The sequence below is a fragment of the Streptomyces sp. NPDC058008 genome, assembly GCF_042886395.1.
Lineage (GTDB): Bacteria > Actinomycetota > Actinomycetes > Streptomycetales > Streptomycetaceae > Streptomyces.
This window is the reverse complement of the sequence record NZ_JBHVQX010000012.1, coordinates 57672-113622: the sequence shown is the minus strand read 5'-3', so window position 1 is coordinate 113622 and position 55951 is coordinate 57672. Positions and strand designations below refer to the sequence as shown.

Genomic DNA, 55951 nt, shown 5'->3' with positions numbered 1-55951 from the left:
CGCTTCCCGCCCGCCCCCCGGCCCCCCCCCCCCCCCCGCCCCCGGCCCCCCCGGCCCCCCCCGGGGGGGGCCGCCGGGCCGGCCTGCTGCCGACTGTCCGGGCCTCGCCGGGCGGACGGGGGCGCGTAACCGGCGCACGGGGGCTCGATGGGATCTTCGTATGTAAGGGAAGTACGCGGGCGCACTCCCGTGGTTATCTGAAAATGCGCGGGTCATATCAATGCCTACCGGACTATAGGGACATCTGCGTGGCCGGAAATTTCCGTACGCCGTCCGCTGGCATATTCGCCGGACCGGCGTGCTTTCCGGTGGCACCTTCGGTGTGTGTAAGTAATCGGCCGAATACGCGCCGTTCGCGGCCCCGGGTCCTCTAATGTGATCGGCGTGAACGGGTGACAACGCGTCCACCGTGGTTCGGTCATCGGTTTGTCGGCGGCATGCGGGATACGCGTACGTATCTCCGTTCCGCGCCGGCGGAGATCGCGCCACGGGGATGTCGGGGGCTCGATGGCGTGTCGCGGAAAACGACCTACGCGACAGGCCGGGGGATCACTGATGAACATGTCGTGGAAAGTGTGAGAACAGGTGGGGGGACGGCCGTGACCAATCCTTTCGATGACGAGTCGGGACGGTTCGTGGCGCTGGTGAACGACGAGGGCCAGTACTCGCTGTGGCCCGCGCATATCGAGATTCCGGGCGGCTGGCGCTCCGCGGGTCCGGAAGGGTCGCGTCAGGAATGTCTCGACGTGATCGAGAACGCCTGGACCGATATGCGGCCCGCCGGCCTGGTGCGGGCGACGGAGGCCGACGCGGGCTAGGCCGGCGTCCGGACCGGAGGCACATCCCCAGGTCGAGCCCTGTGCGGGCTCTCCGGCCTGATCGAATCTGTTCTTGTTCGAGCGAAAGCGATCGGACATGAACGGGTAATCGTCAAGCCTTGCTCACAGGTGCTCATTTTGTCGTCATGGGGTGTTCATAAACCATCCGTGGGCTGCCGTGCGGCCACGCATGGATAGGCCATGACGGCGAGGGAAACGCGCTCTCCTGCCGGACGTTCAGGTCCGGCGGGAGATCCCCTTCCGCTCCTGACGCCTCAGGCGCGGTGACCCCTCTCTCCGCCAACGCCGGTACCGGCGTCGATGACCGGTGCCCCGGCGCGGTCGGTTTCACCCGGCCCCTCTTCACCGTCCCCGAAATCTCTCCCCAAAGGTGTGGACCGGCATGCAGGAAAACCGCTCTCTCCCCACTCCTCCGACCGACGCGCACCCCGACGAGTTCTTCGAACTGACAACGGCCCAGCAAGGTGTCTGGTACGGACAACTCGTCGATCCCGACAGCCCCCGATACAACATCGGGGAATGCTTCGAGATCGACGGTGACCTCGACGAGGAATTGTTCGCCGCCGCGTTCGGCCGGGCCGTCGCCCTCTGCGACAGCCTCAACCTCGAGTTCGCCGTCCAGGGGGAGAGCGTGCGCCAGCGCGTGGTCCCCAGGGACGCCTCCGGCACCGACCGGCTCCACCGTGTCGATCTGTCCGGCGAGGACGATCCCGCCGCCGCGGCCGAGCGCTACATGGCCGAGGACATGTCCTCCGTCGACCGGCTCGACGCCCCGCGCCACCACTTCGCGCTGCTGCGCCTCGGTGCGCGGCTGCACCACTGGTACGTCCGCTTCCACCACATCGCCGTCGACGGTCTCGGCGGCGCCGTCTTCGGCCGGACCGTGGCCGAGCTCTACGGGCGCGCCGTACGCGGTGAGGACCTCACCACCGTCGTGCCGCCCGCCGCGGCGCCCCTGCGTGACCTCGTGGCCGACGAGGCGGCCTACCTGGGTTCGGAGCGCCACGAGGCCGACCGCGCCTACTGGACGGCCAGGTTCGCCGGCCGGGCGGGCCGTGACGCGCCGGACGGGGCCGGGGACCTCGCGCGAGGGAACGGCACGGCGCTCGTCCGTCGGCGCACCGACACCCCGGACCCGGCGGCGCGCGCCGGAGCGGACGTCCGGATGCACACGGGCGAGACCCTGCCCGTCACGGTCTTCGACGACCTGCGCGCGCTCGCCGCCGGCCACCGCACCAGCTGGACCGCCGCCCTCGTGGGAGCGGTCGCCGCGTACGCCGGGCGCGTCGGCGGCGCGCGCGACGTCACCGTGGGCCTCGCCTCCAACGGCCGTCACGGCGGGCTGCGGCACGTCATCGGCATGACCGCCAACATCCTGCCGCTGCGTCTGACCGTCACCGAGGACATGACCGTCGGCGCCCTCGTGCGCGCCGCGGCCGACGAGATGCGCGGCGCGCTGCGGCACCGCCGCTTCTCCCGCGAACAGCTCGCCCGTGAGATGAACATGACCGACGGTGCGGGGCACCTGCCCGATGTCGTCGTCAACATCCTGGGCTACGACTACGACCTCGACTTCGACGGCAGCCCCGCGCCCTCCCGCGTGCTGTCCATCGGCCCGGTCGGCGACGTCTCCCTCTTCGTGTCCGAACGGGCCGCCGGGAAGGGCCCGTTGATCGGCTTCGACGCCAACCCGGAGCTGTACCACCCCGAGGACGTACGGCTGCTCCAGCAGGCCGTCGTCCCGTTCGTCGCCGCGCTCGCGGGGGCGGACGCCGGCACCCTCCTGCGTGAACTGCCCCTGCTCGACGACGCGGCCACCGGGGCGCTGCTCGCCCAGGGGCGGGGCGCCGCCCTCCCGGCCGGGAGGACGGCGGTGAGCCTGCCGGAGGCGTTCGGCACGCAGGCACGGCTGACACCCGACGCACCGGCCGTGGTGGACGGCGCCGTCACCCGGTCGTACCGGGAACTGGCCCGGACGGCGGACCGCCTCTCGGGCGCCCTGCTCCACTCGGGCATCGGCGGCGAGGACGGCGTCGGCGTCCTCATGGCCCGTTCGGCGGCGACCGTGTCCACCACGCTCGGCATCGTGGGCGCGGGCGCCGCGTACGTGCCGATGGACGCGGCCTGGCCCGCCGAACGGCTCGACCGCGTGGCGGGGACCGCCCGGGTGCGGGCGCTGGTGGTGGACGAGGAGACGGCCGGGCACCCCTGGGTCGCGAACGCGGCCGCCGGCCTGACGGTGATCGTCGTGGACGGTCTCGGCGACGTCCTACGCGGCGCCCCGCCGTCGCGGGGGCCGCTGCCGGGAGTCACCCACGGCGACCGCCTCGCCTACGTGATGTTCACCTCCGGCTCCACCGGCCTGCCCAAGGGGGTCGGCGTCACCCACGCCGACGTCCTCGCGCTCGCCGCCGACACCACCTGGTCGGACGGCGCGTGCGACGCGGTGCTCCTGCACTCCGCCTACGTCTTCGACGCCTCGACCTTCGAGATCTGGGTGCCGCTCCTGAACGGCGGCCGTGTGGTCGTCGCCCCCGGAGGTGTCCTGGACGCCCCGGCCCTGGAGGACGTCGTACGACGGCACGGGGTGACCGCGCTGTTCCTGACGACGGCCCTGTTCAACGTGGTGGCCGAGGCCGACCCCGCCGCGTTCGCGGGACTGCGCCTCGTCGCCGCCGGCGGCGAGGCCGCCACCCCGGGGCTGATGCAGCAGGTGGCCGGGGCCTCGCCCGCCACCCGTGTCCTGCACGTGTACGGGCCCACGGAGACCACCACCTTCGCCACCCGCCACCCGGTCACGCCGGACACACCCGGAACGCCTCCCATCGGCCGGGCCCTCGACGGCATGCGCCTGCACGTGCTCGACGGCGCCCTCGGGCTGGTACCGCCCGGCGTGGTGGGGGAGTTGTACCTGAGCGGACGGGGCGTCGCCCGCGGCTACCTGGGCCGTGCCGCGCTGACCGCCACCCGGTTCGTCGCCGACCCCCACGACGCGGACGGCGCCCGCATGTACCGCACCGGCGACCTGGTGCGCTGGACCGCGCGCGGCGACATCGAGTACGTCGGACGCGTGGACGGGCAGGTCAAGCTCCGCGGCTTCCGCATCGAGCCCGCCGAGATCGAGAACGCCCTGCTCGCCGCTCCGGACGTGCGCGCCGCCTGCGTCCTGGTCCGCGAGGACATACCCGGTGACCGGCGCCTCGTCGCCTATGTGACGGGGGCACCCGGCACCCGGCCGGAGACCGCCGCCCTCGCCCGACTGACCGGGCGCACCCTGCCCGCGTACATGGTGCCGTCCGCGTTCGTCGTCCTCGACGCGCTGCCCCTGAACGCCAACGGCAAGGTGGACCGCCGCGCACTGCCCGCCCCCCGCGTCCTCACCACCGACCGCGCCCCGCGCACCGCCTACGAGGAGGTGCTGGCAGGCCTGTTCGCCGATGTCCTGGGCGTGCCGGCCGTCGGCACCGACGACAACTTCTTCTCCCTCGGCGGCCACTCCCTGCTCGCGACCCGCCTCGCCGGCCGGGTGCGGACCGCCCTGGGGGCCGAAGTCGGCATGCGTACCCTCTTCGACCACCCCACGGTCGCCTCCCTCGCCGCCGCCCTCGACACCACCGGGACGGCCCGTCCGGCCCTCACCCCGCAGCGGCGGCCCGACGCGGTGCCGCTGTCCCCCGCGCAGCAGCGCCTCTGGTTCCTCAACCGTGCCGAAGGGCCCAGCGACACCTACACCGTCCCGCTGGTGCTCGGCCTCGACGGCCCCCTGGACACCGACGCCCTGCGTGGCGCCCTGACCGACGTGGTCGTCCGGCACGAGAGCCTGCGCACCGTCTTCGCCGAACACGACGGTGTGGCACGCCAGCGGGTCCTCGGCCCGGAAGCCGCCGCCGCGCTCGTCCCGCTCGTCGTCGAGGCGGCCCCCGCCGGGACCGACCCGGACGCCTGGGCCGAAGAAACGGTGCGCCACCTGACGGCCGTGCCCTTCGACCTCTCCGGGAACGCCGGTCTACGCGCCCATCTGCTCCGGCTGGCCCCCGCCCGCCACGTCCTCGCCCTCGTCCTGCACCACGTCGTCGCCGACGGCTGGTCCCTGGCACCGCTGAGCCGCGACCTGGGCGCCGCCTACCGCGCCAGGAGCGCGGGTACGGGCACGCCCGACTGGCCCGCGCTACGCGTCCAGTACGCCGACTACACGCTCTGGCAGCAACGTCTCCTGGGCGCCGACGGCGACCCGGACAGTCTCGCCGCACGCCAGCTCGCCTTCTGGCGGCGGGCGTTGAACGGCGCCCCCGACCTGCTCGGCCTGCCCCTCGACCGGCCCCGCCCCCCGGTGGCCGGGCACCGGGGCGACGCCGTCCCCTTCGAGCTGCCCGCCGCCGCGCACGCCGCGCTCACCCGGCTCGCCCGCACCACCGGCTGCACCCCCTTCATGCTGCTCCAGGCGGCCCTCGCCGTGACGCTGCACGCCCACGGCGCCGGTGACGACATCACCCTGGGCACCGCGGTGGCCGGGCGCACCGACGAGGCGCTCGACGATCTGGTGGGGTTCTTCGTCAACACCGTCGTCCTGCGCACGGACCTCTCGGGTGACCCCTCCTTCCGTGAACTGCTGCGACGGGTGCGGGAGTTCGACATCGCGGCCTTCAGCCACGGCGACATCCCCTTCGAGCGGGTCGTGGAGGCGCTGAACCCCGAACGCTCCGGTGACCACCACCCGCTCTTCCAGACCATGCTGGTGCTCCAGACCCAGGAGCGAGCGGAACTCGGCCTCCCCGGCGTCACCGTCCACGACCGGTCCCGGCACACCGGGGTCAGCAAGTTCGACCTGACGTTCTCGCTCACGGAACGCACCGGACCCGCCGAACGCACCGGACCCGCCGACCCCACCCACCCGGCGGACGCGACCGCCGAGACCGCCGCGACCGCCCAGGCTGCCGGTACGGGCACCGCGGGCGGCATCGGGGGCTACCTGGAGTACGCCACCGACCTCTTCGACGACGCCACCGCCCGCGCCCTGTGCGCCCGCTTCGCCCGCGTCCTCACCCTGGCCGTGACCGACCCCGACCGGGCCGTCGGCGACCTCGACCCCCTCGCACCGGGCGAGCGGGCCCTCGTCCTCGGCCGGGGGCGGGGCGCGGAGCTCGCGTCGCCCGCCGCCAACGCCCCCGAGGCCGTACGGCAGTGGGCCGTGCGCACCCCCGACGCCGTCGCCGTGCGCGACGAGCACCGGAGCCTCACCTACGCCGAACTCGACGCCCGTGCCGACGCCGTCGCCCACGTCCTGCGCGCACGGGGCGCAGGCCGGGAGGAGCGGGTGGCGCTCGCCGTGCCGCCGTCCGTGGACACCGCCGTCGCCATGCTGGCCGTCCTGCGCTCCGGCGCCGCCTACCTGCCCGTCGACCCCCAGTACCCGCCCGCCCGCATCCGGCACATGATCGACGACGCCCGCCCCGTCCTGCTGCTCACCACCACCGAGGTCCACGCCTCCCTGCCGCCCTGCGGCGTACCGTGGCTCGCCCTCGACGACCCGGCGGCCGTTCCCGCGGGCCCCGTCGGGCCGCTCCCGCACACGCCGCACCCGGCGGACCCCGCCTACGTCATCCACACCTCGGGTTCCACCGGCCGTCCCAAGGGCGTGGTCGTCCCGCACGCCGCGCTGGCCTCCCACATGGCCTGGATGGCGCGGCACCTGGCCGTGACACCCCGGGACCGGGTGCTCGCCCGTACCTCCACCAGCTTCGACGCCTCCGTGTGGGAGCTCTGGCTCCCCCTGATGAACGGCGCCGAGGTCTGCGTGCTGCCGCAGGACGCCAACCGGGAACCCCGCGCCCTCGTCTCCTGGATGCACCGCTCCGGCGTCACCGTCGCGCAGTTCGTGCCCTCGCACCTGGCCCTCGTCCTCGCCGAGGCCGCCCGCACCGCGCCGCTCCCCGCGCTGCGCGCCGTCCTGTGCGGCGGCGAACCGCTGCCGCGCGCCCTCGCCGACGACGTCGCCGGCCTCTGGGGTGCCGAGGTGCACAACCTCTACGGGCCGACCGAGGCGACCATCGACGCGACCGCGCACCGCGCCGGAGGACCGGACGCCCGCACACCGTCCGAGACCGTGCCGATCGGCCTCCCCGTCGACACCATGAGCACCTACGTGCTCGACGCCCGGCTGCGGCCCGTACCGCCCGGTGTCACGGGTGAGCTGTACCTGTCGGGCCCCAACCTCGCACGGGGCTACCTGGACCGCCCGGCCCTGACCGCCGCCCGGTTCGTGGCCGACCCGTTCGCCGCCCCCGGGACCCGCATGTACCGGACGGGCGACCTCGTCCGGTGGAACCGGCAGGGTCTGCTCGACTACGTCGCCCGCACCGACGACCAGGTCAAACTCCGTGGATTCCGCATCGAGTTGGGGGAGGTCGAGGCCGCGCTCCTGGCACGGCCCGGCGTCACCGCGGCGTGCGCGGTGATCCGTGAGGACACGCCCGGCCGGCGCCGGCTCGTCGCCTACGCCGTCACCGGGGACCCCGCCCCGCGCCCCGCCGAGCTGCGCGACGCCCTCGCGGAGACCCTTCCGCACTACATGGTGCCCGGCGCCGTCGTCCTCCTGGACGAGCTCCCCCTGCTGCCCAGCGGCAAGGCGGACCGGCGCGCCCTGCCCGAGCCCGGGTCCGGCGCGGAGGCTCCCGCCGGAGCGGGCCGGCGCACCCTCCAGGAGGACCTGCTCGCCGGGATCTTCGCCGACGTGCTGCGCACACCCCGGGTGGGCCCGCACGACAGCTTCTTCGACCTCGGCGGCCACTCGCTCCTCGCCATGCGCGTCGTCAGCCGTGTCCGTGCCGTCCTGGGCGCCGAGATTGCCGTACGCACCCTCTTCGAGCACCCGACCGTGGCCGGCCTCGCCCGTGTCCTCGACGCGCCGGGACCGGCCCGCCCGCCGGTGGTGCCCGCCGCGCGGCGGCCCGATCCGCTGCCGCTGTCCTTCGCGCAGCAGCGCCTGTGGTTCCTCAACCGGCTCGAAGGACCCGGCTCCGCCTACAACATCCCGCTGGTGCTCGAACTCGACGGGGACCTGGACCCGGACGCCCTGCGGTCCGCCCTCCACGACGTCGTAGGCCGGCACGAGTCGCTGCGCACGCTGTTCCCCGAACAGGACGGCACACCGCACCAGCTGGTCCTTCCCGCGGACGCCGTCGCCCCCGCGCTGCCGGTCGTGGCGACGGCCCCCGGCGACCTGGAGGCGGCCGTCCTGGCCGCCGTGCGCGAGCCGTTCGACGTCCTCGTGGACCCGCCGCTGCGCGCGCTGCTGCTGCGTTCCGCGCCCGGCCACCACGTCCTGGTGCTCGTCCTGCACCACATCGCGGGCGACGGCTGGTCCCTCGCCCCGCTCGCCCGCCACCTCGGCGAGGCCTACCGGGCCCGACTCGCGGGCCGGGCGCCGGAACCGGCGTCCGGCACCCCGCTCCAGTACGCCGACTACACCCTCTGGCAGCACGAGGCCCTGGGCGACGGCGTCGCACCGGGGAGCGTGCTGCGGCAGCAGCTCGACCACTGGCACACCGCCCTGGCCGGTCTGCCCGGGCTGATCGACCTGCCGCTGGACCGGCCGCGCCCGGTCACCGCCGACCCCAGGGGCGCCGTCCACACCTTCGACGTGCCGCCGCCCGTGTACGCCCGGCTCCCGCGCCTGGCACGCGAGTCGGGCAGCAGCCTGTTCATGGTGCTCCAGGCGGCGGTGGCCACCCTCCTGCACCGGCACGGCGCGGGCGACGACATCCCGCTCGGCTCGCCCGTCGCCGGCCGCACGGACGAGGCGCTGGAGGACCTGGTCGGCTTCTTCGTCAACACGCTCGTCCTGCGCACGGACCTGTCCGGCAACCCGACCTTCCGTGAACTCCTCGTACGGGTACGCGAGTTCGACCTGGCCGCCTACGCGCACCAGGACGTGCCCTTCGAGCGTCTCGTCGAGAGCGTCAACCCCGTCCGCGCCCGCGACCACCACCCGCTGTTCCAGACCATGCTGGTCCTCCAGAACCAGGAGACCGTCCGCCCCGACCTGCCGGGCCTGCGCGTCGAGGACCGGCTCGTCCACAACGGCCTGAGCAAGTTCGACCTCACCTTCGCCTTCACCGAGGAGCGGGAGGAGGGCCGCCTCACCGCCGGGATCGAGTACGCCACCGCCCTGTTCGACCGGGCCACCGTCGAAAGCCTCGCCACCCGCCTGGTCCGCCTCCTGGAACAGGTGGCCGACGACCCGGGACTGCCGCTGGCGGGCTACGGCCTGATGACGCCCGACGAGCACGCCCGCGTCACGCACCGGGGCACGGGCCGCGCTCTGCCCGCCGCCCCCCGGGACGCCACCCTGCCCGCCCTCTTCGCGGCCCGGGCGCGCCGCGACCCGCACGCCGTGGCCGTGACCGGCGACGACGCCACCCTCACCTACGCCGAACTCGACGGGATCTCCGACGGCCTCGCCCGCACCCTGGCGGGACTCGGCGTCGGACCCGAGTCCGCGGTGGGCGTCCTGCTCTCCCGGTCGCCGGCCGTGGTGTCGGTGACGCTGGGCACGGTCCGCGCGGCCGGAGCCTACGTCCCGCTGGACGCCCGCTGGCCCGGGGAGCGGCTCGACCAGGTCGCGGCGGTCGCCGCCGTGCGGGCCCTCGTCGTGGACGAGGAGGCCTTCGCCTCCCCCTGGGTGACCACGGCGGCCCGCCGGACACCGGTCGTGGTCGTGGACCGGCTGGGCCGCGTCCTGCGAGGCGCCCCCGGGCGGCCGGGCCGCCCGGCCGACGTGCCGGGTCCCGGCTCGCTCGCGTACGTGATGTTCACCTCGGGTTCGACGGGTCTGCCCAAGGGGGTGGGGGTCACCCATGGCGACGTGGCGGCGCTCGCCGCGGACTCCGCCTGGGAAGGCGGTGCGGCCGACGCGGTCCTGATGCACTCGGCGTACGTCTTCGACGCGTCCACCTTCGAGATCTGGACCCCCCTGCTGAACGGCGGCCGGATCGTCGTGGCACCGCCCGGTGCCCTGGAGGCCGGGGTCCTCGGCGACGCCGTCCATGAGCACGGCGTGTCCGCCGTCTTCCTGACGACCGCCCTGTTCAACGTGATCGCCGAGACCGGGCCGGGCGCCTTCGCGGGCCTCCGGCTGGTCTGCGCCGGCGGGGAACTGGCCTCGCCGGACGCGATGCAGCGGGTCGCCGGCACCACGCCGGGCCTGCGCGTCCTCCATGTGTACGGGCCCACCGAGACCACCACCTTCGCCACCCGCTACGACGTGCCGGCCGGCCTTCCGTCCGGCCCCCCGCCCATCGGCCGCCCCCTCGACGGCATGCGGCTGTACGTCCTCGACGGCTCCCTGGGACCCGTTCCGCCGGGTGTCACGGGCGAGCTGTACCTCGCCGGGCGAGGCGTCGCACGCGGGTACACCGGGCTTCCCGGACTGACCGCCGCACGCTTCGTCGCCGACCCGTTCGACGCGGCGGGCGGCCGCATGTACCGCACCGGCGACCTCGTCCGGTGGACCCGCGACGGACAGATCGCCTACGTCGACCGCGCCGACGGGCAGGTCAAGCTGCGCGGCTACCGCATCGAACTCGGCGAGATCGAGGGCGTGCTGGCCTGCTGCGAGGGCGTGGCAGACTCCTTCGCCGTCGTCCGCGAGGACACCCCGGGCGACCGGCGGCTCGTCGCGTACGTGGTGCCGTCCGGCGGGGCGCGGCCCGATCCGGGCGACCTCGCCCGCGCCGTCGGCCGGTCCCTGCCCGCCTACATGGTGCCCTCGGCGTTCGTCGCGCTCGACGCGCTGCCGCTGACGGTCAACGGCAAGGTGGACCGACGGGCCCTGCCCGCCCCGGAGCACCACGCCCCGGCCCGGGGGCGCGCGGCCCGCACCGTCCGCGAGGAGATCCTGTGCGGGCTCTTCGCCGACGTGCTCGGCCTCGACCGGGCGGGCGCCGACGACAACTTCTTCGCCCTGGGCGGCCACTCGCTGCTCGCCACCCGGCTCGTCGCGCGCATCCGCCCCGTCCTCGGGGTGGAGGTCCAGGTCAAGGCGCTGTTCGAGCACCCCACACCCCAGGCGCTCGCCGCCGCGCTGGACGGCGCCGCGGCGGCCAGGACCCCGCTGGAACGCGCCGCGGGCCGCCCCGATCCGCTGCCGCTGTCCTTCGCGCAGCAGCGCCTGTGGTTCCTCAACCGGTTCGAGGGGCCCAGCGCCACCTACAACGTGCCGCTCGTGCTCCGGCTGAGCGGCCCGCTCGACCCGGAAGCCCTGGAGAGCGCGCTCGCGGACGTCGTCGAACGCCACGAGAGCCTGCGCACCGTCTTCCCCGAGACCGACGGCGTACCGCGCCAGCTCGTCCTCGGCGCGGAGGGCGCCGACCTCGACCTGACGCCCCGCGCCGTGCCGCCCGGCCGTCTCGACGAGATCCTGAGCGCCGAGGTGGCGCACGCCTTCGACGTGAGCACGGACATCCCCGTACGCGCCCGGCTCATGGAGCTCGGTGCCGAGGACCACGTCCTCGTGCTGGTCGTCCACCACATCGCGGGCGACGGCTGGTCCCTCGCCCCGCTCGCCCGCGACCTGGGCACGGCCTACCGGGCACGCGCCGAGGGAGTGGAGCCGCCCTGGGCGGAACTCGGCGTCCAGTACGCCGACTACACCCTGTGGCAGCGCGCGCTCCTCGGCGACGAGAACGACCCGGACGGCCGGGCGGCCCGGCAGCTGGACTTCTGGCGCACCGCCCTGGCGGGCGCCCCCGGCCTGCTCGACCTGCCCCACGACCACCCGCGCCCCGCCGTCGGCGCGCACTCCGGCGACGCGTTCGCCTTCCCCGTGGACGCGGACACCCACCGCGCCCTGGCGGGGCTCGCCCGTGCCCGCGGGTGCAGCCTCTTCATGGTGCTCCAGGCCGGCCTGGCGGTGCTCCTGTCCCGGCACGGCGCCGGTGAGGACATCCCGCTCGGCACCGCCGTCGCCGGACGGACCGACGAGGCGCTCGACGATCTGGTGGGGTTCTTCGTCAACACCCTGGTCCTGCGCACCGATCTGAGCGGGGACCCCACCTTCGCCGAAGTGCTGGACCGGGTGCGGGAGTTCGACCTGGCGGCGTACGCCAACCAGGACCTGCCGTTCGAGCGGCTGGTGGACGCAGTCAGCCCGGTCAGGGCGCAGAACCACCACCCGCTCTTCCAGACCATGCTCGTCCTGCAGAACCACGCCGACGCCGAGATCGACCTGCCCGGGCTCACGGTGACGGAGCAGCCCGTGCACACCGGCATCAGCAAGTTCGACCTGACCTTCACCTTCAGCGAGAAGCGGGACGGCGCGGGACGGCCCGACGGCCTCGACGCGGTGGTGGAGTTCTCCACCGAGCTGTTCGCCCCCGCCACCGCGCACGCCCTGGCCGCCCGGCTCACCCGGCTGCTCGCCTCGCTCGCCGCCGACCCCGACGGGCGCGTCCACGCCGCGGACGTCCTGGACGACGCGGAGCGGCGGAGCGTCGGACGGGCCGCGCACGGACCGGTCCGGCCCGTCGCGGCGCGTACGGCCCCCGACGCGTTCCGCGCCCAGGCGGCACGGACCCCCGCCGCGACGGCCGTGGCCGACGGCGCGCTCTCCCTCACCTTCCGCGAACTCGACTCCCTGTCCGACGACCTGGCGCACCACCTGTGCCACCGCGGCATCGGCCGCGGGGACCTCGTCGCCCTCGCCCTGGAAGGCACCGCCGACCAGGTCGTCGCGATGCTGGCCGTCGTCAAGGCCGGGGCCGCGTACCTGCCGGTCGACCTGGAGTACCCCGAGGCGCGCGTCGGCCACATGCTCGACGACGCCCGCCCGGCACTGCTCCTCACCCACGGCACCGCCCGCGCCGCACGCTACGGCGGCTCCCTGCCCGTCCTCGCGCTCGACGACCGGGCCGCCTGGTCCACGGGACGCGCCGCGCCGCCGGCCGCCGCGCCCGATCCGCGCGACGCGGCGTACGTCATCTACACCTCGGGCTCCACCGGCCGGCCCAAGGGCGTCGTCGTCACCCACGCCTCCCTGACCAACCACATGGCGTGGATGGCGCGCCACCTCGGCCTCACCGGGCAGGACCGGGTCCTGGCCCGCACCTCACCGAGCTTCGACGCCTCGGTGTGGGAGACCTGGCTGCCGCTCCTGCACGGCGGCGCCACCTGCCCCGTGCCGCCCGCCCTCAACCACGACCCGGCGGGGCTGCTGGCCCGGATGCGGGACGCGGGCGCGACACTGGTCCAGTTCGTGCCCTCGCACCTCGCGCTCGTCCTCGCCGAGACCGGACCCGGCGCGGCGCCCGGGACCCTGCGCGCCGTCCTGTGCGGCGGCGAACCCCTGCCCCGGCCCCTGGCCGAGCGCGTCGGACGGTCCTGGCGGGTGGAGGTGCACAACCTCTACGGCCCCACCGAGACGACGATCGACGCTACCGCCCACCACCACCGGGACGCGGACGCGGCCACACCGGGCGAGGGGACCGTGCCGCTCGGACGTCCCGTCGACAACACCCGCGCCCATGTCCTGGACACCGGTCTGCGGCCGGTGCCGCCGGGCGTCACCGGCGAGCTCTACGTCGCCGGCGACGGGCTCGCCCGCGGCTACCTGAAGCGTCCCGGCCTGACGGCGGCGCGGTTCGTCGCCGATCCGTACGGGCCCGCCGGGAGCCGCATGTACCGCACGGGCGACCTCGTCCGCCGGGACGCCGACGGCCTGCTCACCTATGTCTCCCGCGCCGACGACCAGGTCAAGCTGCACGGCTTCCGCATCGAGCTCGGCGAGGTCGAGGCCGCTCTGACCGCGCTCGACGGCGTCGCCGCCGCCTGCGCGGTCGTCCGGGAGGACCGGCCCGGCGAGCGCCGGCTGGTCGCCTACACCGTCGCGGACGGCGCGACCGCCCCGGGCGGGAGCGAGCTGCGCGCCGGGCTGACGCCGGTGCTGCCGCCGTACATGGTGCCCGCCGTCCTCGTCCCGCTCGGGGCGCTGCCGCTGCTGCCCAACGGCAAGACCGACCGGCGGGCCCTGCCCGCCCCGGAGCGGCCCGCCCCGCACACCCGGCCGGGCGGACAGCCGCGCACCGCACGGGAACGCGTCCTGTGCGACGTGTTCGCCTCCGTCCTGGGCGCGCCCGCCGTACGCACCGACGACGACTTCTTCGCGCTCGGCGGCGACAGCATCCTCTCCATCCAGCTCGTCAGCCGGGTCAGGGAGGCCGGCCTCGCCGTCACCCCGCGCGACGTGTTCGTCCACCGCACCCCCGAGGCCGTCGCGGCCGCCGCCACCGAGCTCGGCCGGGACACCGCCGCACCGGACGGCCAGGGGACCGGTGCGATGCCGCTCACCCCGATCGCCGCCTGGTTCCTGGAACGGCCCGGGGCCACGGACGGATACAACCAGTCCGGGGTGCTCCGCACGCCCGCCGGGGCCGACGCGGACTCCCTCACCGCCACCCTCCAACTCCTCATCGACCAGCACGACATGCTGCGCATGAGGACCGTCAGGCCGGACACCGGCACGCCTGTCCTCGAAGCCCTTCCGGCCGGCTCCGTACGGGCCCGGCGCCGCTTCACCCGCGTCGACGTCGAGGGGCTGGACGCGGACGCCGCACGCGCGGCGCTCACCGAGGCGGGCGAAGCGGCCCGCAGGCGGCTGCGGCCCGCGCACGGGGAGGTGATCGAGGCCGTCTGGTGCGACGCCGGGCCCCGTACGCGGGGGCGGCTCCTCCTGGTCGTGCACCACCTGGCCGTCGACGCCGTCTCCTGGCGCATCCTCACCGCGGACCTCGCCACGGCCTGGCGGACCGTCACCCGGGCCCCGGAAGCGCCCGGCCTGCCCGCTCCCACGCCCACCACCTCCTACCGGCACTGGGCGCGGCTCCTCGCCGCCCAGGCGCTGGAGCCCGCACGCGAGGCGGAACTGGCCCTGTGGCAGTCCGTGCTGGAGACCCCCGACCCGCAACTGGGGTACCGGCCGCTGGACCCCGACCGGGACACCGCCGACCGCACCCGCACCCTGACCACCCGGCTGCCCGCCACCTGGACGGACCCCCTGCTCACCACGGTCCCCGCCGCCTTCCACGCCGGGGTGCAGGACGTCCTCCTCACCGGCCTCGCCCTCGCCGTGTGCTCCTGGCGCGCCGAACGGGCCGCCGCGCCCGGCGGACCCCGCCCCGGGTCCGCCGTCCTCCTCGACCTGGAGGGGCACGGCCGCGAGCAGATCGCCGGCCACCTCGACCTCTCCCGTACGGTCGGCTGGTTCACCAGCCTCCACCCGGTCCGCCTCGACCCCGGCCCGGTCGACGCCCGCGACCCCGGACGCTACGACGCGACCCTGATCGAAGGCGCCCTCAAGCGGGTCAAGGAACAGCTGCGCGCCCTTCCCGACCACGGCGTCGGCTACGGCATGCTGCGCCACCTCAACCCGGCCACCCGGGCCCGGCTGGCGACCGCGCCCGACCCCCAGATCGGCTTCAACTACCTGGGCCGGTACGCGGCCTCCCCACCCGGCGCGGCGGACGGGGGCGCCGACTGGGACGCGGTGCTCGACGGCGGCGGCCCGCGCGGCCAGGACCCGGACATGCCCGTCCACCACGTCCTCGACATCAACGCGCACACCGAGGACCTGCCGGACGGGCCCCGGCTGGTGATCCGCTGGACCTGGCCCACCGACCTCCTGAAGGAGGAGGACGTCGAGGCGCTGGCCGAGGCGTTCACCCGCGCCCTGCGCGCCACGGCCGAACACGCCCGACGACCCGACGCGGGCGGCTACACGCCGTCCGACCTTCCCCTGGTCTCCCTCGACCAGGGCCAGATCGACCGACTGCAGAACAGATGGGGTGGACGCAAGTGACCGGGTTCCGACTGGAAGACGTACTGCCGCTGACACCGCTGCAGTCGGGCATGCTCTTCCACGCGCTGTACGACTCCCGCGCCGTGGACGTCTACACCGCGCAGTTCGTCTTCGACCTCGAAGGCCCCGTCGGCGTCCCCGCCCTGCGCGCGGCCGTCGCCGGACTGCTGCGCAGACACGCCAACCTGCGGGTCGGGTTCCTCCACGAGGACCTCGACGAGCCCGTGCAGGCCGTCGCCGCCGAGGTGCCGGTGCCGGTGGAGGAGCTGGACCTGACCGGGGCCGGCGGCGCGGGCACGACGCGGGAGCGCCTCGACGCGTTCCTCGCCGCCGACCGCACCCGCCGCTTCGACCTGGCCACCCCGCCACTCATGCGGTTCACCCTGGTGCGCACCGCGCCGGGCCGCCACAGCCTGGTCATGACGAGCCATCACATCCTGCTGGACGGGTGGTCGATGCCCCTGCTCGTACGCGAACTCTTCGAGCTGTACGCCCATCACGGCGACGACAGCACGCTGCCGCGCGTCGCCCCGTACCGCGGTTACCTCGCCTGGCTGGCCCAGCAGGACCGGGCCGCCGCACTGGACACCTGGCGCACCGCCCTGGCCGGCATCGAGGCGCCGACCCTGCTCGCCGGGCGCGGCGGCGCGGAGGCGGCCGGCTCCGGCGAGCTGCCCGAGACCCTCGTCCTCGATCTGGACGCGGCCACCACGCACCGGCTGCGCGAGACGGCCCGTGCCCACCGGCTCACCCTCAACACCCTGGTCCAGGGCGCCTGGGGCCTGCTGCTCGCGCACCTCACCGGGCGGGACGACGTCGTCTTCGGCACCACGGTCTCCGGACGCCCGCCGGAGATCCCCGGGGTGGAGTCGATGATCGGCCTCTTCATCAACACCGTCCCGGTCCGTCTTCGCCCGGCGCCCGGCGAGACCCTGGCCGCGCTCCTGACCCGGCTCCAGGAGGAGCAGGGCCGCCTCCTCGGCAGCCAGTACGTGGGTCTGACGGAGATTCAGGGCGTCACGGACCTGGACCGGCTCTTCGACACCCTGGCCGTGTTCGAGAACTACCCGATGGACGCCGAGGCCCTGCGCACCGCGCAGCGGGGACTGCCCGGCCTCGCCGTGACCGGATTCAGCGGCACGGACGCCGCCCACTACCCGCTGACCCTCACCATCGCCCCGGGCGACGCCCTGAGGATCACCTTCGGCTACCGTGCCGCCGTCCTCGACCGCGACGAGGTGGCCCGCACCGTCGCCCGCATGCGGCGCCTGCTGACCACCATGGCCCGGGGCCTCGACAGCCGGGCGGACGCCGTTCCCGTACTCCTGGACGGCGAGCGCGAGGCGCTGACAGCCGTGGGGGAGGGCGCCGAACTCCGTTACGCGACGCGGCATGTGAGCGTGCCCGACGCGGTGGACCGGTGTGCCGCACAGCACCCCGGCGCGGTGGCCGTGTCCGGCGCCTGCGAGCGGCTGACCTACGCGCAGCTGCGTGACATCTCCCACGGGACCGCCGGTGTCCTGGCGGGACTCGGCGTCGGCGCCGAGGACGGGGTGGGCGTCCTCCTGGGCCGCTCCGCCGCCACGGTCACGGCGTCCCTGGCCGTCCTGCGCACAGGCGCCGCCTACGTGCCCCTGGACCCGCGCTGGCCGGCCGAACGGCTCACCCGGGTCGCCGAGGTGGCGTCCCTGCGCGTCCTCATCGTGGACCGGACCACGCGCACCCACCCCTGGACGGACCGGCTCGGCCCGGAGACGGCCGTGGTGACGGTCGACGCCGCGGGCCGTGCCGTACCGGGATCCCCGAACCCGCCGGGCAGCACGTGCGCCCTGCCCGCCGTCACGGGCGGTGACCGGCTCGCGTACGTGATGTTCACCTCGGGTTCGACGGGTCTGCCCAAGGGGGTGGGGGTCACCCATGGCGACGTGGCGGCGCTCGCCGCGGACTCCGCCTGGGAAGGCGGTGCGGCCGACGCGGTCCTGATGCACTCGGCGTACGTCTTCGACGCGTCCACCTTCGAGATCTGGACCCCCCTCCTGAACGGCGGCCGGATCGTCGTAGCGCCCGAAGGGACTCTCCAGCCCGCCGCCCTGCGCGACCTCGTCGCCCGGGACGGCGTGACGGCGGCGTTCCTCACCACCGCCCTGTTCAACGTCCTCGCCGAGACCGACCCGGACGCCCTGGGCCTCCTCCGGCTCGTCGCCTCCGGAGGGGAGACCGCGGCCCCCGGCGTGCTCCAGCGCCTCGCCGCCGCGCACCCGGGCACCGCCTTCCTCAACGTCTACGGCCCGACCGAGACCACCACCTTCGCCACCCGCCACCGCATACGCCCCGGCGCCCCCGCCGGCGCGCCCCCGATCGGCCGGCCGCTCGACGGCATGCGCGCCCACGTCCTGGACGCGGCGATGCGGCCCGTGCCGCCCGGCGCCGAGGGGGAGCTGTACATCGCGGGCGCCGGGGTCGCGCGCGGCTACCTCGGGCGCCCCGGCCCCACCGCGACGCGCTTCGTCGCCGACCCGTTCGACGGCACCGGGGCCCGGATGTACCGCACCGGCGACCTCGTGCGCCGCGACCGGGACGGCACCCTGCACTACACGGCCCGGGCCGACCAGCAGATCAAACTCCGCGGCCACCGCATCGAGCCCGCCGAGATCGAGGCGGTCCTGTGCGCCGACGCGTCCGTACGGGCCGCCTGCGTCCTGGTCCGTGAGGACCTGCCCGGCGACCGCACCCTGACCGCGTACGTCGTTCCCGCACCGGGGCACACCCCGGACCCGGGCCTGCTCGCCGCACACGTGGGCCGTCACCTGCCCGCCTACATGGTGCCGGCCACCGTCCAGCCCCTCGACGCGCTGCCGCTGACGCCGAACGGCAAGACCGACCGCGCGGCCCTGCCCGCGCCCGCCACCCCGCCCGGCACGGGAAGCCGCCCACCGCGCGGCGCCCACGAGGAGATCCTCGCCGGGCTGTTCGCGGACGTGCTGGGCGTCACCCGCGTCGGCGTGGACGACAACTTCTTCGCCCTGGGCGGCCACTCCCTGCTCGCCACCCGCCTCGTGGGCCGTGTCCGTACCGCCCTGGACACCGAGACCGAGATCCGCACCCTCTTCGAGCACCCCACCGTCGCCGCGCTCGCCGCCGCCCTGCGGGACGCGGACCGGCCCGCCCGCCCCGCCCTCGTACCGCAGGAACGCCCCGGCCTGCTCCCGCTGTCCCACGCCCAGCAGCGCCTCTGGTTCCTCCACCGCCTCGAAGGCCCCTCCGCCACCTACAACATCCCCTTCGCCCTCCGCCTCGACGGGCCCCTCGACACGGACGCCCTGCGCCAGGCCCTGCGCGACGTCGTCGGCCGGCACGCGTCCCTGCGCACGGTCTTCCCCGAGCACGACAGCCGGCCGTACCAGCACGTCACCGATCCGGACGACGTCCGCCTGGCGTTCGCCGTCGAGTCCGCCGACGAGGACGGCCTGTCCGACCGGATCGCCGCCGCCGCGACCACCCCGATCGACATCGAGCACCACCTCCCGCTCCGGGCGACGCTGCTCCGCCTGGCCGACGACGCCCACGTCCTGGTCCTCGTCATCCACCACATCGCGGCCGACGGCTCGTCCCTGGCCCCCTTCGCCCGCGACCTCGCCACCGCCTACCGGGCCCGCCTCCGCGCCGTGGCGCCCGGGTGGACGGAACTCCCCGTCGACTACGCCGACCACACCCTGTGGCAACGCCGCCTGCTCGGCGACGAGCACGACCCCGGGAGCCTCGTCAGCCGCCAACTCACCTACTGGAAAGCCGCCTTGGACGGCATCCCGGAGGTGGTCGAGCTGCCCTGGGACCGGCCCCGGCCCGCCGTGCCCCGGCACACCGGCGCGACCCACGACTTCACCCTCGCCCCCGACACCGCCGGCCGCATCACGGACCTCGCCCGCAGCGCCGGAAGCAGCGTCTTCATGGTGCTCCAGGCCGCCCTGTCGGTGCTCCTGTCCCGGCACGGCGCCGGTGACGACGTCCCGCTGGGCACGGCCGTCGCCGGCCGCACCGACGAGGCCGCCTCCGACCTGGTCGGCTTCTTCGTCAACACCCTCGTCCTGCGCACGGACCTGAGCGGGGACCCCACCTTCCTCGAACTCCTCGGTCGGGTCACACAGTTCGACCTCTCCGCGTACGCCCACCAGGACCTGCCCTTCGAGCGACTGGTCGAACTCCTCAACCCCGCGCGCTCGCAGAACCACCACCCGCTCTTCCAGACCATGCTCATCCTCCAGAACCACACCCCCGCCGCCCCCGTCGACCTGCCCGGCCTGACCGTCCGCGGGGTGCCCGTCGACCCCGGAGTCAGCAAGTTCGACCTGTCGTTCACCTTCACCGAGACGTACGACGACAGCGGCGCGCCCACCGGCATGCGGGGCGCCGTCGACTACGCCACGGAACTCTTCGACGCCTCCACGGTCCGCGACCTCGCCGGACGGCTCGTCCGGCTGCTCACCGCCGTCGCCGCCGACCCCGGCCGGCACCTGAGCGCGTACGACGTCCTCACCCCGGCCGAACGCGCCCGCCTGGCCGGCTGGGGGACCGGCCCCGCCGGGAACACGCCCGCGGCGACCGTCCCCGCGCTGTTCGAGCGGTGGGCCCGGCGCACCCCGGACGCCCCGGCGGTCCGCGACGCGACCGGCACCCTCACCTACGGCGAACTCGCCGCCCGCGCCGACACCCTCGCCCGCCACCTCGCGGCGCGGGGCATCGGCCCCGAGGACCGGGTGGCGGTCGCCCTGCCCCGCACCGCGGGCCTCGTCGTGGCCCTGCTCGGGATCCTCGGCGCCGGGGCCGCGTTCGTGCCCCTGGACCCGGACTACCCGGCCCGGCGCCTGTCCCACATGCTCGACGACTCCCGGCCGCGCCTGCTGCTCACCACCCCCGCCGTCCACCGAAGGCTCCCGGACTCCCCGGTGCCCCACCTGTACGCCGACGGCCTCGGGGACGGCGTCCCGGCGTACGACGCGGGCCCCGCACCGGCCCTGCTCCCGTCGCACCCCGCGTACGTCATCTACACCTCCGGCTCCACCGGCCGCCCCAAGGGCGTCGTGGTCACCCACCGGGGCGCCGGCGCCATGGCCAGGACGCAGAGCGAGCGGCTCCGCGTCGCCCCGGGCAGCCGGGTGCTGCACATGGCGTCCGTCAGCTTCGACGCCGCCTTCTGGGAACTGTGCATGGGAGTGCTCTCCGGGGCCTGCCTGGAGATCGACGAACGCGACGCCCTGCTCCCCGGCCCCGCCCTCGCCGCCCTGGTCCGCGACCGGGGCGTCACCCACCTCACCCTGCCGCCCGCGGCCCTCGCGGTGATGCCGCCGGACTCGCTCCCCACCGGGACGACCCTGGTCCTCGCCGGCGAGGCCTGCCCGCCCGCCCTGGTGCACACCTGGGCGGCGGACCGGTTCCTCGTCAACGCCTACGGGCCGACGGAGACCACCGTCTGCGCGACGATGAGCACCTTCCAGCACGCGGACGGGCCGCTCGCCCCGGAGCGGACCGTGCCCATCGGCGTACCCGTCGACGGCACCCGTGTCCACGTCCTGGACGACCGGCTGGACCGGGTACCCCCCGGTGTCGTCGGCGAACTGTACGTCGCCGGCGAGGGAGTCGCCCGGGGCTACCACGGCCGGGCCGCCCTGACCGCGTCCCGCTTCACGGCCGACCCCTTCGACCCCGCCGGCGGGCGGATGTACCGGACCGGTGACCTGGTGCGCTGGACGGCCGAGGGGGAACTCCTCTACGTCTCCCGCGTCGACGACCAGGTCAAACTCCGCGGCTTCCGCATCGAACTCGGCGAGATCGAGGCCGCGCTGGCCTCCCTGCCCGGCGTCGCCGCGGCCTGCGCCGCCGTCCGCGAGGACAGGCCGGGGGACCGGCGGCTGGTGGCCTACACCGTGCCCGCCGACGGAGCGGAGGGACCGGACGACGACGAGGTGCGCGCCCACCTCGCGGCGACCCTGCCCGACCACATGGTCCCCGCCGCCCACGTACGGATCGGCGCTCTGCCCCTCACCCCCAACGGCAAGACCGACCGGCGGGCCCTGCCCGCACCCCGCCAGGCGGTACCGGCCGGTGGCCGCGCACCCCGCACCGCTCTCGAACGCGCCCTGTGCCAGGCCTTCGCGGAGACGCTCGGGGTGCCGGAGGCGGGGGTCACGGACGACTTCTTCGCCCTGGGCGGCCACTCGCTGCTCGTCGTCACCCTCGCCCAGCGCATCGAGGAACGCTGCGGCCACCGCCTCACCCTGCGCGCCCTGTTCGCGGCTCCCACGGCCGAGGGCATCGCCCGCCTCCTGGAGGGCGATACGGGGGAGGAGGACCAGGACACCACCACCTCCACCGCACCGGACCTGGCCTCCGAGGTCCGCCTGGCACCCGACATCACACGCCGCGCGGCCCCCCTGCCCGCCCCCGGCCGCAGGCCCCCGCGCCCCACGCCCCGGCCCCTTCTGACCGGAGCCTCCGGCTTCCTCGGCGCGTTCCTCCTGCGCGACCTCGTGGAGACGACGGACGGCCCCGTCGACTGCCTCGTACGGGCCAGGGACGAGCAGGAGGCCGGGGACCGGCTGCGGGCCAACCTGGAGCGCTACGGCCTCTGGAACCCCCGGTACGCCGGCCTGATCCGCCCCGTCCCCGGCGACCTCGCCGCCCCGGGTCTGGGCCTCGCGCCCGAGGACCGGACCACCCTGGTCCGCCGCCTCGGCCCCGTCATCCACAACGGGGCACGCGTCAACTTCGCCGCCGGCTACGGCGATCTGCGCGCCGCCAACGTATCCGGCACCGAGGAACTGCTGCGCCTGCTCGCCGACTCGGCCTCGCCCGGCATGCATTACGTCTCGACCACGGGCGTCCACGCCCCGGCGTCCGGCCCCGATCCCGTCCCGGTCACGGAGTCGACCCCGACGGGGCCGGTGTCCGCCCTGCCCGACGGGTACGCGCAGAGCAAGTGGGTCGCCGAACAGCTCGTCGGCCTGGCCCGCGAACGCGGCCTGCCGGTCACCGTCCACCGGCCGGGCCGCATCAGCGGCGACACCGCCACCGGCGCCTGCCAGGACCGCGATCTCCTGTGGCAGCTCGTCAAGGGGTGCCTCCAGGCGGGCGCGGTCCCGGACCTGCCGCACGGATCGACGGACTGGGTGCCCGTGGACTACGTCAGCGCGGCGGTGGTGGCCCTCTGCGTGGCGGGCGGCACGGGTGCCGAGACCTACCACCTCACCAACCCGGACGCCCCCGGCCTGGACCGGGTCTTCGAAGCGGCGGCCCGGCTGGGCCACGAGCTGCGGGCCGTCCCCGCGCCCGAGTGGCAGGCCAGGGTGGCGGCCCAGCGCGACAACGCGGCGCAGCTGTTCCTCGGCGACGAGCCGCACACCCGCCACGAGGCGACGGACCACCGCCGCTTCGACTCGGGCCGCACGGCCAAGGCCGTGGCGGCGCTGGGGGTCCGTCTGCCGGCCCTGACCGACGACGTGCTGACCCGCTATCTGACCTACTTCCACGGAACGGGCTTCCTGCCGGCCCCGAGGGGGGCGTGGGCCACGAGGTAGGGCCGCGGCGTCGGCCACCCGGGATTGTCAGAGGCGGGTGGCAGACTCCGTGGGCATGAGCGAACAGGTGAGTCTGAGGGAGGTCGGCGAGGCCGACCTCGAGGTGTTCTTCGCACAGGAGCACGATCCGGAGGCCGTGCGCCGGTCCAACTTCCCTCCCCGGGAACACGAGGCCTTCATGACGCACTGGAGGACCAAGGTCCTGGCGAACCCCACGTCCCTCGTCCAGGCGGTCACCGTGGACGGGGAGCTCGCGGGGAACCTGGTGGCGTGGTGGGACGAGGACCGCCGCTTCATCGGGTACTGGCTCGGGCGCCGGTTCTGGGGGAGGGGCATCGGTACGCAGGCGCTGGGACTCTTCCTGGAGAAGGAGACCAACCGGCCGCTGTACGCCGACCCCTTCGGGGAGAACACCGGCTCGGTGCGGCTGCTGGAGAAGCACGGCTTCGGGCGCGCGGGGACGGTCCTGTACGACGGTAAGGAGCACATCCTGCTGGTGCTGGAGGACAACAGCTGACCCCATCCCCTGGGCCCGGGCCCAGGGGGCGACCCGCCCGGTCGCCCCGGAGCGGCCGGGCGGGTCGCTGATGGGGCGTCGTCCGCCCGGCCGAGGCACGCGGATGTTCATCGACGCGACGCCCTGCGGGGGTCGGCGGCCGGGACGGGCTCGACCGTCGGCCGCCCGGGTGCGTCCCGGCGCCCGGCCGTCGGGCGACGGCCGGGCGCAGAGAACCCGGCCTCGCCCGGACAGTGGGCATGCCCCGCGGGCGTCCCACACCGCCGCGACGCCCGCCCCGGACCACGCGCCACGCGCCCCGTAGGCACCACCCGCCCGGGTGTCCCACGCGCCCCGCCCGCCCTGTGCGCACCACCCACCTCTGACCACACCGCACGCGCCACGCACCCCGTAGGCACCACCCGCCCGGTGTCCTGCGCGCGCCCGTGCCCCGTGCGCACCACCCACTCCGGTGTCCTGCGCGCCTCGCGCCGCACGCGCGCCTCGACGTCCCGCCCGTGGCTTCCGCCCTGCCGGCCTCGGCGGGCTCCACGCCGGCCGCTCGCCCGATGCGTGCCGCCGAGGGGCCGGGAGCGGTCGTCGTATCCACCGGTCACGCCTGCCGTACCGCCGACGAGCCCTCTTCCGTCCCCCGTCCGACGCGGCTCCCCCTTGCGACGGCACCGCACCTGCCTGCGGGTTCGCGGGCTGCCCGCGGTCCCCGCCCGCCGGGTCCGGCGGGCGGCCCCTTCGTCGGCCGCCCGCTGTTCACCTGCCCTCCACCGGAAAGACTCCTGAAATCAACCCGTGATTCTCATGGGCTCCTCATGCGCCGTTGGTTGCGTGTGCGTGGCCGGTCGGTCCGCAACGTACGAGCAAGGAGGCGCATGGTGTTCCTGACGAAGGCAGCCGCGGCGCGCGAGGGCCAGGCAGACGACAGTGGGGACGCGGGGAGCGAGGAGCCGCTGCATGTGGCCAGCCGGCTGCACGCCTTCAACCGGTTCGAGCTGAAGTACCTGGTCCCGGTGGAGCAGGCCGCTGACATCCGCGACGAACTGGCTGAGCGGATGGACCGGGACCTGAACAGTCCGGTCGGCGGGTACGGCGTGTGGAGCCTGTACTACGACACCCCTCAGCTGCGGTTCTACTGGGAGAAGATCGAAGGCCTGAAGTTCCGGCGCAAGCTGCGGATCCGGCACTACGGCGACCTCGACGGCGTCACCGACGCGTCACCGGTGTGCGTGGAGATCAAGCAACGGGTGAACCGGGTCACGCAGAAGCGCCGCATCACCCTCCCGTACGGCGTGGCACGGCGCCTGTGCGACGCGCGGGAGACGGTGGACCACTCGGCGAAGGAGAGCGCCTTCATCCAGGAGGTCCTCGACCTGATCGTGCGGCTGAACCTACAGCCCACCGCGATCACCGGGTACCAGCGCGAAGCCCTGGTCGGACGGGCCTCGGACACAGGCCTGCGGGTCACCTTCGACCGCCGGATCCGCGGCCGGGACCGCGACTTCCACTTCGGTACCCGGACACCGGAGAACCGGTTCACCATTCCGCCGCACATGTCGGTCATGGAGATCAAGGTGAACGAGCGCACGCCGTACTGGATCACGGACCTGGCCGCCCGCCGGAATCTGAACCTGGTGCGGATCAGCAAGTACGTGCAGTCCATCGAGGCGTTCGGGCTCGCCCCGCGTTCGGTCTTCCACGTCGACGAGGCGGACTGCCCGCCGCCCACCACCCCCGATGAAGAGCAGCCGCAGGAGCAGCGGCCGGCGCAGCACGATGCGTCGTTGAAGGTAGGAGCACAGTGAATTTCGATCTGCAGGAACTCAGCGGGACGTTCAGCGTCGCCGATGTGGTCGCCGCCATGGCGCTCTCGTTCGTCCTGAGCACGGTGATCGGGTACACGTACCGGTACACGCACCGCAACGTCTCCTACAGCCAGTCCTACGTCCAGACGCTGGTCATCGTCGGCATGATCGTCGCCCTGATCATGCTGGTGGTCGGCTCGAACCTGGCGCGGGCGTTCTCCCTGGTCGGCGCGTTGTCCGTCGTCCGGTTCAGGAACGCGGTGAAGGAGACGAGGGACGTCGGCTTCATCTTCCTGGCGATGGCCATCGGCATGGCCTGCGGTGCCCGCTTCTACACGCTGGCCGCCGTCGGCGCCGTCGTGATCTGCGCCGTGATCCTGGTCATGTTCAAGTTCAACTGGTTCGCCCTGAACGTCCAGCGCCAGGTCGTCAAGGTCCAGGTGCCCGCGGGCGAGGACTACACGCCCGCCATCCGTGACGTCCTGATCAAGTACACCACCGAGTTCGAGCTGGTCAGCACGGAGACGATCCGGGGTGGTGCGCTCAACGAAGTCTTCTACACGGTGCGGATGAAGAAGGGCACCGAACCCGGGGACCTCGTCACGGCCCTCCAGGAACGCACCTCCGGACAGCGGGTGACGGTGCTGACCGGTTACGACACGACGGACCTGTGATGGGCGGCGAGACCACCGCGCGGCGCAGGCGGCGGCTGCGGGACCGCGTCCCGGTCCGGCTGCGCCACTACTGGAAGCCGACCGCGACGCTGGGCGTCGGGCTCGCCGCAATGGTCTACTTCCTCGGCGACGCGCGGATCTCCCCGTACGTCACGTCCTCCTCCCGGGTCGAGGCGGACGCCATCACGGACGATGTCGCCGGGGCCGTGGACCTGTACGACACCTCGGTGTCGCACTCGATCCAGCTCACCTACAAGCAGACCGACTTCGACAAGATGATGAAGGAGTTCAAGGAGGACGGGAACAAGGACTACATCGAGGCGGACCTCGTCATCGACGGCGCCCACCTCGATGACGTCGGCATCCGGCTCAAGGGCAACTCCACCCTGTCGTCCCTGCGGGGCAGCAAGGGCATGCCCGGTGGCGGCCGGGCCCTGCCCGGTGCCCCCCAGGGCGCTCCGGACGGCGCCGCCGGAGGCCGGGACCGCGGCCAGGGCCAGAAGGCCGGCGGCGGTCCCGGCGGAGCCGGCGGCATGGGCGGGATGGTGCAGTACGACCTCTCCGCGAGCAGGCCCGAGGAACTGCCCTGGCTCGTGAAGATCGACGAGTACGTCGAAGGCCGCGCCTACCAGGGCGAGCGGGAGATCTCTCTGCGCCCCGGCAGCAACGGTCAGGTCCCGCTCAACGAGGCGCTGGCGCTGACCCTGACGAAGGAGAGCGGGCAGAAGGCCGAGCGGTACGGCTTCACCGAACTGAAGGTCAACAACCGGCCCGCCGTGGCCCGCCTGATGGTCGAGGCACCCGACACCGACTACGCGGACGACGTCGCCGACGGCAACGGCGTCCTGTACAAGGCGAAGGCGAGCGGCAGTTTCGAGTACCGCGGTGACGACCCCAGCGACTACGAGAGTTCCTTCAAGCAGCTCAACAAGAAGGGCAGCCGGGACCTCGAACCGGTGATGAAGCTCATCAAGTGGGTGAACAGCGCCTCGGACAAGGAGTTCGCCCGGGACCTCGGCACCTACGTCGACGTCGCATCGCTGGCCTCCTACGTCGCCTCACAGAATCTGCTGCTGAACTTCGACGACATGGCAGGCCCCGGCAAGAACTACCTGCTGTGGTACGACCTGGACACCAAGAAGTTCTCCGTCCTGGGCTGGGACTACAACCTGACCTTCAGCGGTGACGCGACCGCGGGGCCGGACGACTCGGTCGGCATGGGCGGCATGCCCGGAGGCGGCGCCGGTGCCGGGAACAAGGCCGGTGAGGGCACCGCCGACGGGAAGCAGCAGCCGCCCGCGGGTGGGGCAGCCCCCTCCGGAACACCTCAGGACCAGCCCGGCGGAATGCCGGACGGAATGCCCGAGGGAATGCCGGAAGGACTGCCCGAGGGAATGCCTGAAGGGATGCCGGAGGGAATGCCGGGCGGGGACGCGAAGGGAGGCTTCATGCAGCACGTCCTGAAAACCAGGTTCCTCGAGTCCGAAGCCTTCGACGACGTCTACAAGAAGGCGTACCAGGAGCTGTACCGGAAGTTCTACGGCTCGGGCTCGGCCACGGAGGCGCTGAAGTCCATCGCGGAACAGGCCCGCTCGGCGGGAGCCGGTTCCAAGGAACTGGACACAGCGGTGACCGAGCTCACCAAGACCGTCACGGACCGGTCGACTGCTCTGGCCAAGGACAGCGAAGTGACCGGCTGAGACCCCGGCATCCCGGGCCACTGTGCCCGGGATGCCGGAACAGTCACGTATGTGATCTCGTGTACAGGTTTCCCGCCTACCATTGCGCCGCATGACCAGGACCCGCCCGGTGCGGTCCCACCTGCCCGTAGCCCGAGGTGCCAGAACGTGATCGACCAGCACACCCCCACGCGCACCCCCTCGGCCGGACACACCGTCCTGGTCGTGGAGGACGACGCCAGCATCCGCACCCTGCTCACGTCCGCGCTGAACGCGGCCGGCTACACCGTGGCCAGCGTGGCGACCGGGCAGGCGGCCATGTTCGAGGCCGGCAGCCGCCGGCCCCACCTGATCGTCCTGGACGTCATGCTGCCCGACACCGACGGCTTCCAGCTCACCCGCGATCTGCGTGCGCAGGGTGTCTACACGCCCGTCCTGTTCCTCACCGCCCGGGCGGGCGTCGAGGACCGCATCATCGGCCTGAGCTCCGGCGGCGACGACTACGTCACCAAGCCCTTCCACGTCCAGGAGGTGCTCCTGCGCGTCCGCGCCATCCTGCGCCGCAGCAACGCGCCCGCCTCCAGCACCAGCCCGCCCCGGCGCTACGCCGACCTCACCCTGGACGAGGCCACCCACGAGGTGAGACGCGGCGGCCACCCGCTGAAACTGTCGCCCACCGAATTCCGGCTCCTCTCCTGCCTGCTCACCCACCCGGAACGGGTGCTGGAGAAGGCGGAGATCCTCCAGCAGGTCTGGCAGTACGGCTTCTCCGGCGACACGCGTATCGTCGACACCTACATCAAGAACCTGCGCCGCAAGATCGACCGCGAACCGCCCGTACTGATCCACACCGTTCGCGGCGTCGGCTACTGCCTGCGGCTGCCGCGCGACGAGACGCCCACGGCCGACCGGTGAGCAGGCTCGGCCGCCTGCGTCCCCGCTCCCTGCGCAGCCGCCTCATCCTGATCGCCGTCCTGCTGGCCACCGGCGCCGTCCTCCTGTGCCAGTTCGCCGGCCTCACCGTCATGCGCAGCTGGCTCACCGACCAGGTCGACGACCGCCTCTCCCACTTCCGGCCCCCGGACCGTGTCTACGACGACGTACGGGACCAGGGAACGCTACGGCGGCCGACTTCGGACGACGCGCTCCCCTCGGACTACCGCGTCTACATCTACGACGAACACGGAAGGCTGCTCCGGACCTCCCTGGGGAGCGACACGGGGGCGGGGCCCCGGCTCCCGCGAAGCGTCTCCGACCTGCACCTCACGCCGGGACGCCCGAGCACCCTGCCCGTCGGGGACGGCGCCACCGGCTCCGGATGGCGGGTGATCACCTACCCGGGCCCGGACGGCATGCGCGCGGTCGTCGCCCTGCCGCTGGACACCGTGGACGGCGCCACCACCAAACTCCTCTGGCTCAGCCTCGGCCTCGGCGCGGCCGTCGCCGTCGGAGTCGTCGCCCTGGGCAACGGCGCGATCCGCCTCGGCCTGCGCCCGCTGACCCGCGTCGAGCGGACCGCCCAGCACATCACCGAGGGCTCCCTGGAGCTCAACGTGCCCGTCGACAACCCGGACACCGAGGTCGGCCGGCTCGGCCTGGCCCTGAACACCATGCTCGACCGGCTGCGTACGGCGCTGCACCGTACGGAGACCTCCGAGGCGCAGCTGCGCCACTTCATGGCGGACGCCGGACACGAGCTGCGCACCCCGCTCACCGCCATCCAGGGCTTCGCCGAACTCCTCCTCGACGAGCCGGACATGTCCGCCCGGCAACGCCGCGACGCACACCACCTGATCCTCCACAACGCGGACCGCATGAGCCGCCTCGTCGACGACCTGTTCCTGCTGGCCAAGCTGGGCGACACACCGCTCACGCACCGGGAACCCGTCGACCTCCTGTCACTGGCGGCCGACACCATCGCCACCACGGCGATCCGCCACCCCTCCCGCACCATCATCCTGGAGCCCCTGGAGCCCCTGGAGCCCCTGGAGCCCCTGGAGCCCCTGGAGCCTGCGGCCGCCCGGTCGGCGGGTCCCGAACGCGACCTGGACGTCGTCGAGACGCCCGGCGATCCCCACCAACTCGCCCAGGTGCTGGGAAACCTGCTGTCCAACGCCTCCACCCACACACCCGCCGCCGGCCGCATCCACGTACGGGTCGGCGCCACCCGCGTCCGTACGCCCGGTGCTCTCGGCAGCGGCCGTCGGATGCTGCCCGGCACACCCGTGTGCGTGGTCGAGGTCGCCGACGACGGTCCGGGGATCAAGCCCGACGAGGCCGCCCGGGTCTTCGACCGCTTCTACCGCGCGACCCCGCTCGTCCCCCGGCCCGAGGCGGACCTCGGGACCGTCCCCGAACCCGGCTCCGGCCTCGGGCTCGCCATCGCCGCCGCCATCACCACGGCGCACGACGGCCGCCTCGAACTCGACAACCGCCCCGGCGAAGGCTGCACCTTCCGCCTGATCCTGCCCGACTCGACCACCGCGCCGAAGGACGACACCGATGAGACTCGCCACGATCCGGCTCACGCGTGACCGCACCGCCGCCGCAAGGGTGGACAGGAGACACGTCACGCTCCTGCCCCACACCGACGTCGGTGCCCTCATCGGTTCGGGCCCCGACTGGGCACGGCGCGCCGCGGCCCACACGGGCGAGACCCTGCCCCCGCACGCCGCCGCGACGACGGAGCCCGTGCTCACCCCGGGCAGGGTGCTGCGCGTGGGAACCAACTACCCCTCGCGCGGGAAGGAGCTGGACGAGCGGTTCCAGCAGGCACCGTCGATGACGATCACCCGGCCGCGGACCGTGGTGGGCGCACGGTCGGCCCTTCCTCTGCCCGACCTGGCCGTGTCCGGTCCGCTCACCGCATGGGGTGTCGAACTCGGCATCGTCATGGCGAGCCCCGCCAGGGGCATCGCGGCGGCCGACGCCCTCCGGCACATCGCGGGATACGTCGTGGTCTGCCACCTGCCCGCCCTGGACGGCTCGACGGAGCCGCCGTGCTCCCGAACGGGAGCGGAGTCCGAGGCCCCCTCCTCGGCCCTTCTCGTCGGCCCGGCCCTCGTCACCGCCGACCAACTGCCGCCCGGCGGGCGAGGACTGACGCTCACGGCGGAACTCGACGGCCGACCGGTGCAGAGGGCCAACTCCTCCGCACTGCACTTCGACGCCGCGACCCTCACCGCCCACGCGAGCACCCTGACCACGCTGCGACCCGGCGACCTGATCACCACCGGCACCCCTGGCGGAACCCTCGGCAGCCCTCTCGCCCCCGGCCGGAGTCTGCGCGTGGCGATCAAGGGCCTGGGCGAGATCGACGCCGGCTTCACCGCCGCGACCGCCGGTCACGCCCCATGAGGTGGAGCACCCGCACGCGGCCCGTCCCGACTCCGTTGCGCCGGAGGACCGACCGGGGTCGACATCCCCGCCCGACGGGGGGCGGGGACGGCACGGACCGTCCGGACCCTACGGTGATGGTGCGTCAAGCGGCAGCAAAGGCAGCCGAATCGCCGTCAGGCCGCCGTTCAGCCGGTGGTCCGGGGTGGTCCGCCGGTGGTCCGAAACTCCTGTATGATCATCACGTTGCTTCGGTTCGCACGAAGCCGCGCGTCTGTGGTCCAAGGAAAGACGCCCGTCTGCCGACGGGAAATGTAGGTGCAAGGCCTGCCGGGCGCTCAAGGATGAAGTGGCCCCCCTCGATCGAGGGGGGCCACTTCGTCGTTGCACGGCCATCGGCCCCGCATGGCGCCGTGTTCGCACTCGGGACCCGGCCCCGTCGCAGTCCCCGTCCCGCGACGGCTGGTCGACCGGACTGTTCACCACCGGTGCCCGGTCTTTTGCTCCGCCCCCGTTTTTGACATCGTGGTCCTGTGTTCCGGCTGTGTTTCTGCCCGGCCGGGCAGGTTGCTTGATCGCAGGGGGAGAAGTGATTGAGACCGTTTTCAGAAGCAAGGACGTTCCGCCGGAGGACCGCTTCGACCGCTGGCGGGAGCTGATGCGTCAGTGCACGGCACCGCTGGAGCTGGACAGTGACTACCGTGATGATTTCAGGGCGTCCCAGCGCCTGCTCGATCTCGACGGCATCCCGGTGTGGCCGACGAAGTTTCAGCCGGTCCGGTTCCGGAGGACGGCGAAACTGATCCGGCAGTCCGACCCCGAGCAGGTCAACATCTCGATTCCCTTCGAGGGGACGCTGTATGCCGTCAGGGACGGACACGAAGTGGCCTACCGGCCCTACAGTCTGTGCGTCGTCGACAGTTCGCGCGAAATCGAGGTCCGGACGACCGACCGTCAGGTGGGGATCGGCCTCGACGTCCCCAAGGCACTCCTGCCGCTGTCCGGAAACGGACTCGCGAGGCTGAGCCGGTACCAGCTCTCCGGCAGGGAGGGGTTCGGCGGCCTGCTGACGTCGTTCCTCGGCCGGCTCGCCGAGGACTCCTCCTCCTACCGGAAGCAGGACGGGGTGCGACTCGCGAGAATCGCCGTCGATCTGCTGTCCGCGCTCTTCGCGCACCACCTGGGGACCGAGAGCGACCTTTCACCGGATAGCCGCCGTCAGTCCCTGACACTCAGCGTTCGGGATTTCGTTCAGCGGAACGCCGCCGACCCGGACCTCACGCCCAGGGTGGTCGCCGTGGCACACCACATCTCGGTCAGCCACCTGCACCGGCTGTTCCGGGACCAGGGAACCACGGCCGCCGCTCTGATCCGGCACACCAGACTGGAAGGCGCGCGCCGAGATCTGACGGACGGGTCCCTGCGCGACACGGACGTACAGAACATCGCGTTCCGTTGGGGGTTCGCCAGCCACTCGACCTTCACCCGGGCATTCCGCGCCGCATACGGCCGGCCGCCGCGCGACTACCGCCGGCAGGGTGCCCTGCCCGGTTGAAGCGTCCTCCGGGTGCGTACGTGGCCGAGCTGAGCCATCGGGAGAGGAGGGTGCCCCGGAGTCCCCATGGGACTCCGGGGCACCCGCCCGACACGACGGCGTGTCAGCAGCTCACCTGGTAGATCTTCCGGCCCTCGAAGTACAGGGCGCCGCCGTAACGGAATTCCTGCGTCTTGTTGGCGGCGATGCTGAACTGCGGATCGGCCCGCCAGGGGATGTCGACCTTGAAGCACTTGCGGGACGCGTAGGTGTTCTTGACGGTGACGTAGCGGGAAGCCCCGTCGCTACGCCAGCTGAGGGCGGTGAGGGACGCCGCCGTCGTTTGGAACCCGTCACTCACGGGGCCGGCCCCGATGGGTTCTGCCTGCGCCGTCGAGGGAATCGCGGCGAGGACTCCTGCGGTGACGACGGAAAGCGCGAATGCCGTTCTGGCCCGGGAATTCATGATGGTTTCCTCATCTTCATCTCAAGGGCGCGACAGCGAAGGGGAAAAGCCTCCGTCCGGTCGCGTCCGGTTGCCGTGGAACGAGCGTATGCAGGCATCCCACGGCTTCCTTTTCCCTGCGTGCACACCTCTTCGCAATCCGTCTCCTCGCACACGGAGGCGATGTCCGGGCAGCCCCCGAGGGCCGCACCCGCCCGGCCTACGCTGACGGCCGACCGCCCGTCGGGGGACCGTGACCGGCCCGTCCCGGCCCGTGAGCCAGGTGAGGGCTCCCGCCAGGAAGTACTCCGGGCGTTCAGGACGCGGTGGCGCGCTTCAGGAGGACGCTCCCGGACCGTGGACGTGCGGTCCTCCTCGGCGGTCCGCGGCGGCCGGTCCGGGGTGCCCGGGCCGCGGGGCGGAAGCGTCCCCGCGAAGAGCCAGACACTCCGTCAGGAAAGCCAGTGCCCGCAGGTGGTAGCTGCGGGCCGCCCGGCCGAGGCTGATGTTGTGCCCCGCGTCCGGCTGGTGGTGGACCTCCACCCTCGCCGAGGTCAGCGGAGCCCTCAGGGCGGCCACCGCCGCCGCGTCCGAATCCCACCACGGCTCCTGCTCCGCGAAGGTGAACCGGACCGGGACCCGCACCCTGGAGGCGAGCCGCGTGTACAGCTCCGGCCAGTCGGGGAACTCGTCCGTCTCCTTCGAGGGCGTCGGTGCGAGGAGTGGGCGGACGAGCCGGAAGGTCTCCGGCGGGTAGAGGCCGGGCGCACCCCAGTGCCGGTGCCAGTCGACGCGGCCCCGGTCGCGGAGCTGCCGCTGCCGGGGAGCGGGTGTGCTGCCCAGGCCGGAGACGTCCAGGCCGATGACGGCGTCGTCGCGGTCCTGGGCGGCCAGCGCCAGGGCGGCCTTCCCGCCGGTGGAGTGGGCCACCACGAAGAAGCCGTCACCGGTGGCGTGCTGACGGGCGAAACTCCTCAGCGCCGCGCGGAGCAGCACCGCCTGCCGCGCGGTCGCCGCGCCCTCGGGCAGGAACGCCGCCGAGTCGCCGTAACCGGGCCGGTCCACCGCCAGGACGGTGAATCCCAGACCGGCCCCCAAGCCCATCAGCGAATGGCCGGGTTCGGCGTGACGGTCGAAGTACCCGGCCCGCATGCCCGCTCCGTGCAGTGCGAGGACGACGGCCCGTGGCGGAGCGGAGGAGGGCTCGACGAGCAGCCCCGAGACAGGGATGCCCAGGGCGTCCAGCACGATTCCGGTGGTTCCCGGTCCGGTGGCGTGCGGCAGGCCGGCCATGCGGTCCCTCTCGTCGGGGTGGTCCTGCTCAGGCCGGTCCCGTGGCCAGGAGCGCGTCCAGTTCCTCGATCGCCTTGGCGGGATCCGTGAAGTGGATGGCGTGCCAGCCGGCCTCGCGTGCTCCCGCGCAGTTCTTCTCGATGTCGTCGACCAGTACGCATTCCCGGGGCAGGAACCCGGTGCGCCGCTCGGCCACCCGGAAGATGCCCGTCTCCGGTTTGCGGCTGCCGACCTGGAACGACATGACGAGCTCGGCGAAGAGGCCTTCGGGCTCGACGACGCGGCGCCAGTGTTCGTCCCAGGCCGGCACCATGTTGGACATCAGCCCGACGAACACCCCCCGCGTCACCAGCCGGCGCAGATGCCCGATCCACGGTTCGTTGGCGCTGCGGCCCTCGAACCAGCGTGCCGGGAAGTCGGAGAGGTCCACCTCGACGCCCTCGTCGGCGCGCAGGGCGGCCCGCACCTGCTCCGACCACTCCCCCTGGGTGATCAGCGGAGTGTCCAGGGGGGCGAGCAGGTCCACCCCGTGGCCGTCCGCCACCTTGGTCATCGCCGCGAGCAACTGGGCGGGCGCAATGCCGATCTTCGCGCAGAAGTTGGCCACGGTGACCTTGGTGGACGGAACCTCCAGAACGCCTCCGTAGTCCGTCCACACGGCGCGTACGGGGGGTTCGGCAAGCTGCGGCATGTCTGTTCCTCGCTTCTCCGGGTGCGACGGCACGGCGGTTCACTGACCCATCGCGAGGCCGCCGCTGACCGGGATCGCCGCCCCGGTCACGTACGAGGCCCCCTCGCCGGCGAGGAACCGGACCACCGCGGCGACCTCCGCGGGTGTTCCCACGCGGCGCATGGCGGTCTGGGCCAGCAGGGCGTCGCGGCGCTTGTCGGACACGTTCTTGATCATGTCGGTCTCGATCAGCCCGGGGGTCACCATGTTCACCGTGATCCTTCGCCTGCCGAGCTCCCAGGCCAGCGAGCGGGTCAGGCCCAGCAGACCGGCCTTGGACGCGGCGTAGTTGACCTGACCCGGGGAGCCGAGGAAGCCCATCACCGAGGACATGAAGACGATGCGGCCCCAGCGGCCCCGCACCATGTGGGGCACGGCGAGCCGGGCGAACCGGAACGCCGCGACCAGGTTGGTCTCCAGGACGCTGCGGAAGTCGTCCTCCGGCATCAGCGGGGCGAGGGCGTCCTTGGTGATGCCCGCGTTGGCGACCAGCACCTGGACCGGTCCGTACTGCTTCGCGACATCGGCCAGTGCCCGCTCGGCGTCGGCGGGATCGGTGACGTCGCACCGCACGCCGAACAGGTCCGACGGGGGCTCGCCGGTGCGGTAGGTGACGGCGACCTTGTCGCCCTCGTCCGCCATCGTGCGGGCGATCTCCAGGCCGATGCCCCGGTTGCCACCGGTCACCAAAACTGTCCTGCTCACGTCAAATCCTTAGGTCGGCATGCATGGACGCGCCGTGCGCGTACGGTCACACGGTCAGAGCGGCGTGGGCGGGCGGAGCGTGACGCCGATGGCGGCGACCGGGGATCCGGACTGTCCGAGGGAGACCGACAGCCGGTGCGGAAGGCCGTCCCGGCGGTCCGGGGCGGCGGAGACGCGGACCGGGGAGTCCAGTTCCGCGAAGCGGGAGAACGACGCGTCGAGTGCCGCGACCGACGCGAGGCCGGAAGTGCCGTCGTCCGGCCGCAGCTCCCGCTCCAGCAGGATCGCGGACTGACGCGCGGCCTCCATCAGGACCATGGCCGGAATGTGGTCGTAGTCGTGGTCGAAGAGCCCGCCGTTGCCGAAGTCCGGTGCCAGGGTGGCGGACAGGGTCTCCTCGTCCACGCGCGTCCCGGCGCCGGCGAGTACCACGTTCGCCGGATCGAGCCGCCCCACCCGGGCCGGCGCCACGGCGTCGTGGCGGTCGTCCACCGCGCGGAACGCCGACGTCGTGGGGGGTGTGCTCCCGCGCTGCATGTGCCGCAGCGCCGCGTACTGCGGGGTCGGCGCGGAGCTGACCCGGATGTGGGCGCTGCCCAGCGGCCGGCCCCACATCGTCAGCCCGATGTCGAACCGCACGGCGGTCAGCCGCTTCCTGCGGTCGTAGGCCGGGGTCATCGTCTCGCTCAGGATCAGCTCGCCCGGCCGGTCACCGGTGGCCGGTCCGTCCGTCCCGCACAGACGGATGGACCAGTCGCCGACCATGAAGGTGGTGGCGAGCGGGACGCCGAGCTGCCGGTGCGCGCCGTAGATGGACGCCTGCCGGCAGATCTCCAGGAGGAGCAGCGGGTCGTCCGGTGCGGGGCTTCCCGTGTGGTCGTTGAAGTACGCGTGGGACACCGGAAGCTGGGCGGCGCACCGGAACGAGAGCTCGGCCGTCTCCTGCAGTCCGGTCACGAACACCTCGGCCACGGAGGCCCGGTGGACCATGCGCCGGTCGATGGTCCGGTAGAACTCGAGGATCCCGGGATCCGCCGCGGCCCGTGGGGCCGGAATGCTCTCCGAGACGGTCATGGTGGAAACCCTCCCCGCTCCGGGCGATTCCTGTCCGCGAGGCGTCGTCCGGGGACGGCGTCGTCGCGAACGGCAGTGGTCACTGCCGTGGATGCGACAAGAATGCGGCGCGCCCGATGGCGCGTTCAAGGGGTCTACCACCTTGAGGAGGAGGTGCTACCTCCAAGGAGGTAGCACCCGCGACGGCCTCTGCGGACGGAGGGGCCGGGCGGGAGAGGCGTACGGAGGGAGGGGGTCCGTCAGGCGGAGCACGTGAGTGCGGCCGGGATCTCGGCGAAGGTCTCCTCGACCAGTCTCACCAGCCCGTCACGGCCCCCGGCGCCTCCCTGTGCCGTCCAGCGGAGGGAGGCCGTGCGCCAGGCGGCCACGAAGATCTCCACCGTCAGGCGCAGACGCACCTCGTGCACGTCCTCGCCCGTACCGGACCCGCTGTGCACCGCGTCGATCAGTGCCCGGGTGGTGTCGTGGCAGTACCCCAGGCTGTGCGACTGGAGCGCCGGGACGTCGTCCGACAGCTTGCGGGTCGCCAGGAAGCGCCGGTCCCAGTCGGCGTCCAGCGAGCCCAGGGTGGTGTCCAGGGCCGAGCGGAGCGCGTCGAGGAGCGGGCCGTGCGTCTTCCGGTCGTCCATGTACTCCAGGTAGGCCGACCACAGGTCGGTGTCCGCGGCGAGCGCCACGTCCTCCTTGGAGCGGTAGTTCCGGAAGAAGGTGCGCTTGGAGACCTCCACGGCGTCGCACAGGTCGTCCAGGGTGGTGGCGTCGTAACCGTGCTCGGTGAACATGCGCAGCGCCGTTTCGGCCAGCGCCCGGCGCGTTCGCAGCTTCTTCCGTTCTCGCAGCGGCAGTTCGCGCAGGTCATCACTCACATGGCCAGGTTACACGACCCAGCAGCGGTTGCGCTTTGACAGCGAACGCCACTTAGTGGCAATCTCGCCTTGGCGGCTATCTGTGGCTGTTGATCGTCTCGTGAAGGAGTCCGAACTCGTGACTACCGTCCCCGCCGGCCGCTTCCGGCCGGTGATCGCGCTGACCGTGGTGTTACTCGCCTTCGTGACCGTGCCGATGTCCATTTCCGGGGCAGCCGTCGCCCTGCCCGACATCGGTGAGGACCTGCATACCGCGGGCGCTCCGCTCCAGTGGGTCATGAACGCCTACAACCTGACGTTCGCCTCGTTCATGCTCGTCGCCGGTTCCCTGGCCGACCTGGTGGGCCGCAGGCGCACGTTCGCGGTCGGCGCCGCGGTCTTCGCCGTCGGCTCGCTCGCCGCGGCGGCCGCCCCCGGCATCCTCCTGCTCGACATCACCCGCGCCCTGTCCGGGATCGGCGCGGCCGGAGTGTTCGCCAGCGGCGGCGCGATCCTGGCCACCACCTTCACGGGCGCCGCGCGCACCCGCGCGTTCGCCGCTCTCGGCAGCGCGGCGGGGCTCGGACTCGCGGCCGGGCCCACGCTGTCGGGCTGGCTGGTCAGCGCCATGGGGTGGCGGGCGACCTTCGGGGCGCACGCGGTCATGGTGGTGGTCGCGCTGGCCGGCATCGGCTTCATCGCGGAGTCCCGCGCGCAGCAGCGCCCCCGGCTGGACGTGACCGGCGCGGTGGTGTTCGTCGGCGGGCTGGCCGCGCTGGTCCTGGGCGCGGTCCAGGGACCCGAGTGGGGCTGGGCGGCCCCCGGCACGCTGGCGCTGCTCATCGCGGGCGTGGGACTGCTGGTCTTCTTCGGCCTGCACCAGTCCCGCTCCGCCGCCCCCCTGCTGGATCTGTCGCTGGTGCGCAACCGCAGGTTCCTCGCCCTGTGCATGGTGCCGGTGGTCACGACGTTCGGCTTCGTGACGCTGCTGACCTATCTGCCCACCTACCTGGTGGGTGCGAGCGGTTTCTCCGCCCAGCGCGCCGGAGTCGTGCTGCTGCTGATGACGGGACCGGTGCTGCTGGCCCCGCCGCTCTCCGGGGCGCTGGTCAACCGCGGGGTGCCCGCCCGACTGCTGATCACTCTGTCGCTGGCGTTCTTCGCCGTCGGCAACGCCTGGCTCACCGTGATCGGCCCCTCCACGTCCGTCGCCGTGTTCGCCGGCCCGCTGCTGCTGACCGGGCTGGGCGCCGGCATCTCGTTCGGTGTGGGCGACGGAGCGGCGATGAGCCTGGTCGAGCCGGAACAGGCCGGAATGGCGGCCGGCTTCCTCAACACGATGCGCATCGGCAGCGAGGCCATCGTCATCGCGGTGTACGGCGCCGTGCTCGTCAGCCTGATCGGCACGCGCGTCGGTTCCCACGAGACCGCCGCGAAGGTGGCCGCGGGTGACCTGTCCAGCGGCTCGGGCGCACTGGCCGACGCCTTCACCCACGCCCTGCACGTGGCGCTCTACGGAACGGCCGCCGTCTGCGCGGTCGGCGCCGTCGCCATCGGCCTCGCCATGGCCGGGCCGCGCCGGGAGCGTTCGGCGGGCACCGCCGCCGACGAGCCGGCGACCGTGCCCACGAAGGTCGGATGACCCGGGCGGGAACCCACCCGGGAGGCGTGCGGCATCACGGATGCCCGGTGTCGGGGACCCGTGATGCCGGCGAACGGCCCCTCACCCGACGAGCTCACGGAAGCGGGTGGGCCGTTCGGCCGCGGTACGCCGGAGGAGCCGGGACCTGAGACACGCTCCCGGCCACCGGTGACGTGCCACGGTGACGGGGAGCCGCGCGGGTCCCGCCCCCAGGCGGCCCGACCAGGGCGAGCGGCCGGGCCCCGCCCACCGGGACCTCCCGACCTCGTACCGGGGTCCCGTCCACCGGGGCTGCGGACCCGGTACGGGGGCCCGCCCGCCGGCGCTGAGGGCCTTGTACGGGGGCCAGCCCACCCGACCTCCCGACCCTGTACGGGGGCCAGCCCACCCGACCTCCCGACCCTGTACGGGGCCCTGCCCACCGGACCTGCCGACCTTGTACGGGGGCCCGTCCGCCCGGGCTGCGGACCTCGTACGGGTGCGGCCGGCCACGGGGGAGGGGAGGCCTGGCACTTCGCCAACGGGTTCACTCGGGCGGGCGGACCACCACGGCACAGCCCACATTGCCGTCCGGACCGACCGACGTGAGCACGGCCGCGCGTTCCCGCCGCGTGTGCGGCCCTCCGTGCTGCCACCGGGCCAGTAGTGCGGCCAGTTGAAGGGCGAAGGCGGCACCGTCCGTCTCGCCCAGAACGGGCTGGACCTCCAGCCGGTGCGGCTGCTCCCCTGCGGGTAGCCGGGAGAAGACCTGACGCAGGGCACGCTCCTCCACGGCGGCCCAGCCCCTACGTCCGCACGCGCCGGGTGCCGCCACCGCCACGTCCCCGGCGGTGAGACCACTGCGCTCCAGGGCCGTCCGCAGGCACGCCGCCAGGCGTTCCGACACGCCGGTCAGACCACGATCCGGGTCGGCGAAGCCCACCTCGCAGGCGAGCAGCCGGGCGAGCGGCGCGGGCCCCTCGCCGGGAACGTCGGAGGCCGGCCGGCCCGTCCTCGGCGCCTCCAGGACGAAGACCGCCCCGCCCTCACCGAGCCGCGCGCCCGCGACCAGGCCCCGCGTGCGGTGCCACGCCCACGCCCGCTGCGGGGACAACTCCTCGAAGGCGCCCGTCAGCAGACGCCGGGCGTGGCCGGCCAGGAGTGTGTTCCGGGCGTAGCGCAGTGCGTTCAGGCCCGCCAGCGGGCCGCCCGACACCGTCGCGTTCACGCCTGTGAGCCCGAGCCGGATCGCCGCCCTTCCCGCGGCCGAGTTCATCAGGACACCGGGAAAGTGCGAGGGGTTGACGAAGTAGGGACGCTCCTCGACGAAGGTGTCCCGGATGAACTCACCCACTCTTCGGGTGCTGCCCACCGACGTCCCCAGGACGATGCCGGTGTCGCCCGGCCCGATCCCCGCGCTCCGCACCGCCGGCTCGTCCAGCGCGAGGGTGCACGCCACCGAGGCGAGCTGGTCGGTCCTCGTCAGCCGGCTGAGCCCCTTGCGGCCGAGTACGCCCTCCGGTGCGAAGCCCGCGACGGGCGAGGTCCCCGGTGCCGGAGGCCAGTCGCCCGGCGGCGCGGGAGCGGCGGTATCCCGCGCGCCCACCGCGCCCCCGGCCAGCGCGTCCGCCAGCGGGGCCAGCCCGTACCCCGCGGAGCTGAACACCGCGCACCGCACGATGTCCACCGGTTCCACGGGCGCCGGGGGACGCTCGGGTGAGGCCTTCAGCGGCACCACGAGGGCCTCCCGCGCCGACAGCGAAGTCATGCCGCCACCTCTCCGAAAATCGTCACGGCGTTGTTCCCGCCGAAGGCGAAGCCATGGTTCTCCACCACCCTCGGCCGCACCCTGCGCGACGTCCTCGGCACGCAGTCGACACCGGGCCCCAGCTCGGGGTCGACCGTGCGCAGGGTCGAACTCGCGGGCAGGAAGCCCTCATGGACGGCGGCGCAGGAGATCAGCGCTCCGAACGCGGCGGCCGCGCCCATCGTGTGCCCGAGGGCGGACTTGATCGAGCTGATGGGAGGCACCCGCCCGCCGAACGCGTCCCGGACCGCGGCGATCTCGGTGGAGTCGTTCGCCGGCGTTCCCGTGCCGTGGGCGCAGATGTAGTCCACGTCCTCGGGCCTGATCCCCGCGTTGCGGTGGGCGGTCCTGATGCACGTCGCGATCGAGGGGGCGTGCGGGTTGGTCATGTGGTGCGCGTCGCACGACATGCCGTACCCGAGCACCTCCGCGTACACGCGCGCGTCCCGCCTCAGCGCGGAGTCCAGTGTCTCCAGGACCAGAGCCGCCCCGCCCTCCGCGGTGACGATCCCGTCCCGGTCCTCGTCGAAGGGCCGGGGGACGGTGGCCGCGAGTGCGCCGAGCCGGTGGAATCCGGCGTGCGTCGCACGGTTGGAGGCGTCGGCTCCACCGCACAGCGCCACGTCCACCTCACCGGCCCGGATCAGATCGTAGGCGTACCCCACCGAGTAGTTGCCCGCGGCGCAGGCCGTGCCCAGGGTGACCGCCTCACCGGTCAGCCCCAGTTCGACGTTGACCGCCGTCGAGATCCTGCCCGCGTCGACCTGGTCGATCAGCCGGCTGTCCAGGTGCTCGGGTCCTTGGAACGTCCACTGTTCGCCCAGGGACTCCAGCAGCTGGGACTCGCCGTTGGTCGTACCGAACACGCTCGCCGTCCGCAGACGGGAGAGCCGGGCAGGACCGATGCCGGAGTCCGAGACCGCCATCCGGGCCGCCGCGGCGGCGAACTGACTGCTGCGGCCCCAGCGCTCGGGCGGGAGCGACCGCAGGTGCCCGGCGGGGTCGAAGTCCCTTACCTCGCCCGCCAGCAGGTGCTCGAAACCGGTGGCGTCGAACTGCCCGATCGGTCCGATACCGCTGCGGCCGGAGCGGATTCCGTCGATCAGCCTGCGGGCGCCCATGCCCATGCTGCTCACGGCGCCCAAGCCGCTGACCACGACGCGCCGTTCGCCGCCCTCAGGCACTGACGGCTCCCGCACCGCTGTGCCGGCCGACCACCTCGTAGACCGCCGTCATGTCGTCCAGCTCCACGACGTCGTCCTGCGGCACCTTGATGTGCAGATCGCGCTCGAACCGCGCGTACATCTCGATCACCAGCAGCGAGTCCGCGTCGAAGTCGTCGGAGAAACTGCTCGTGTCCCCGAGGTCCCCCGCCTCCACCTCCAGGACGTCCGCCACGATCAACCGCACCTTTTCCCGCAGCTCGTCGGTCAGGGCATGCTCGCTCATGTTCGCGTCCTCCGGTCGAATGAAATCCCGCACGATGTCTTCCCGGCGCCCGGTGACGGGTTGTTCCCGAGCCGGCCGGAGACCACCAAACCCGTTTCCCGATTTCTCTGCAAGGTTCACCAAAGTGGCATGCCGTGTCTCTCGCGAGGTATTCCCGGTGCCACCAAAGGACCGGTCCCGTGAAATGCCACTGTTTCTACGGAACTTCTATCCTCTTTCAATGTCGCCTGTGCAGAATGGCGGAGTTGATTTTTGTCAGCTTCCGGAAGCAGGTGCAGAATGAAACCCGCCGGGTCGATAGGGATCACCTCGGCATCGTTGTGGCTGCCCGAGAAAAGAGCCTCGGCCGCCGACGCCGTGGCGCACCGCGGACTGCGGCGCCGTGATGCCCGCGGCCTGGGACACGAGACGCTTCCGGAGTCGGACGGCACGGCGCCCCCCGAGATGGCGGTACTGGCCGCCCGCGACGCCCTCGGCGCCGCCGGTATCGGCCCCGAGCGGCTGCACGCGCTCGGCCACGCCTGGATGTACTACCAGGGGCACGACCTGTGGTCGCCCGCCCACTACATCGCCCGTGAACTCGGTGCGCACCGCGCACTGCCCTTCGGGATCCAGCAGGTGTGCAACGGAGGAGCCGTCGCCGCCGAGCTGATGGCGGCGTACCTCGCCGGGCCCGCGCCGTCCGCGGCCGACCGCCCGAAATGGGCCCTGGTCACCACCGCCGACCGGTTCGCCTCCCCGGGGTTCGACCGGTGGACGAGCGACTACGGGGTCGCTTACGGGGACGGGGCGACGGCGCTGCTCCTGCACAGCCCCGCGGGCCCCGGGGACGCCCTGGTGCTGCGCTCCGTCGCGACGATCGCGGCTCCGGAGCTGGAGGGCATGCACCGGGGCGCGGACCCCTTCGCGGCGGCGCCGCACTCCCACCGCCCCCGGGTGGACATGCGCGCCACCAAGCGCGCGTACCTCCGCGAACACGGCGACCGGGATTTCTCCGACACCAACGGGAGGATCATCCGGGAGGTGATGGCCAGGGCCCTGGACGACGCAGGGGTGAACGCCGACGACCCGCGCCTGCGGACCGTCGTGCTCCCCCGTTTCGGCACGAAAGTGCTGAACGAGAACTGGATACCGGTCATCTCGGAGCGCACCCGGGCGAAGATCGAGAACTTCGGGCAGTGCACCGGGCACCTGGGTGCCGGGGACGCCGCGGCGAACATTGCCGAATTGTTGCGCGGGGACCGTCTCGCCCCGTCGGAAATGGCTCTGGTCTTCAGCGCGGGCGCCGGATTCACCTGGTCCTGTCTGGTCGTGGAGGCAGTCGGCCGACCCGCACGCCACTCCGGTGGACCGGCTGGAAATACCCATTGTTTCGCACCACGGAACGGCGGAAAATGATCCAGGAACTGCTCCGTCCGCCCGTCGTCGGCTTCGACGGTTTTCGTGTCCCCGGCCGACTCGGACTCCGGGCCGGACCCGGCCTCCTGCCCGGGGAGGAGAGCGCCGCCTCCGCGATGTCGCCCGCGCGCCGACTCGAATTCACCGCCGTGCGCGGCTGCGCACGTGAGGGACTGCGCCGGCTGGGCGTCCGTCCCGCGCCGATCCTGCGGGGCCCCGCAGGAGAGCCCCTGTGGCCGGCCGGAGTGGTGGGCAGCATGACGCACTGCCCCGGCTACCACGCCGCCGCGGTGGCACCGGCCGACGAGGTGGCGGCGGTGGGCATCGACGCGGAGGTGCACGCCCCCCTGCGGTACGCCGAGATGCTCGGCCTCATCGCCACGCCCGAGGAACGCGCCCGGATCTCCGGCCTGACACGGGACCACCCCCAGGTGCACTGGGACCGGCTGGCCTTCGTGGCCAAGGAGAGCGTGTTCAAGGCGTGGTTCGCCCTCACCGGGCGTCCCCTGGGCCCGGGGGAGATCGTCGTCCACCTGGATCCCTCCGGCGGGCACTTCCGGGCCCGGCCGCGGACCGCGGGTGGCGACGCGGCGCCGGACGCCGAGCTGTCCGGACGCTGGGCGGTCCGCGACGGCGTGCTGCTGGCGGCAGTCACCGTCCCCCGAGCCGCCGCCCGCCGGTACGGACACCGTGCCGCGACGCGGGCGGTGCCGGCTTCGGCGTGAGGTCTCGGCGTGAGGTCTCGGCGGGCGGCGGGCGGCGGGTGGCGGGTGGTGTCGGCTTCGGCGTGAGGCTTCGGCGGGTGGCAGGCGGTGTGGGCATCGGTGTGAGGTCTCAGCGGAAGGCGGAAGGCGGAAGGCGGAAGGCGGAAGGCGGAAGGCGGAAGGCGGGCGGCGGGTGGCGCGTGGTGCCGGCTTCGGCGTGAGGTCCCTGAGGGAGGCGGAAGCGGCTCGGTGGCCAGGAACCCCCGCGGCGTCCACGGGCCTCGCGTTCGCTTTCCTTCCGGCCTCGGGTGAGGGCCACCGGGGCCCTTCGCGCTCACCCGTGCGCCCGGGCGGGCGTGGCCGCGCCGGACAGGGACCGGTAGAGGTAGGCGGCGGACGCCAGCGTCATGTGGTGGTGCCAGCCGGGGAAGGACCGTCCCTCGAAGTCCAGCAGCCCGAGCCCGTTCTGCAGTTGGTCCACGGACGTCTCCGTCACCGCCGAGCGCAGCGCGAGGGCGTGCACGGCTGATGCCCCTGTGTCGAGCAGCGAGGTCAGCCAGAAGCGCGAGGGCCGGTCCCGGCCGGGCGGGATCTCCGCGATCAGCCGGAACGCCCGCCGTGGCACGGCCGAGGAGGTCTTGGGGGAGTGGAAGCGCACCAGGGCGGAGTACAGCGGCCGGCGCCCGTCGCGGCCGGGCCGCGCCGTACGGACATGGTCCGCCACCAGTCCTGCGGCGGTTCCGGTCCGTACGGTCGCCGGACCCGGGCCGCCGGACGGCAGCGCGGTGAGCGGCTGGTGCGGCGGCACCTCGATCACGAACTCCCGCCCGGCACGGTCCAGATGCGTCGCCAGGAGGGACGCGTCCCGGCCCGCACCCGGACCGTGGACGAGTGGCGCGGAGCCGGCGACACCGTCCGCGGCGGCCCGGGCCAGCATCTCCAGGGCCAGCGCCCAGACGGGACGCGACGTCACCTCGTCCGGGATCCTGGTGCGTCGACGGCGTTCCGGGTCGTCGCACCAGGTGTCGTCCAGCATCAGCTCCCAGTCCACCGGAATGCTTCGGCGGCCGTCGGTGAGGAAGAGGCCGACGCTGAGCTGGCAGTTGACGCGGCGGCCGCTCTCGGGCAGCGGGCGCTGGTGCAGCCCCACCGCCTGGGTGCCGCCCCGGCGCAGCAGCACCGTTCCCGTCGTCCAGACGGCGTCGGGCAGCAGGCCGGCCGCCAGGCGCGCCAGTTCCCGGCGCGGAGCGGCCCAGTCCCAGGGACTGGAGGTGATGAACTGCTGAAGGGCCTGCGCGGCGCTGGACGGCAGCGCCAGCGTGTGTGCCAGCCGCCGCACCGACTTGCGCCCCGGCGTGGCCAGCAGCCCGCTGAGATAGACGGTCGCCCATCGTCGCTGGTCACGGCGTGGAAGATGACCGAAGACACGGTTGCTGTAGTCGAGGAGGTCGTCGGAGTCCATGAGGTCCTGCCTGCGGGGCGGAGCGACGGCGGCTGTCGCGCGTGCGCCCATGGCTGACCTCCCTGGGGAATGACGGGTCGGCCGAGGACACCGGTGGCGCAATGAACATAGCGGTTCTCCTTGTTCGCGGCTGACCATTTCGATGGCGGGGGTTGGCGGGAAACGCCTGCTTGCGATGGGACTCCGGACGGGCACCGCGGAATCCGGGCACGTGGGGCGCGGAGTGTGACGTTTGTGAATGCACTGTTAATTTATTCCTCGCCCGCGTTACATACCGGCAGGGGGCCCAGTAGGTTCCGGATTCTCCGCAGCGGTCCGCGAGTTGACTCAATCCCGGCGATCTCTTGCCACTGTATGCATGGTGCAGCGAGTATCCGCTACGGCCGGAGGATCAGAGTTGATCCTCGGCAGGAGGGGTGCGGACGCCGTCGGCCGGTCCGGCCGAAGTGCGCCGCAGGGCTCCGTGATCCCGGGACACGGCCCGGCCGTCGTCCTGCCTCGTCGCCCGCGGGCCGACCGGCGCCCCACCGTTGCGAGCCTGATTCCCGTCGAATGCGGAAAACTGGAGGTCTTTCTCATGGACGTGCTGGAAAAGAGACTGGGTGTGCTCGGCCGGGAACGTGACCTTCGCGTCATGGTGTCCATGCTTTCCCGTGCGGCCGAAGGCGCCCATATTCTTCTCGTGATCGAGGGCGAGGCGGGCATCGGAAAGACAGCGGTTCTCGGGGAATTGACGAGGATCGCCCGGGACCGCGGATTCGAGGTAGGGGCTCCGGCGGGCCCCGGCCGGCGGGGCGCGAGACCGACGGGGCCCCGGCCCGGGGTGAGCGTGCCGAAGTTCACCGCCATGGACGGGTGCGAGGCCGTGGACCCCGGGACCGTGGCGGCACTCTGCGGCGCCCCGGCGCGTGTCGTGGGCAGGGGGCACCTGTGGGCCGTCGCCGTACGCCCCGGACGTACCAGCGATTTCCTGCACCGCATGGATCCGGAGGACCATCTGAGGATCGTGCGCCTACGGCTCGAACGGCTGACGCGGGAAGAGGCGGCCGGACTGGCGGCCGAACTCCTCGGGGCCCGGCTCTCGCCCGACCTCGCCGCACTCGTCGGGTGCGCGGGCGGCAATCCGCTCCTGGTGACGGAACTGGTGCGCGGGCTGCGGGAGGAGGGCGGGGTCAAGGTGCTCGACGGCACCGCGTGGCTGAGGTCGCCGGCGCTGCCCCTGCGGCTGCAGATCGTGGTACGGGGGTATCTGTCCTCCGTGTCGGAGGACAGCCGGCACGCCCTGCGCGTCGCCGCGGTGCTGGAAGCACCGCTCCGGCCGGCTCAGCTCTCGGTGCTCGCCGGCCATCTGCGCAGATCCACCGCCATGCTGATGCCGTTGCTGGTCGAGGCGGTGGAGGCCGGGCTTCTGCTGGACCGGGAAGGCGCGCTGGACTTCCCGAGCGTCCTGTTACGCCGGGCGGTCGCCGAGACCGTGCCGTGGGCGGTGCGTCAGGCGCTGCTGCGTGAGGCCAGGCAGCAACGGCTCGCCGCGGCCGACGAGTCCGTCCGCTGCGTCACCCCTCCCGCCGGCGACGGCCATGCGGTCCGCGCGGAGGCGCCGCCCGTGGACAGGGCTGTCGCGTCCGGCCTCCGGGCGGCGCACGCCGGTGGTCGTCCCGCGCTCCCCGACGGCCCGGCTGCCGAGGTGTCCGAGAACTCGCAGACGCGGGGCGAGGAGCTGACGCTGCGGGAGCGGGAGGTGCTGCGGTGCGCGGCGAAGGCGATGAGCAACCGTCAGATCGGGCGGCAGCTCTCGATCACGGAGGGGACGGTCAAACGGCACATGAGGAACATATTCCGGAAGCTCGACGCGACCTCCCGTATGGACGCGGTCAACAAGGCGGGCTCGCAGATCCCGGCCGAGCCCTGCTTCCGGTCCTGAGTACGCGCCTCCCGTCCCCCGGTGCACGGGCGGCCCGGCTCCCGGAGAACGGGCGGGCCGCCGTACCGGCCGCGTCGCAGCGGCGGTACGGCGGCCGGACCACGGGTCAGCCCCGTACGGCCGCCGCCCGCCGTTTCCTTCTCGGCCGGAGCAGGTACCACTCGACGAGGAGCAGATGGGCCAGCACCGAGCCCCAGGTCGCCGCCGCGTACGCCTCCTCGTAGTCGAGGCCGACGGACACGAGCACGATGTTCACGGGGCGCAGGGTGACGGTGGACGTGGTCAGCGCCACGTTGCGCAGCATCCACCTGCGGTGGTCGGCGAACTTCCGCTGCCGGGCGGTGCGGTAGCCCTGGACGGAGGTGGTGATCCAGCAGGCGTCCATCGCCAGCAGGGCCACGCACACCCCCGGCCCGCTGCCGGTCAGCAGGGCGATCGGGATGGCGAGGGCCGAGGACGGGAACACGCCGGCGAAGAAGTAGACGCGTCCCACGACGCGGTGGGCCCGGGGACTGCGCGCCCGGAACCAGGGCCAGACCTGGAGCCAGGCCAGCACGATGGCGATGGCCGCGGTGAAGACGTGCGTGACGAACGCCGGATAGTGCCAGGCGAGGTCGTCGCGTATGCTCAGCCGGCTCTGCGAGGGATCCAGGGTGAGATAACGGGATATGCCGAAAGCGGCGAACCCGACGCAGTACAAGGCGAGAAGGCCGACCCACACCATCTCGCGCCGACCGGGTCTCGGGGCAGAGCCCGCCGGGCCTCTCCGCGGTGGATGTTCCACTGGTTCCGCGGCTACTTCCCGAACGCTGTCCACGGGATCACCTTTCGTCGCCCTTGATCCGAGGGAATCGTTTATGACCCGGAACGCGCTCCGGAATACAGAGGGTCCCTCGAATTTTAGGTACCGAAAAGCGCCCGGACCGCCAGTTTCAACTTACGTGACAGCGGCATGCCTCTTTGGAGACATGCGGGGGTCCGCCGCGGCGAAGGGTGTGTACCTTTTGCTGAATTCCGGCGGCGGAGGCCGGGGGTGGCTTTCCCTCCATGGAATTCCGTGCAACGGGAGCTGCCGCATTCATCGTCGAGGGGGACCGTCTCCACATGCGCATCGTTCGATATCACGCATTCGGACCCGCCGAAGTGCTGCGCGTCGAAAAGGCGGAGGTGCCGCGTCCGGGACCCGGTGACGTCCTCGTGCGGGTGGAGGCCGTCGGCGTCGACCAGGCAGACGTCCAACGGCGGCGCGGCGAGCACCCGGTGTCCCTCCCGGTGCTGCCGGCCTGCCCCTCCGCGGACGTCGTGGGGTACGTCGAGGAAGTCGGCCCGGGTCTGCCCGCCGCCCGCGTCGGGGAGCGCGTCGTGGTCTGGAAGGCGCGGAACGCCTACGCCGACTACGTCACCGCTCCGCTGCACCGCACCGTGCCGGTCCCGGCGGGCCTGAGCGCGGGGCAGGGCACCGTCGTCGGCTCGACCGGACGTGTCGCCCTCCAGGTCGTCGACACCGGACGCCTGCGCGCCGGTGAGAGCGTGCTGGTCCACGGCGCGGCGGGCGCCGTCGGGCACATGGCGCTACAGATCGCCAAGGCCCGGGGAGCGCACCCGGTCATCGCGACCGCGGGCTCCCCGCAGAAGCGCGACTTCGCCCGGTCCCTGGGCGCCGACATCGCCGTCGACTACGGCGAGACGGACTGGCCCGGCCAGATCCGCGAGGCACTCGGCGGCCGAGGCGTCGACGTGATCCTCGACGGCGTCGGAGGCGACCTGCTGCACAGCGACGTGCGGTTGCTCGAACCGTACGGGCGCCTCGTCTTCTACGGCGCTTCGGGCAGCCCCACCGCGCGTCCCACCCTGTCGTTCCTGGACGTCCTCGGCATGAAGTACGTGACCGGGTTCAGCATGGCCACGCTGCTCGAACACCGGCCGGACCTGGCCGAATCGGGCACACGCCGGCTCCTGGAGGCCGTCGGCTCGGGGTCCGTACGCCCCGTGGTCGCGGCCGAAGTCCCCCTGGCCGACGCGGCCCACGCCCATGACCTGGTGGAGGCGCGCACCAGCTGCGGGCGCGTGGTGCTGGTCCCCTGACCCGCCACGTCCGGTCCGTGAGGCCGGCCCAACCACCCCCTCCGACGGGGAATCCGACGGGGAATCCGACAGGGAAGAGGACAGCATGTCCGAGAAGTCCGGGACCGAGGTGCTCATCGTCGGCGCAGGTCCGGTCGGCCTGGCCCTCGGCGTCGATCTGCTGCGCCGAGGCACCTCCGTACGCGTCGTGGACCGGGACCCCACCCCTCACCCGCATTCCAAGTCCCTGGCGCTGTGGCCGAGGGCGCTGGAGTACTTCCACCGCCTGGAGCTCATCGATCCGCTGCTGGAGCGGTCGCTCACCGTGGGGGCGCTCACCTACTACCTGGGGGGACGGATCGTCCGGGTGGGTTTCGGCAGCCTCGGCGGCACCCGCTACCGCTATCCGGTCACCCTGCCGCAGAGCGCCACCGAGGAGGTGCTGCGCCAGGGCTTCGCGGCGGCGGGCGGCAAGGTCGAGTACGGAACCGAGTTCGTCGACTGCGCCCAGGACGCCGACGGCGTGCGGGTCCGGCTCCGCGTCGACGGACGCGAGACCGAGTCGCGGGCACGGTACCTGGTCGGCTGCGACGGGGCCCACAGCACGGTGCGCGAGCGCCTCGGCGTGGCCTTCGAAGGTGCCACCTACCCGCAGCGGTTCCTGGTGGCCGACGGCGTCTGGGACGCGCCGCTGCCGCAGAACGAGACCCACTACTTCATGAACCCGTCCGGCGTACTCGTCGTCACCAGCCTGCCCGGAGGAAGAGCCCGCGTCTTCCTGGGGCTGCGGGAGGAGGTGGCCGCCGACCGGCTCGCCGAGACCGCCCGGCGGCTGGCGTCGGAGCGGTGCACCGTCCCGATCCGGGCGGTCGGAGAGTTGCAGACCGGCGTCTTCCGGGTCCACCGCAGGATGGCGGACCGCTTCCGCGTCGGACGGGTGCTGCTCGCCGGCGACGCGGCGCACATCCACAGTCCGGCCGGCGCGCAGGGACTCAACACCGGTCTGGAGGACGCCGGTTCGCTCGCCTGGCGGCTGGCCGGGATACGGGGGGAGACGGTCGCACCGGACGCGCTGGAGGAGTGGTCGCGCGAGCGGCGGCACACGGCGGCGTCGGTCGTCGCCGACAGCGACCGCCAGACACGCATGTGGACGCTGAGCGGGTGGCGCAGCACGCTGCGGGACGGCCTCCTGGAAGCCGCCGGGCGGTCCGGGGTCCTGGACCGCTTCGTCGCGCCGCGTCAGACCCAGCTCGCACTCACCTACCCCGGCGACGGCTCCCGGGCCGGGAAGCTGCGCAGCGGCATGAGACTGCCCGACCTCCCCCTGGGAGGCAGGGCCGACCGCGCCTGGCTGCACGACCGGGTGGCGCCCGACGGACCGGTGCTGCTGCTCTTCGCGGCCGACAACCGGGACCCCGAGCGGCTGGCGGACACGCGCCGGGCCGCACGACGGCTGCTCGCGGAGGAGGGCGCGGGCCTGCGCCCCCGGAGAGCGGTGCTCGTCAGCGCGCGCATCCCGGAGTCCGTTCCGGGTGACGACGGCGTCGAGGAGATCGGTGATCCGGGAGCGGACGTCCACCGCGCGTTCGGCATCACCGGACCGAGCGCCGTCCTGATCAGGCCCGACATGACGATAGGGACCGCCTTCGCGCTCTGAGCCGGAGCCGAGGACGTCCGCGCGGTCGACGGGGGAAGGAGACCGAGGTGGCTGTGTTCCACCTGCTGGGTCCGTTCGCGGTGGCACCTCATCCGCCGGAGGACACCGCTCCCGTGGTGCGGGGACCGAAGGTGCGCACGTTGCTCTGCCTCCTCCTGCTCAACTCCGGCACCCTGGTGACGATGGATCAGATGATGTCCGAGCTGTGGGGCGAGCGGGCGGTCGCCAGCGCCGTCCCCACCGTGCGGACGCACGTCCACCGTCTGCGCCGCGCCCTCACGCCCCGCGACGGAGGCGGACGGGGCGCGCGGATCCACACCAGCGGTTCGGGATACGTCCTGGATCTCGGGGACGACCGTACCGACGTGCTGGCGTTCCAGGAGTCCGCGGACCGCGGCCGGGCCCTGCTGGAGCGGGAGGCGTACACCGAGGCCGCCCGCGAACTGCGGCGTGCGCTGTCCTACTGGCGGGGCCCGGCCCTGGTCGACGTGTCCCACGGCCGGGATCTGGAGCGGGAGGCGGCCCTGTTGGAGGACCAGAGGCTGTCCGTGCTGCGACAGCGGATCACCACCGATCTGCGCCTGGGACGCCACAGCGCGCTCGTCGGCGAGCTCCGGGGCCTGGTCGCGGCCCACCCGCTGGACGAGCGGCTGTACGGGTGCCTGATCGAGAGTCTGTACCGCGACGGCCGCCGCGAGGAGGCGCTGCGCGCCTACGAGCGGATCCGCCGGGCCCTGGACGTGGAGCTGGGGCTGGAGCCGGCGCCCTTCCTGGAGGAGCTGCGGAACCGCATCCGCTCCCCGGGACCGGGAAGAGCCCGGTGCACCACGGCGTAGCAGGGGAGCGGGCCCGGGACGGCGGGGCGGGCCGGTCTTCGGGTCCGCCCGCCGCCGTCACCCACCGGAGCCGCGACCAGGTGGGCCGGCCGTGGGGCCCGGTCGCGGTCCGGCTTCACCCGAACAGCCTGTCCAGGTGCTGGTCCACGGCCCTGAGCACGGCGTGGGGTTCGATCACGTCCAGTTCGATCAGTGTGGCGAAGCCGGTGAGCGCGAGAAGGAGGTCGGTCTCGGTCGCCGGGTCGCGGGCGGAACCGATGTGCCCGTCCGTGATCGCCTGACGGATCAACTCCTCGATCCGCGCCCGTCCTTGGAGCATGCCGTCGCGGGTGCGCGCGAACACCTCCTCGTCGTGCAGCGCCTCCAGGACGTACGCGGCGTTCATCCGGCTGGTCGCGCGGGCGTCGGCGTGGAGCGGAAGCATCTCGATGAGCGTCAGTCGCAGCACGTCACGCGGGTGCGGCGGGTCGCCGAGTTCCTCCAGGCGCCGGCCGACGCGTCGCGCGGTCTGCTCGGCGGCGAAGTCCATGGCGAAGGTGAGCAGGTCCTGCCGGGAGGCGAAGTAGTGCTGTAGCTGCCCGTGGGAGATGCCGGCCTCCCGCGCGACCTCGCGCAGGCTCAGATGAAGGACGCCGCGCAGATCCACCACCCTCCACAGCGCCCGGGCGATCGTCTCCCGGCGCTCGCGGTGGTCCACTTGTTTCGGCATCGCCCGCTCCGCTCCTTTTTCCCGTACGGTTGACATAATACAGCTGGCTGATAACCCTGGGAAGCCTGCCGTACCGGCCGGAGAGGACAGGTCATGCCCGAGCGTCCGAGAGTGCGTACCGCCGAGGGTGTCGTCGAGGGCCGTCTGCGACAGGGGCACGCGGTGTTCCGCGGTGTGCCCTACGCCCAGCCGCCCGTGGGCGCGCTCCGCTTCGCCGCTCCCGTGCCGGTCGGTCCCTGGGAGGGGATCCGGCAGGCATCCGAGTTCGGCCCCGCCGCGCCGCAGTCCGGCCCGACCCGGGGGGACCCGCCGCAGGACACGGGCTGGCTGACGCTCAACGTGTGCACGCCGGACCCCGGCGGTGCGGGCCTGCCCGTGCTGGTGTGGATCACCTGCGGGGGCTACATGGCGGGGAGCCCCGCTGATCCGATGTACGACCCGACGGCGCTGGCCGGGGCGGGGCTCGTCGTCGTGAGCGTCAACTGCCGCATGGGAGCGGAGGGGTTCGCCCTCCTCGACGGCGCTCCGGCCAACCGCGGTCTGCTCGACCAGGTCGCGGCACTGGAGTGGGTACGGCGGAACATCGCCCGCTTCGGCGGGGATCCGGATCTGGTCACCGTGGCCGGGCAGTCCGGCGGGGCGGGGTCGGTGGCCGCGCTCCTGACGATGAGGCCGGCGCGGGCCCTGTTCCGGCGGGCCATCGCCCACTCGGTTCCGGGCATGCACTGCACGCCCGCGCTGGCGAAGGAGGTCACCGCCGCGCTCGCGGACCGCCTCGGCACGGCACCCACCGCCGCGGCCCTGGCCGGCACGGCACCGCAACGCCTGGCCGACGAGCTCACCGCCCTGTGCGCCGACCTCCCCCGGTACCGGGAGCGCTGGGGGAGGCTCGCCCACCTGGGTATCGCGGTGTGCCCGGTGATCGACGGCGACGTCCTCACCGAGACGCCCTGGACCGCCCTGACCGACGGCCGCGCCGCCGGGGTCGACCTCCTCGTCGGCCATACCCGCGAGGAATTCCGGCTGTTCAGTGTCATGACGGGCCTGCGGGGGACCTTCACGGCGCAGGACGCCCGTACCGCCCTGGACGTGTTCGCCCCCGCGCCGGACGGCCCGGACGCGTACCGCGCCGCCCACCCGCACGCGAGCCCGGAGGACCTGCTGGAGACGGTGTTCTCCGACGCCACGTTCCGCATGCCGTCGCTGCTGCTCGCCGAGGCGAACACGGTGGCGGGCGGAAGCTCGTTCCTCTTCGAGCTGCGACTCGGCTCACCGACCGTCGGCGGCGCCTGCCACAGTCTCGACGTCCCCCTCGCGTTCGGCACGATGGACAGCCCCACCGGCAAGCAGCTTCTCGGTGACGAGCCGGCGCCCGAAGCCGTCGCGGTGTCACGCGAACTCCAGCGGGCGTGGGCCCGGTTCGCCGCCACCGGGAGGCCCGGGTGGTCCGCCTACGACCCCGACCGGCAGCTGACCCGTGTCCTGGCCACCGGATCGAGGACCGTGCCCTACCCCGAACAGGCCTCCCGCCGGATCTGGCAGGGCTTCCCCCCTGCCCCCTTCGACCTCACCTGAACCTGATACGGCGGCCCACGGGCCCCGGTGCGCCGACGCATGGGAGGACATGGCATATGGCCGGGAGAGCGGTACGCAGCACAGCTCCCGGCGGACCGGCGGGGAACCCGCCCGGCTGCCGCCCGGCGGTCCTCGGCATCGGCTGCGACGAGCACGGAACGCATCGCCGGCCGGGTCGGCAGGCCGGTTCCGGGAGCCGGACCGCCCGGCCGCCGGCCGAGGCGGACCGCACCCACCCGCACCCACCCGCCTCCGCACCCACCCGCCTCCGCGCCCACCTGCCTTCGCGCCCACCTGCCTTCGCGCCCACCCGCCCCGCACGCCGCGTCTCCGGCCCGCCGGCGCGGGGTTCACGCCCCTGGACTGCCCGGAACCCGATTCACCGTCATCGACTGAGCCGCAGAGAGAGTTCGAGGAGGCCGGAGTTGGATTCGAGGAGGCCCGAGATGGAACCGGTACACGTCACCGTCTGGAACGCTGCCCCGGGGACCGGGGCGAGTACCGTCCCCGCCGTCTTCGTGCACGGCATCTTCACCTGGGCCGAGGACGCCGCGTACGGATTCGCCGCCCAGCGCCCGCTCGAGGCGGGGCGCCCGCTGCTGCTGGTGGACCGGCGCGGATACGGCAGCTCTCCCGACACCGCCCGCAGCGACTTCGAGACCGACGCCGACGACATCGTGAGGCTGCTCGACGGCTGTCCCGACGGGGCTCATCTGGTCGGCCATTCCAACGGCGGGCTGGCCGCGATGCTCGCCGCCGGGCGGCGCCCCCGGGCGGTGCGGTCGCTCGCCCTCATCCAGCCGTCCGCCTTCAGGGCGGCCCCGGACCATCCCGCGGTGCGCGAACTGCTGGAACGGGT

32 protein-coding genes (1 of these 32 running past the window's edge) are annotated in these 55951 nt (G+C 73.3%); 20 read left to right on the top strand and 12 right to left on the bottom strand.

Annotated features, from left to right (window positions below; all coding sequences use genetic code 11):
• Window positions 1–599: 599 nt before the first annotated feature.
• From ACFVS9_RS14580 to ACFVS9_RS14530, 11 genes are all read left to right on the top strand, one after another.
• On the top strand, window positions 600–818 hold the full coding sequence (locus tag ACFVS9_RS14580; RefSeq protein ID WP_383117987.1) for an MbtH family protein: 219 nt from the start codon (window positions 600–602) through the stop codon (window positions 816–818).
• Between the two features lie 403 nt (window positions 819–1221).
• On the top strand, window positions 1222–15687 hold the full coding sequence (locus ACFVS9_RS14575; protein WP_389932205.1) for an amino acid adenylation domain-containing protein: 14466 nt from the start codon (window positions 1222–1224) through the stop codon (window positions 15685–15687).
• Window positions 15684–23258 carry an amino acid adenylation domain-containing protein gene (locus ACFVS9_RS14570; protein ID WP_389932202.1) on the top strand — a complete coding sequence of 2525 codons (7575 nt, stop codon included), beginning with the start codon at window positions 15684–15686 and terminating at the stop codon, window positions 23256–23258. Before ACFVS9_RS14575 ends, ACFVS9_RS14570 begins: the two co-directional genes overlap by 4 nt.
• Window positions 23259–23313: 55 nt before the next feature.
• On the top strand, window positions 23314–23775 hold the full coding sequence (locus ACFVS9_RS14565; protein WP_383117984.1) for a GNAT family N-acetyltransferase: 462 nt from the start codon (window positions 23314–23316) through the stop codon (window positions 23773–23775).
• A 950-nt stretch (window positions 23776–24725) separates the two neighbouring features.
• The gene (locus ACFVS9_RS14560) at window positions 24726–25571 is read left to right on the top strand and encodes a polyphosphate polymerase domain-containing protein (RefSeq protein WP_389932375.1); all 846 of its coding nucleotides are present in this window, start codon (window positions 24726–24728) and stop codon (window positions 25569–25571) included.
• The gene (locus tag ACFVS9_RS14555; RefSeq protein ID WP_383116528.1) at window positions 25568–26245 is read left to right on the top strand and encodes a DUF4956 domain-containing protein; all 678 of its coding nucleotides are present in this window, start codon (window positions 25568–25570) and stop codon (window positions 26243–26245) included. The genes ACFVS9_RS14560 and ACFVS9_RS14555 overlap by 4 nt, the downstream gene beginning before the upstream one ends.
• Entirely contained in the window at window positions 26245–27945 is a 1701-nt protein-coding gene (locus ACFVS9_RS14550; protein WP_389932198.1) for a CotH kinase family protein, read from the top strand. Before ACFVS9_RS14555 ends, ACFVS9_RS14550 begins: the two co-directional genes overlap by 1 nt.
• 147 nt (window positions 27946–28092) lie before the next feature.
• Window positions 28093–28839 carry a response regulator transcription factor gene (locus ACFVS9_RS14545; protein WP_383116526.1) on the top strand — a complete coding sequence of 249 codons (747 nt, stop codon included), beginning with the start codon at window positions 28093–28095 and terminating at the stop codon, window positions 28837–28839.
• Entirely contained in the window at window positions 28836–30458 is a 1623-nt protein-coding gene (locus ACFVS9_RS14540; protein ID WP_389932194.1) for a sensor histidine kinase, read from the top strand. Before ACFVS9_RS14545 ends, ACFVS9_RS14540 begins: the two co-directional genes overlap by 4 nt.
• Window positions 30427–31281 carry a fumarylacetoacetate hydrolase family protein gene (locus tag ACFVS9_RS14535; RefSeq protein WP_389932191.1) on the top strand — a complete coding sequence of 285 codons (855 nt, stop codon included), beginning with the start codon at window positions 30427–30429 and terminating at the stop codon, window positions 31279–31281. Before ACFVS9_RS14540 ends, ACFVS9_RS14535 begins: the two co-directional genes overlap by 32 nt.
• Window positions 31282–31804: 523 nt before the next feature.
• The gene (locus ACFVS9_RS14530) at window positions 31805–32815 is read left to right on the top strand and encodes an AraC family transcriptional regulator (RefSeq protein ID WP_389932188.1); all 1011 of its coding nucleotides are present in this window, start codon (window positions 31805–31807) and stop codon (window positions 32813–32815) included.
• 103 nt (window positions 32816–32918) lie between these two features.
• Here the strand turns inward: ACFVS9_RS14530 and ACFVS9_RS14525 are convergent, their stop codons facing one another.
• The 6 genes from ACFVS9_RS14525 to ACFVS9_RS14500 form a co-directional block, all read right to left on the bottom strand.
• A complete protein-coding gene (locus ACFVS9_RS14525) occupies window positions 32919–33260 on the bottom strand; it encodes a hypothetical protein (protein WP_389932185.1) in 342 nt (113 codons plus the stop codon).
• Window positions 33261–33575: 315 nt separating this feature from the next.
• Window positions 33576–34532, bottom strand: a complete 957-nt coding sequence (locus ACFVS9_RS14520) for an alpha/beta hydrolase (protein ID WP_389932182.1) — start codon at window positions 34530–34532, stop codon at window positions 33576–33578.
• A 28-nt stretch (window positions 34533–34560) separates the two neighbouring features.
• A complete protein-coding gene (locus tag ACFVS9_RS14515; protein WP_389932179.1) occupies window positions 34561–35223 on the bottom strand; it encodes an HAD-IA family hydrolase in 663 nt (220 codons plus the stop codon).
• 39 nt (window positions 35224–35262) lie between these two features.
• Window positions 35263–35967: a 3-oxoacyl-ACP reductase FabG gene (gene fabG, locus ACFVS9_RS14510; protein ID WP_389932176.1), complete on the bottom strand. Its 705-nt coding sequence runs from the start codon at window positions 35965–35967 to the stop codon at window positions 35263–35265.
• Between the two features lie 54 nt (window positions 35968–36021).
• The gene (locus tag ACFVS9_RS14505; protein WP_389932173.1) at window positions 36022–37041 is read right to left on the bottom strand and encodes a ScbA/BarX family gamma-butyrolactone biosynthesis protein; all 1020 of its coding nucleotides are present in this window, start codon (window positions 37039–37041) and stop codon (window positions 36022–36024) included.
• A gap of 239 nt (window positions 37042–37280) precedes the next feature.
• Entirely contained in the window at window positions 37281–37907 is a 627-nt protein-coding gene (locus ACFVS9_RS14500; protein WP_383116517.1) for a TetR/AcrR family transcriptional regulator, read from the bottom strand.
• A gap of 118 nt (window positions 37908–38025) precedes the next feature.
• Between ACFVS9_RS14500 and ACFVS9_RS14495 the strand changes: the two genes are divergently transcribed.
• Window positions 38026–39528 carry an MFS transporter gene (locus ACFVS9_RS14495; protein WP_383116516.1) on the top strand — a complete coding sequence of 501 codons (1503 nt, stop codon included), beginning with the start codon at window positions 38026–38028 and terminating at the stop codon, window positions 39526–39528.
• Window positions 39529–40054: 526 nt separating this feature from the next.
• Here ACFVS9_RS14495 and ACFVS9_RS14490 read toward each other — a convergent pair.
• From ACFVS9_RS14490 to ACFVS9_RS14480, 3 genes are read right to left on the bottom strand one after another with little or no spacing between them, the layout of a single operon-like run.
• The gene (locus ACFVS9_RS14490; protein WP_389932170.1) at window positions 40055–41275 is read right to left on the bottom strand and encodes a beta-ketoacyl synthase N-terminal-like domain-containing protein; all 1221 of its coding nucleotides are present in this window, start codon (window positions 41273–41275) and stop codon (window positions 40055–40057) included.
• Complete coding sequence (locus ACFVS9_RS14485; RefSeq protein WP_389932167.1) at window positions 41272–42498, bottom strand: beta-ketoacyl-[acyl-carrier-protein] synthase family protein; 1227 nt, start codon at window positions 42496–42498, stop codon at window positions 41272–41274. The genes ACFVS9_RS14490 and ACFVS9_RS14485 overlap by 4 nt, the downstream gene beginning before the upstream one ends.
• Complete coding sequence (locus ACFVS9_RS14480) at window positions 42491–42763, bottom strand: acyl carrier protein (protein WP_383116513.1); 273 nt, start codon at window positions 42761–42763, stop codon at window positions 42491–42493. The genes ACFVS9_RS14485 and ACFVS9_RS14480 overlap by 8 nt, the downstream gene beginning before the upstream one ends.
• A 279-nt stretch (window positions 42764–43042) precedes the next feature.
• Here ACFVS9_RS14480 and ACFVS9_RS14475 point away from each other — a divergent pair, with 279 nt between their 5' ends.
• Window positions 43043–44161, top strand: a complete 1119-nt coding sequence (locus tag ACFVS9_RS14475; protein WP_389932164.1) for a ketoacyl-ACP synthase III family protein — start codon at window positions 43043–43045, stop codon at window positions 44159–44161.
• A complete protein-coding gene (locus ACFVS9_RS14470) occupies window positions 44158–44886 on the top strand; it encodes a 4'-phosphopantetheinyl transferase (RefSeq protein ID WP_389932161.1) in 729 nt (242 codons plus the stop codon). Before ACFVS9_RS14475 ends, ACFVS9_RS14470 begins: the two co-directional genes overlap by 4 nt.
• A gap of 313 nt (window positions 44887–45199) precedes the next feature.
• On the opposite strand, the gene ACFVS9_RS14465 is transcribed toward ACFVS9_RS14470, so the two are convergent.
• A complete protein-coding gene (locus ACFVS9_RS14465; RefSeq protein WP_389932158.1) occupies window positions 45200–46378 on the bottom strand; it encodes an IS701 family transposase in 1179 nt (392 codons plus the stop codon).
• A gap of 778 nt (window positions 46379–47156) precedes the next feature.
• Here ACFVS9_RS14465 and ACFVS9_RS14460 point away from each other — a divergent pair.
• The gene (locus ACFVS9_RS14460; protein WP_389932155.1) at window positions 47157–48251 is read left to right on the top strand and encodes a LuxR C-terminal-related transcriptional regulator; all 1095 of its coding nucleotides are present in this window, start codon (window positions 47157–47159) and stop codon (window positions 48249–48251) included.
• 106 nt (window positions 48252–48357) lie between these two features.
• Here ACFVS9_RS14460 and ACFVS9_RS14455 read toward each other — a convergent pair whose 3' ends face one another.
• Window positions 48358–48975, bottom strand: a complete 618-nt coding sequence (locus ACFVS9_RS14455) for a DUF2306 domain-containing protein (RefSeq protein WP_389932153.1) — start codon at window positions 48973–48975, stop codon at window positions 48358–48360.
• Window positions 48976–49355: 380 nt separating this feature from the next.
• Here ACFVS9_RS14455 and ACFVS9_RS14450 point away from each other — a divergent pair, with 380 nt between their 5' ends.
• From ACFVS9_RS14450 to ACFVS9_RS14440, 3 genes are all read left to right on the top strand, one after another.
• Entirely contained in the window at window positions 49356–50336 is a 981-nt protein-coding gene (locus tag ACFVS9_RS14450; protein WP_389932150.1) for a zinc-binding alcohol dehydrogenase family protein, read from the top strand.
• An 85-nt stretch (window positions 50337–50421) separates the two neighbouring features.
• Window positions 50422–51972: an FAD-dependent monooxygenase gene (locus ACFVS9_RS14445; RefSeq protein WP_389932147.1), complete on the top strand. Its 1551-nt coding sequence runs from the start codon at window positions 50422–50424 to the stop codon at window positions 51970–51972.
• 47 nt (window positions 51973–52019) lie between these two features.
• On the top strand, window positions 52020–52808 hold the full coding sequence (locus tag ACFVS9_RS14440; protein WP_389932144.1) for a BTAD domain-containing putative transcriptional regulator: 789 nt from the start codon (window positions 52020–52022) through the stop codon (window positions 52806–52808).
• 115 nt (window positions 52809–52923) lie between these two features.
• On the opposite strand, the gene ACFVS9_RS14435 is transcribed toward ACFVS9_RS14440, so the two are convergent.
• On the bottom strand, window positions 52924–53517 hold the full coding sequence (locus tag ACFVS9_RS14435) for a TetR/AcrR family transcriptional regulator (RefSeq protein ID WP_383116504.1): 594 nt from the start codon (window positions 53515–53517) through the stop codon (window positions 52924–52926).
• 93 nt (window positions 53518–53610) lie between these two features.
• On the opposite strand from ACFVS9_RS14435, the gene ACFVS9_RS14430 reads away from it, so the two are divergent.
• A complete protein-coding gene (locus ACFVS9_RS14430; protein WP_389932142.1) occupies window positions 53611–55092 on the top strand; it encodes a carboxylesterase/lipase family protein in 1482 nt (493 codons plus the stop codon).
• Window positions 55093–55538: 446 nt separating this feature from the next.
• A protein-coding gene (locus ACFVS9_RS14425; protein ID WP_389932140.1) for an alpha/beta fold hydrolase crosses the window boundary here: on the top strand, window positions 55539–55951 show its 5' portion. Its footprint extends 430 nt past the window's final position; the window shows 413 of its 843 coding nt (coding positions 1–413); its start codon is at window positions 55539–55541; its stop codon lies beyond the right edge, outside the window.

Excerpts from the sequence above, each read along its gene's own strand:
- ACFVS9_RS14575 (WP_389932205.1), top strand. The coding sequence starts at position 1,222 with ATGCAGGAAAACCGCTCTCTCCCCACTCCTCCGACCGACGCGCACCCC.
- ACFVS9_RS14565 (WP_383117984.1), top strand. The coding sequence starts at position 23,314 with ATGAGCGAACAGGTGAGTCTGAGGGAGGTCGGCGAGGCCGACCTCGAG.
- ACFVS9_RS14550 (WP_389932198.1), top strand. The coding sequence starts at position 26,245 with ATGGGCGGCGAGACCACCGCGCGGCGCAGGCGGCGGCTGCGGGACCGC.
- ACFVS9_RS14535 (WP_389932191.1), top strand. The coding sequence starts at position 30,427 with ATGAGACTCGCCACGATCCGGCTCACGCGTGACCGCACCGCCGCCGCA.
- ACFVS9_RS14525 (WP_389932185.1), bottom strand. The coding sequence starts at position 33,260 with ATGAATTCCCGGGCCAGAACGGCATTCGCGCTTTCCGTCGTCACCGCA.
- ACFVS9_RS14520 (WP_389932182.1), bottom strand. The coding sequence starts at position 34,532 with ATGGCCGGCCTGCCGCACGCCACCGGACCGGGAACCACCGGAATCGTG.
- ACFVS9_RS14515 (WP_389932179.1), bottom strand. The coding sequence starts at position 35,223 with ATGCCGCAGCTTGCCGAACCCCCCGTACGCGCCGTGTGGACGGACTAC.
- ACFVS9_RS14505 (WP_389932173.1), bottom strand. The coding sequence starts at position 37,041 with ATGACCGTCTCGGAGAGCATTCCGGCCCCACGGGCCGCGGCGGATCCC.
- ACFVS9_RS14490 (WP_389932170.1), bottom strand. The coding sequence starts at position 41,275 with ATGACTTCGCTGTCGGCGCGGGAGGCCCTCGTGGTGCCGCTGAAGGCC.
- ACFVS9_RS14480 (WP_383116513.1), bottom strand. The coding sequence starts at position 42,763 with ATGAGCGAGCATGCCCTGACCGACGAGCTGCGGGAAAAGGTGCGGTTG.
- ACFVS9_RS14475 (WP_389932164.1), top strand. The coding sequence starts at position 43,043 with ATGAAACCCGCCGGGTCGATAGGGATCACCTCGGCATCGTTGTGGCTG.
- ACFVS9_RS14470 (WP_389932161.1), top strand. The coding sequence starts at position 44,158 with ATGATCCAGGAACTGCTCCGTCCGCCCGTCGTCGGCTTCGACGGTTTT.
- ACFVS9_RS14465 (WP_389932158.1), bottom strand. The coding sequence starts at position 46,378 with ATGGGCGCACGCGCGACAGCCGCCGTCGCTCCGCCCCGCAGGCAGGAC.
- ACFVS9_RS14455 (WP_389932153.1), bottom strand. The coding sequence starts at position 48,975 with ATGGTGTGGGTCGGCCTTCTCGCCTTGTACTGCGTCGGGTTCGCCGCT.
- ACFVS9_RS14450 (WP_389932150.1), top strand. The coding sequence starts at position 49,356 with ATGCGCATCGTTCGATATCACGCATTCGGACCCGCCGAAGTGCTGCGC.
- ACFVS9_RS14445 (WP_389932147.1), top strand. The coding sequence starts at position 50,422 with ATGTCCGAGAAGTCCGGGACCGAGGTGCTCATCGTCGGCGCAGGTCCG.
- ACFVS9_RS14435 (WP_383116504.1), bottom strand. The coding sequence starts at position 53,517 with ATGCCGAAACAAGTGGACCACCGCGAGCGCCGGGAGACGATCGCCCGG.
- ACFVS9_RS14430 (WP_389932142.1), top strand. The coding sequence starts at position 53,611 with ATGCCCGAGCGTCCGAGAGTGCGTACCGCCGAGGGTGTCGTCGAGGGC.